This window comes from Paenibacillus sp. FSL M8-0228, assembly GCF_038007385.1.
In the GTDB taxonomy this organism is placed as follows: domain Bacteria; phylum Bacillota; class Bacilli; order Paenibacillales; family Paenibacillaceae; genus Paenibacillus; species Paenibacillus polymyxa_D.
The window spans coordinates 5,215,172-5,272,842 of the sequence record NZ_JBBOXA010000001.1; the positions used below are offsets into that span (position 1 = coordinate 5,215,172).

Annotated in this window: 37 protein-coding genes (2 of these 37 running past the window's edge); 4 read left to right on the forward strand and 33 right to left on the reverse strand. The window is 46.6% G+C overall.

Annotation, left to right across the window (positions count from 1 at the left end; translation table 11 throughout):
• From MKY98_RS23640 to ftsE, 8 genes are all read right to left on the reverse strand, one after another.
• Positions 1 to 4,032, reverse strand: partial view of a glycosyl hydrolase gene (locus tag MKY98_RS23640; protein ID WP_069010689.1) — the 5' portion only. Its footprint begins 33 nt before the window's first position; the window shows 4,032 of its 4,065 coding nt (coding positions 1-4,032); the start codon lies at positions 4,030 to 4,032; its stop codon lies beyond the left edge, outside the window.
• Positions 4,033 to 4,329: 297 nt separating this feature from the next.
• The gene (locus MKY98_RS23645) at positions 4,330 to 4,713 is read right to left on the reverse strand and encodes a hypothetical protein (protein ID WP_029514546.1); all 384 of its coding nucleotides are present in this window, start codon (positions 4,711 to 4,713) and stop codon (positions 4,330 to 4,332) included.
• A 273-nt stretch (positions 4,714 to 4,986) separates the two neighbouring features.
• Positions 4,987 to 5,544, reverse strand: a complete 558-nt coding sequence (locus tag MKY98_RS23650) for a class I SAM-dependent methyltransferase (RefSeq protein ID WP_029514547.1) — start codon at positions 5,542 to 5,544, stop codon at positions 4,987 to 4,989.
• 177 nt (positions 5,545 to 5,721) lie between these two features.
• A complete protein-coding gene (locus MKY98_RS23655) occupies positions 5,722 to 7,038 on the reverse strand; it encodes a PDZ domain-containing protein (RefSeq protein WP_069010688.1) in 1,317 nt (438 codons plus the stop codon).
• Positions 7,039 to 7,203: 165 nt separating this feature from the next.
• Positions 7,204 to 8,670 carry a S41 family peptidase gene (locus MKY98_RS23660; protein WP_029514549.1) on the reverse strand — a complete coding sequence of 489 codons (1,467 nt, stop codon included), beginning with the start codon at positions 8,668 to 8,670 and terminating at the stop codon, positions 7,204 to 7,206.
• A 206-nt stretch (positions 8,671 to 8,876) separates the two neighbouring features.
• Complete coding sequence (locus MKY98_RS23665) at positions 8,877 to 10,160, reverse strand: M23 family metallopeptidase (RefSeq protein WP_029514550.1); 1,284 nt, start codon at positions 10,158 to 10,160, stop codon at positions 8,877 to 8,879.
• Positions 10,161 to 10,243: 83 nt separating this feature from the next.
• Complete coding sequence (ftsX, locus tag MKY98_RS23670) at positions 10,244 to 11,161, reverse strand: permease-like cell division protein FtsX (protein ID WP_013312238.1); 918 nt, start codon at positions 11,159 to 11,161, stop codon at positions 10,244 to 10,246.
• On the reverse strand, positions 11,151 to 11,837 hold the full coding sequence (gene ftsE / locus MKY98_RS23675; RefSeq protein WP_023990620.1) for a cell division ATP-binding protein FtsE: 687 nt from the start codon (positions 11,835 to 11,837) through the stop codon (positions 11,151 to 11,153). Before ftsE ends, ftsX begins: the two co-directional genes overlap by 11 nt.
• A 224-nt stretch (positions 11,838 to 12,061) precedes the next feature.
• Between ftsE and MKY98_RS23680 the strand changes: the two genes are divergently transcribed.
• Positions 12,062 to 13,480 (forward strand): VanW family protein, encoded by a 1,419-nt coding sequence (locus MKY98_RS23680; protein ID WP_069010687.1) that lies wholly within the window; start codon positions 12,062 to 12,064, stop codon positions 13,478 to 13,480.
• A 71-nt stretch (positions 13,481 to 13,551) separates the two neighbouring features.
• Here MKY98_RS23680 and MKY98_RS23685 read toward each other — a convergent pair whose 3' ends face one another.
• On the reverse strand, positions 13,552 to 14,703 hold the full coding sequence (locus tag MKY98_RS23685) for an S-layer homology domain-containing protein (protein ID WP_069010686.1): 1,152 nt from the start codon (positions 14,701 to 14,703) through the stop codon (positions 13,552 to 13,554).
• Positions 14,704 to 14,968: 265 nt separating this feature from the next.
• Between MKY98_RS23685 and MKY98_RS23690 the strand changes: the two genes are divergently transcribed.
• Positions 14,969 to 15,757 (forward strand): alpha/beta hydrolase, encoded by a 789-nt coding sequence (locus tag MKY98_RS23690; protein WP_069010685.1) that lies wholly within the window; start codon positions 14,969 to 14,971, stop codon positions 15,755 to 15,757.
• Positions 15,758 to 15,835: 78 nt separating this feature from the next.
• Here MKY98_RS23690 and MKY98_RS23695 read toward each other — a convergent pair whose 3' ends face one another.
• From MKY98_RS23695 to argC, 13 genes are all read right to left on the reverse strand, one after another.
• Positions 15,836 to 17,470, reverse strand: a complete 1,635-nt coding sequence (locus MKY98_RS23695; RefSeq protein ID WP_069010684.1) for a glycosyltransferase family 39 protein — start codon at positions 17,468 to 17,470, stop codon at positions 15,836 to 15,838.
• 103 nt (positions 17,471 to 17,573) lie between these two features.
• Entirely contained in the window at positions 17,574 to 19,175 is a 1,602-nt protein-coding gene (locus MKY98_RS23700; RefSeq protein WP_069010683.1) for an ArnT family glycosyltransferase, read from the reverse strand.
• Positions 19,172 to 19,591, reverse strand: a complete 420-nt coding sequence (locus MKY98_RS23705; protein ID WP_029514556.1) for a GtrA family protein — start codon at positions 19,589 to 19,591, stop codon at positions 19,172 to 19,174. Before MKY98_RS23705 ends, MKY98_RS23700 begins: the two co-directional genes overlap by 4 nt.
• On the reverse strand, positions 19,554 to 20,561 hold the full coding sequence (locus tag MKY98_RS23710; RefSeq protein ID WP_029514557.1) for a glycosyltransferase family 2 protein: 1,008 nt from the start codon (positions 20,559 to 20,561) through the stop codon (positions 19,554 to 19,556). The genes MKY98_RS23705 and MKY98_RS23710 overlap by 38 nt, the downstream gene beginning before the upstream one ends.
• A 23-nt stretch (positions 20,562 to 20,584) precedes the next feature.
• Positions 20,585 to 23,044, reverse strand: coding sequence for a glycosyltransferase family 2 protein (locus tag MKY98_RS23715; protein WP_069010682.1), 2,460 nt, complete (start codon positions 23,042 to 23,044; stop codon positions 20,585 to 20,587).
• Positions 23,037 to 23,288, reverse strand: coding sequence for a hypothetical protein (locus MKY98_RS23720; protein ID WP_029514559.1), 252 nt, complete (start codon positions 23,286 to 23,288; stop codon positions 23,037 to 23,039). The genes MKY98_RS23715 and MKY98_RS23720 overlap by 8 nt, the downstream gene beginning before the upstream one ends.
• Before the next feature lie 447 nt (positions 23,289 to 23,735).
• Positions 23,736 to 25,148, reverse strand: coding sequence for an argininosuccinate lyase (gene argH / locus MKY98_RS23725; protein ID WP_069010681.1), 1,413 nt, complete (start codon positions 25,146 to 25,148; stop codon positions 23,736 to 23,738).
• An 86-nt stretch (positions 25,149 to 25,234) separates the two neighbouring features.
• The gene (locus MKY98_RS23730; RefSeq protein ID WP_069010680.1) at positions 25,235 to 26,470 is read right to left on the reverse strand and encodes an argininosuccinate synthase; all 1,236 of its coding nucleotides are present in this window, start codon (positions 26,468 to 26,470) and stop codon (positions 25,235 to 25,237) included.
• Positions 26,471 to 26,533: 63 nt separating this feature from the next.
• Complete coding sequence (argF, locus tag MKY98_RS23735; RefSeq protein WP_039271452.1) at positions 26,534 to 27,490, reverse strand: ornithine carbamoyltransferase; 957 nt, start codon at positions 27,488 to 27,490, stop codon at positions 26,534 to 26,536.
• A gap of 48 nt (positions 27,491 to 27,538) precedes the next feature.
• Positions 27,539 to 28,801 (reverse strand): acetylornithine transaminase, encoded by a 1,263-nt coding sequence (locus tag MKY98_RS23740; protein ID WP_069010679.1) that lies wholly within the window; start codon positions 28,799 to 28,801, stop codon positions 27,539 to 27,541.
• 53 nt (positions 28,802 to 28,854) lie between these two features.
• A complete protein-coding gene (gene argB / locus MKY98_RS23745; RefSeq protein WP_069010678.1) occupies positions 28,855 to 29,694 on the reverse strand; it encodes an acetylglutamate kinase in 840 nt (279 codons plus the stop codon).
• 118 nt (positions 29,695 to 29,812) lie between these two features.
• Positions 29,813 to 31,039, reverse strand: coding sequence for a bifunctional glutamate N-acetyltransferase/amino-acid acetyltransferase ArgJ (gene argJ / locus MKY98_RS23750; RefSeq protein WP_069010676.1), 1,227 nt, complete (start codon positions 31,037 to 31,039; stop codon positions 29,813 to 29,815).
• A gap of 105 nt (positions 31,040 to 31,144) precedes the next feature.
• Entirely contained in the window at positions 31,145 to 32,194 is a 1,050-nt protein-coding gene (gene argC, locus MKY98_RS23755) for an N-acetyl-gamma-glutamyl-phosphate reductase (RefSeq protein ID WP_069010674.1), read from the reverse strand.
• Between the two features lie 417 nt (positions 32,195 to 32,611).
• On the opposite strand from argC, the gene MKY98_RS23760 reads away from it, so the two are divergent.
• Positions 32,612 to 33,526 carry an SMP-30/gluconolactonase/LRE family protein gene (locus MKY98_RS23760; RefSeq protein ID WP_069010672.1) on the forward strand — a complete coding sequence of 305 codons (915 nt, stop codon included), beginning with the start codon at positions 32,612 to 32,614 and terminating at the stop codon, positions 33,524 to 33,526.
• Between the two features lie 99 nt (positions 33,527 to 33,625).
• Here MKY98_RS23760 and MKY98_RS23765 read toward each other — a convergent pair whose 3' ends face one another.
• The 5 genes from MKY98_RS23765 to hpf form a co-directional block, all read right to left on the reverse strand.
• A complete protein-coding gene (locus MKY98_RS23765; RefSeq protein ID WP_069010671.1) occupies positions 33,626 to 34,525 on the reverse strand; it encodes a YitT family protein in 900 nt (299 codons plus the stop codon).
• Positions 34,526 to 34,622: 97 nt separating this feature from the next.
• Positions 34,623 to 35,736, reverse strand: a protein-coding gene (prfB, locus tag MKY98_RS23770) for a peptide chain release factor 2 (protein WP_141695457.1) whose coding sequence is annotated in 2 segments (ribosomal slippage) — positions 34,623 to 35,663 and positions 35,665 to 35,736 — 1,113 coding nt in all. Because the reading frame shifts where the segments join, the coding sequence is not laid out codon by codon here.
• 152 nt (positions 35,737 to 35,888) lie between these two features.
• Positions 35,889 to 36,023 (reverse strand): hypothetical protein, encoded by a 135-nt coding sequence (locus MKY98_RS23775; protein WP_280921432.1) that lies wholly within the window; start codon positions 36,021 to 36,023, stop codon positions 35,889 to 35,891.
• 225 nt (positions 36,024 to 36,248) lie between these two features.
• Positions 36,249 to 38,699 carry a preprotein translocase subunit SecA gene (gene secA, locus MKY98_RS23780; RefSeq protein WP_039271459.1) on the reverse strand — a complete coding sequence of 817 codons (2,451 nt, stop codon included), beginning with the start codon at positions 38,697 to 38,699 and terminating at the stop codon, positions 36,249 to 36,251.
• Positions 38,700 to 39,111: 412 nt separating this feature from the next.
• Positions 39,112 to 39,666 carry a ribosome hibernation-promoting factor, HPF/YfiA family gene (gene hpf / locus MKY98_RS23785; RefSeq protein ID WP_029514571.1) on the reverse strand — a complete coding sequence of 185 codons (555 nt, stop codon included), beginning with the start codon at positions 39,664 to 39,666 and terminating at the stop codon, positions 39,112 to 39,114.
• A 433-nt stretch (positions 39,667 to 40,099) separates the two neighbouring features.
• On the opposite strand from hpf, the gene MKY98_RS23790 reads away from it, so the two are divergent.
• A complete protein-coding gene (locus MKY98_RS23790) occupies positions 40,100 to 51,175 on the forward strand; it encodes a DUF7507 domain-containing protein (protein WP_069009980.1) in 11,076 nt (3,691 codons plus the stop codon).
• A 158-nt stretch (positions 51,176 to 51,333) separates the two neighbouring features.
• On the opposite strand, the gene MKY98_RS23795 is transcribed toward MKY98_RS23790, so the two are convergent.
• The 6 genes from MKY98_RS23795 to MKY98_RS23820 all read right to left on the reverse strand — a co-directional run.
• A complete protein-coding gene (locus MKY98_RS23795) occupies positions 51,334 to 51,531 on the reverse strand; it encodes a cold shock domain-containing protein (protein ID WP_013312263.1) in 198 nt (65 codons plus the stop codon).
• Positions 51,532 to 52,075: 544 nt separating this feature from the next.
• Positions 52,076 to 52,618 carry a CatB-related O-acetyltransferase gene (locus MKY98_RS23800; protein ID WP_058710921.1) on the reverse strand — a complete coding sequence of 181 codons (543 nt, stop codon included), beginning with the start codon at positions 52,616 to 52,618 and terminating at the stop codon, positions 52,076 to 52,078.
• A gap of 60 nt (positions 52,619 to 52,678) precedes the next feature.
• Positions 52,679 to 53,749, reverse strand: a complete 1,071-nt coding sequence (locus tag MKY98_RS23805) for a tetratricopeptide repeat-containing glycosyltransferase family 2 protein (RefSeq protein WP_081317501.1) — start codon at positions 53,747 to 53,749, stop codon at positions 52,679 to 52,681.
• Positions 53,750 to 53,775: 26 nt separating this feature from the next.
• On the reverse strand, positions 53,776 to 55,503 hold the full coding sequence (locus MKY98_RS23810) for a glycosyltransferase (RefSeq protein ID WP_069009981.1): 1,728 nt from the start codon (positions 55,501 to 55,503) through the stop codon (positions 53,776 to 53,778).
• A gap of 21 nt (positions 55,504 to 55,524) precedes the next feature.
• A complete protein-coding gene (locus MKY98_RS23815; protein ID WP_069009982.1) occupies positions 55,525 to 57,480 on the reverse strand; it encodes a glycosyltransferase in 1,956 nt (651 codons plus the stop codon).
• A 30-nt stretch (positions 57,481 to 57,510) separates the two neighbouring features.
• Positions 57,511 to 57,671, reverse strand: partial view of a hypothetical protein gene (locus MKY98_RS23820; RefSeq protein ID WP_069009983.1) — the end only. Its footprint extends 178 nt past the window's final position; the window shows 161 of its 339 coding nt (coding positions 179-339); its start codon lies off the right edge, out of view — the gene reads right to left on this strand; it ends in the stop codon at positions 57,511 to 57,513.

Sequence of the window (57,671 nt, forward strand, 5' to 3'; positions counted from 1 at the left end):
TACCCCATTATGATACAACGTAGCTTTCGTATGATCGGCGAATGAAGTTTGCGTGCCTTTATACGAGTAATCGTCACTTTCGTTATAGTTCGACCAGTCTGTTTTATGAATACGAGTTTGAATTCCGCCCGTGCTTCCTCTAGGTGCTAACACGCCTGCATCCGAGTTGAAGCTGACTTCCAAATAATAATCAGCTCCGGTTGCAGCTTTATCCATTTTAACCAACTTACCATTCAGCTTCGAGCAGCTCAGCGTCGCATAGTCGCAGTTGAATGTCTGCGCGCGCTCGCCGTCGATCGTGTAGTAGTAGCGAATTTTCAACTCGTTGATCGGTACGGAGGCTGTACCTTTGTTTACAATTTGGAAATGCGGGTTCAAGTGATTGTCGTTCACATTTGTATCCGCTGTGCGATACTGGAGCACCAATCCCGTTGTCGGCTGCTGAGTATCCGCTTTCGGCGCTGCGCTAGCCGTGTTCGAAACCGTTTGACCTGCATCGTTCTTCGCTACGACTTGGTAATAGTACATCGTGTCTGCCGTTACGGCTATGTCGGTGTAGCTGCTTCCGTATACATCGCTCGCTACTGTGGCGAAAGCGCCGTTTTCAGCCGTCGAACGCTTCACTTCATAGCTTGCCGCATTCGCCGATGCTGTCCAGCTCAGCTTTACTTTCGCCGTTTCGCCCGCGGCGTTCAGCGTGAAGCTGCCCGGTACTGATGGCTGCTCGGTAATGCCATACGTTTTTAGGTTAGTCGGGAGCTTTTCAAGCGTAATGACATTCGGATGATTATACACTTTTTTCAAATGCTCAAGGCTGTTTTGTTTGCCGTCTCTCAGAAAATCTCCATACCATGTAGCGAACCAGCTCCAATGGGCTTGATACGCCTTCATCAGATCAGGGTCCGGGATAGGTCCGTTTTCGCTCATGGCAACTAACTTTTTGTCCTTGCTCAATGTAACAAGGTCTTCGTATTTTGCAATTTGTGGACTATAGTCGCCTGCTTGCGGATAAGAGTCAAAGCTTAAAATATCCACATACTCGTCTCCCGGATACCAATCCGGAGCAACAGAGTTCCAGACCCAGATCAGATTGTTCAATTTGTGTACATGAGTCAAACGGTCGTGCATCAAAATATACAATTTTTTAACAGGCTCAGGACCTTTAGCGCCCCACCAGAACCATTTGCCTTCCGCTTCGTGCAAAGGACGGAACAGGACAGGAACTTTCGCATCCTGCAACTTCTTCAATTGCCCTGCAATCACATCGATGTCGCGAATAAGCAATTTATAATCTTCAGACTCTGGATGATTCATCGCATATTCAATATCGAATGTGGTCGAATCGGCATAGAAACCTCTCCACCATTCTTTTCCCTGCGTATCAATAAGCCCTTTCGGCGCGTTCCAGTGCCATGCAAAGGTAACAATGCCCCCTTGCTTATCCCATTCAATCGCTTTTTCCGCCTCTGTGGAACTAAGACCGTGTTCCGCTCTGCTTGGCGAATAGTCGATCAGGTCAAGCGCTGCAATCGCCGGCTTTTTACCTACATTGGCTTGAAGCCAATCAATTTCGGCTATTTCCTCTTGACCGGAAAGCATATTCTTCCCGTATTGATCAACCAGGTAGTTCATCAATGCTCTTGCTTCTACCGTCGCATTCGGATTGGTGAGCGTTTTGGTTACCGCATGGGGTGGGCGGTCAGCAGCTGGCTCCAGCTTGACGTAGTCGATATCATACCAGCCCCAGCCTGCTTCAAAACCGATCGTATTCGCACCTGCATTCAACAACACCTTGCCTCCGGAAGTTTCTTTAAAATCAGCCGTTTTCTTAAGTACCAGCTCGCCAAATGCTTTGCCGTTTAATGAGAAATTCGTGCGTTTGTCATCATGAGGAGAACGGTAGCCGATGGTAAGATTGTACAAGCCTGCCGCCTCTGCCTGGATCTTCATCGTCAGGGAATCCCCTGCATTGTGAAAATTAGTTACATAACCAGTACCGGAGAAGCCGGTCCCGCTGGACTCCACAATGGTTCCCTTCAGCGTGCCCTCTTCGGCTTCATAGCGATTGGATCCGTCTACAGGCGCTCGAGGAACCGCTTTCAAAACATTGGATTCGCTTATTCCCGCCTTTGTTTTTGCGGTTATTTTATAATAATAAGAAGTGCCGTTCGTTACGTTGGTATCTGTATAAGACGTTTCGACCAAGTTGGATGCTACAGCAGTAAAAGGACCGTTTTCATACGTAGCCCGCTGTACACTGTACCCTACAGCTCCGCTGGAAGCGTCCCAGGATAAATCGACTTTCCCATCGCCAGCCTCAGCCCTCAGCGCAAAGCTTTCAGGACCTTCCACAGGTGGCACAGACGTATCATTGCCAGCAGTCAAGACGATATGATAAGCCGTCAATGGTGGTACTGTATAGGTAAAGCGGTTGCCTGAAATTTGCGTGATTGGTGCGGATTCCTTAATTTGCGAGCTATTTTTGTCGAAGCCCCATACTTTACCGGAACCGTAAGTCGTCTCGCCGGAAAGATCAAATTGGGCGTCGAATGCGCTGTCCATGCTTTTATTCATGACAACGAGGTGCAGTTCTTTGTAGGATGCATCTGTTACAGAAGCATGCACCGAGCTATTAACAATATCCGACGTTTGCGCGTTAACGCTGATATCACCGAAAGTAGAGCTTTTTCCGTCATAATTGCGATAAAGCTTGTAAGCGGCACTAACGTAGTTGTTGGCACCCTCCTTTAACTTCCAGTAGTTTGCCATATAAACGTCGTTTTTGCCCAAGATGCCCAACACATCGGCCATAGCGATACCGCCAGAAATATCATTTTCGCCGCCATAGCTATACTCAGTCAAAGCCAGCTTGGTTCCCGGGTAATACTTATCCACCGACTGCTTTAATCGAGGCAATAAAGGCAAGAATTCACTGTTCCATTGAGCGATCCAGCTATCTTCCTTGTAGGTCGGATCCCACAAAGTACGAGGCGCCTGCATTCTGGCTTTCTTCGTTTCGTCATTGCCTACCTCATTCGTAATTCGTATGCCTCCGCCCATCGCTTCGGGATACCAGTGGACGTCGAAAACATCCAGCAATCTCTTGCCTTCAGCTTGCGAGCTAAGGCGCATTTGATCCAGGTAATAGTCCACGAACCAGCTGTAGTTGCCTTTTACAGAGTTCCAATCAGGTGCGGTTTGAAGATCTGTATAGGCGCCAAAACCGTAAAGAACGGGCCCAAAAATTTCCGCACCCGCGTCAACCGCTTTAACAGCTTTGGATAAACTTACCGACCGGTCTACCAACTCTTTGGCTCCGACCTTTTCACCATGAATGCGCGGATGCGTGTGCGACCAGAGAGCGGGTTCATTGTCGAGCGCATATCCTTTCACGCCCGTCTTTGTTGAAGCAACGCCGTACTTTTTCACTAAAAAGTTGACGAATTCATCCGCATAAACCTGATTGTCATTCAGATCAGGCTGTAGTTGAAACGGCGCATTTTTAGCGTTTACGACCTGATTCCAACGAGCAGAAGGGGCCTTTTCACTTTCCTGCACACTTCCGTTTCCATCCTTGGCCACATAACCAGCCATCGGCAGCGTGACTAAAGAATATGTGCCCTGCTTCAGCGATTGATCGTGAAACGAGGTTGCCACCGCACCTGGCTTTTCACATTCGGCTTTTGTCAATCCGGCGTTGTCGCATAAATAGCTATCGCTGGACTGCATCCAGTCACTTCCTGCATTGGACATATTGTTTTCCCAGTTATATCCGGTCATTCGATTGCCACCAAGTCGTCTGGCAGTCAGATTCTCATCGCCTGTCAATTCCTGATTCGTACCGTAAATATAAGGGCTAATCGGCTTACGATCCTTGGATGTATCGACTTTAATGGTAACGGTCTTTGCCGTTTGACCGTGAACTACAGTTGGAGTCGGTAGAGCCCCCCCTACTATAATCGTGCATGCCATGACGACCGGCAGCCATTTGGAACGTTTGGACCAAATACCACTACTATTTTTCTCCTTCATGCCGCTTTCCTCCTTTAAGTTTGAAAAGAGCGGCACCCATACGAGTGCCGCTCTACAAGGCTTTAAGGCTCCTGATTCCAAACGAGTTTATCGTTCTGGTACAGCGTCATATCCCTGCTTGAAATGTTCCAGCCGAAGACAACACCCTCTTTCTTTGAAACTGGATTTATAATATTACCTTAACACAAAGGTATATTGACATTTTTAACTATTGTTTTAATTAGCTAGTATTAATTTCTTAAATAACCATATTGCTTGAGTATCCCAATAGCTCTTGCTTATCCACACTCGTCTTTCCTACCGTACTTTATCCTTTTGAATAAGCTTATAATAGATGCGCGCAGGCTCTGATTCTCCAGTGGATAAAATGTATTCTGCCAAAGGTGCGCACAGCTTTTGGAGGTAAAAGGAGTATAGTAGCTCGGCCGTGTCAAAATGGATTTTCAACACCTGCTTCATCAAACCTTCGAATTTGGAGTAATCCAGTTCTTCCGGGGTAATATCAAACGGGTACTCAGGAAAGGTTTTTTTCTGAATTTCAACAAACTGCTCCCTAAGCTTCGGTTGATTGCCTGAACGGGCAGCCGAGAAATTCATCATAAAAAAAGATACAAAGTCCGTCTCACGATCACTTAACTTATAGTACTCACACCAACGCATGAATATCAGTGGTTTTACCATATATAAATCTCCTTTAACAAAAGTTCAGATTTATCATGAATCTTACAAAAATCTAGTGGGTTCCATCTTATGTAATATATAGGTTAAGCCCCATTTTAAAATATGATTCCTTAAATGAATTTTGCTTTTTAACATATCCCCTTCTTATATATCTATGAAAGTGGACAACAAAAAAAGACCGTTTCAGTATCTTAATGACGCTGACCAAGTCTTCTCATAATCATCCGTATAATCGCATTCGTATTTATTCTAATCTTCTACATAGCTGCAAGGTTACAGGCTGCACGTGAACACATAAGCGGGCGGGACATTGCAGTTTACCTTTTTAATCTGAATGTCAGCAAAAAAGGTGCGGAAAAAATTGTGTTTGACCTTGCTGTACTGGAACGTAATAAATTTGCCTTCCTGGCCCAAAACCTCAGCCGTTTGTCCCAAAATAAGGCTAGATAACGCGCCTGGCAGGCTGGTGAAAGGGAGCCCTGATACGACATAATCCACTTTTGGAACCTCATACTGTCGTATATACTGCGCTACATGCTCAGCCGATCCATGAATGATGTGTACCTTCTCCAAGTGTCCGTACTTGCTTTGTAGCGTTTTGTAAAACGATTCATTAGCTTCAATCACTAAAAGTAGCGTTTCTGGACGCTTGTTCAAAATCAGCTCTTGCGTAAACACACCGGTCCCTGCACCATATTCAATAATGCACGATGCTTTGTCAAAGTAAATCGGTGTGGCAATTTGTTTGGCCAACTGTCTTGAGCTGGGTATAACAGCGCCTACGCTGCGTGGATGCCTGATGTACTCTCGAATAAAGTGAATCGCGTTCATCTTTTCCTCTCCCTGCTTGACACACATGATAGACATTCGGTTCATCGACGCTTCTTATTACATATTCATTGTATACCGATCAGAATATTGATTTCAAGCAGGCTACTGTCGGCATATAAAAAGAGCGTAGCCTTATTCGACTCTAATCAAATAATGACTACCCTCTTAGTGTAACATCTATTTGTTCATGGTATCCAACTGTGTACCCTCTGCCTGCGATGCCTGTCCAGCTTTACGTCGCCGTGCGCCTATATGCATGGCAACAATCCGATAGATGGAGGCCGGCTGTAGGGATACGGCCCAGCTCGCGTCTGCATCTGGTGCAAGCACGACCCCTAGCTGGTGATGATCGCCATCGTACATGCCTCGCTGCACAAACTTGCTCTCGCCTTGCAGATTGCGTACTTCCAGCTTGCAAAAGGCAGAATTGATCCGCAAGGCCTGGTGTAACTCGGCACGGGTATTCACAATAACTCCATTCACGCGGTAAATGGCCTCGCCCGGCAGTATGCCCATGGCTGTCGCCGGACTGTCTGGCAGCACAGCGAGCACACGCATCCCTTGCTCCGGATGGACAAACATCGGGCTAAGACGACTTTCCTCCATATTACCATACCAGATCAGTGCCTCATGAGCCAGAAAAGAGAATAACGCTGCTAACAATATCAGCGGACTCCACCATGCAGCCAGCAAGCTCAGCAGAAGTAAAGCCACACTGTACAGAAGCAAGCGGTTCGAAGTGAGTACCGCCTTCTGTCGTGGTAGCTGGCCTAGCGTCACGCTGCTGAAGCCCATCAGGACTGGTAAGGCTGCCAGCATATACCCGGTTCCGGCATCGCCGCCGAATAACGGTGTCCAGGGAAGCATGAATCCTCCCTGAGTGGGTACCAGCAATAACAACGGAATGGGCCAGAGATCTTCCATCCGATAGCCGCCAACCAATCTCCCCCGTTTGCCCTCGACAAACAGTGGAGTGGCAGCTTTCCCCCCTTGCCAGCGAACCAACAGCGCCTCAGCCACATGCAGCACGGCGACCAACACCAACAGTGCTGGAATATCCAATCCGCGGATAGCCGTTACTGAAGTTCCAAGCGCTCCCACAGGTTGCCAGCCACTGGCCACATTTAGGAAAAATTGAACCACACCTAGCAGACCTACCGAATAAGCGAGACACAGGTAACGGACGCGTACCAGCATGAGCAGTAATGTTGCTACCCACAGGCACACGATGGAAGCCGGGTTCAGATGCACGCTGACGAACATTCCCAGAGCGGATAGCGCCATTCCAGCAAGCAAACCACTCCATACGACACGCCAGGTCTCTGAGGCCCAGCTATGCATTTTAGTATGAAATAGCTTGCGCTCCAGCAGCATTTGCCGACGATAACCAAGTGCGACAATGAGTATTGAGATATAATAAAACGGCTGCATAAGCAGGTATAAGCAAGCATTCAAGACGCTCCATCCCCATTGTAATGCCCATTCCAAGTCCATTCACACTCCCTTATGCCCCTGGCCCGCTGTATAGCGGATCACGTACACTTCATATCCATTTATTCTATATGAAATTGCCAACGTAGGGAAGACAAACCGACAGACTGCAAATAAATCCCAATATAAAAGGAGGCTGTTTCCAGCCCCCTTGTTGTAGCCTCACTATTATTTCGCTACGCTTGTCTTCATTTCCTTCCGAATCTCTTCAATCCCCTGCTTGAGTTGATTATCATTTTTCGGATCACGAATTTTCTCAATCAGCTTGGCTTCCATCGCTGCTGCTGTCTTCGCATCAATGATGCCACTAGCCGTCAGCTTCGCTTGTTTTTGAAAAGCAATAACAGAGCTTTCAGTTACTTTGTCAAAATAGCCATCCTCGCGACCTGGTTTGTAACCCAAACCTTGCAGAATGATTTGTGCATTTTTCACATCACTGCTATTCATATTGTATTTCAAGGACTTTTCCTTGTTCAGCGGTGCTGCTGTGAAGTATTCAGGCTGTTCCACCGCGATGTTCGGCTTAATCCCTTTTTTATGAATCCACGTTCCATTTGGCGTTAACCATTTGGCAATCGTGATTTTGAGCAGGCTACCGTCACCCATTTGCTTGTCATAGCTGGTTTGTACAGTACCTTTACCAAAGGAGTTTTCCCCGATCAACACAGCACCTGCTGATTGCTGGAGAGCACCTGCCAGAATTTCGGACGCACTTGCGCTACCTTTATTCATTAGCAAAGTCACAGGGTAATTTTTACGTGAACCTTTGGATTTCTCTTCTTCACGCTTCTGATTCTTGTCTTCCACTTGTACAATCGTTTTGCCGGAAGGTACAAATTGCTGCGCAATCTCAATGACCACGGAAAGCACGCCGCCCGGGTTATTACGCACGTCAATGACGAGCCCTTTTAGCCCTTGCTTCTCGAGCTTCGCCAACTCTTCCTTGAATCGTTCTGCTGTATTCAAGGAGAACTGGGTGATCGTGATGACGCCTACACCGTCGCTTTCCATATGAGCTGTTACAGTTTCCATATCAATATTGTCACGGGTAATCGTGTATTCGAGCGGATCAGGAGAGCCACTGCGCTGAATTTTGACTTTCGCCTGACTGCCTTTAGGTCCACGGATTTTGGAAACGGCCTTGTTCAGATCCAATCCGTCCAGTGTTTCACCATTAACAGACAAAATAATATCCTTAGAGCGTAGCCCTGCCTTTTCAGCCGGCGAGCCTTTAATTGGCGTGACTACAACTACTTTTCCGTTTTCAGCCGCTACTTCAGCTCCGATCCCGGTAAAAGAGCCTTCTATAGATTGCTCGAACTGTTGTGCAGTTTCTTTACCCATATAAGAGGAATACGGGTCGCCGAGCGACTCCATCATACCATTGATGGCGCCATCCACCAGCTTGGTACGATCCACATCCTGATAATATTGTCCCTGAATCAGGTCCATCGCCGTCTCGATTTTGCGGATATCACTTCTGGAGGTAGAACTGCTACCTGTCACACTCGCCAGCAGTCCTTCGCCCAGAGCGCTGTTCCCTACTGTAGTCGTTCCAGTATAGGCAAAAGTGAGCAGACTGCCGCCAAGCAGCCCGATCACCATCAAGAGTATCGCTGTACTTTTTTTCAACATCTAATCGTCCACCGCCTTCTCGTTATCTTGTATCCTATTGCCTTACAACGCATATCCATCCACGAAGTATACGTCTAGCTTGTACGGAATATGTTAATTGTATCCTACTCCGTGTCTCAATGCACATGTTCTTCATCGGATATTAACCATTACAGCAAAGCCCTATCTACAACCGTAATGGCTATAAATAGGGCTTACCTTATTTACTATAAATAGTTCATCGGATTTACAGGTTTGTTATTTTCGCGCACCTCAAAATGACAGTGAGGTCCCGTGGAATTGCCCGTCGAACCAACTTCTGCAATTTTTTGACCACGTTTCACAGTCTGCCCCGTATGAACCACCGTACCGCCATTGCGAATGTGTCCGTATAGGGTCCATAGTCCGTCTCCATGGTCAATTACAACTGTGTTTCCATAACCACTCCACCACTCGGCAACAATGACAACACCGTCTTCAGCTGCATGAATATCAGTTCCCTGCGGAGCCGCCATATCAATACCTGTGTGGCCTTTAAGCTTGCCAGTAATCGGATGTACCCGCATGCCAAAAGTAGATGAGAGTCTGTAATGAGATACAGGTAAAGCCAACGTACCTGATCCACCCGTATACGTACTGGCTGCCGCATGGCTGGAATTCGAGGCAGCGCCTGAGGAAGAAGATGCATATCGTTTGGCTTCAGCCGCACGTGCAGCCGCTCTGGCGCGTGCTGCTTTGGCAGCCTGCTCCGCTCTGAGCTTGTTCTTCTCCTGCACCAGACCCACACGTTTGTTCGCGAGGGCTACCAGCATGTCATTTTGCTCTTCGCTGATTTCATCTGACTCCGCAATATCATGATCGTAATTAGAAATCAGTCTTTGCTTCTCTTTCTCCTTCGAATTCAGTTCTGCTTTGGCGCCCTGCTTGAGCGCATACAGCTTCTTGGCATTTTTATATTCCGTATCCAGCTGCTTCTTCTTACTTACGACCAGAGCCTTGTCCTTTTTATGCTCGTCCAACAGGATTTGATCCTGCTCCACGATCGTTTTCAGGGAATCTACCCGGCTAAGAAAGTCACTAAAACTGGACGAAGACATCAGCACGTCCATATATGAGACGGTTCCATCCGTATACATCAAACGCACACGAGTTTCCAGCATTTTTTCCCGTGACTGGATACGATCAATGGCCTCAGCTAAATCTTTTTTAGTCGCACGCAGATTATCTTCCGTTTGATCAATCTGAACCGCAACACGAGTCAGCTGATCACTGACACTGTTAATCTGAGCAAGCACAATTTTTAGGTTTTGCACGGTTTTATTTTTGTAATGTTGGGCATACTGTTTATCTTGAGCAGCCTTTTCCTGTTGTTGCTTGGCAGATTGGGCCTGCTTTTCCAATTTGTTCAGCTGCGAATTGATCTCACTCATGCTTTTGGCATATCCGTCAGAAGGCTGGATTAGCAATGCGGCTACCAAGGTAGCGGCCAACACAGATCCTGTTTTTTTCAACTTGCACTCCCCATCCTTTATCGCAAAATAACACCGGGCTTCCCCGTTCTATTAAATCGACCACGACGTCCATCCAGCGCTTCTTATACTTTTAAGAACTTGCGCATGGACAGGGTACTGCCAACAATTCCGACCAGCATCCCCAAAATAATCAGCAATGCACTCAACTGAATCCAAATCCCTTCAAGTGGCATAAGCTTCAACATATTCAGAGCTATATCACCCTGTACGGCTGTGAGCAAACGCTGATAGCCAGTAAATAAAATACCTACGGTAATCAAGGAACCAATGAGACCAATAAGCGCTCCTTCAATAAAAAACGGCCATCGTATAAAAAAGTTGGTCGCACCGACCAGCTTCATAATGCCAATCTCTCTTCGTCGTGCCAATATGGTCACGCGAATCGTATTCGAGATGAGGAACATGGACATGATCGCCAGTCCGGCGACGAATATAAAGCCTACATTACGAATGAGCTTCGTAATCGTAAAGAGCGTCTCTACGGTGCCTTTTCCATAACGAACCTTTAAAATCGGTTTCTCTGGATGCAACGTATTCAGCTTCTCAATCTTTTCGGCCACAAATGGAACCGTTGTTGGTTCAATAACCTCTACCACAATTTTGTCCGGCAGTGGATTGCTGTCCTTGTCAAAACCCTCCAGCAGCTCCTTGCCGCTGTCACCCAAATCTTTGCGCAGCTCTTCCAAACCCTGAGCTTTAGTCACAAAGGTCGTTTTGCTGATTTCCGGCATCGCCGCGATTTCCTTTTGCAGTGTTTCACGCATGTTCTGCTCTACATTCAGCTCCAGAAATACGTTAACCTCCACCTGACTATCTGCCTGATCAGCCAGGGAATTGACGTTGAGCACCAGCATGATAAATACGCCCAATATGAGCAGTGACACAATAATCGAGGTGACGGATGCCACGGACATCCAGCCATTGCGGAATATGTTTTTGAAACCTTCCCGCACATGACGCAAGAAGGTGTTAAAAGTCATATCCGTACTCCCCTCTTACCTGATCCCTTACGATGTTGCCATTTTCAATGGCAATCACGCGTTTACGCATAGAGTTCACGATGTCCTTATTGTGGGTCGCCATCACAATGGTCGTGCCTCGAAAATTAATTTCGTCCAGCAACTGCATGATCTCCCACGATGTTTCCGGGTCCAGATTTCCCGTAGGTTCATCGGCAATGATCACGGAAGGATTGTTTACGATGGCCCGTGCAATCGCTACACGCTGTTGCTCCCCACCGGAAAGCTGGGCAGGCTCACGATTCATTTTTGTTTTCAAGCCAACCAGTTCAAGCACTTCGGGTACCCGTTTGCGAATCAGCTTCTTGGGAGCTTCAATAACTTCCATAGCAAAAGCCACATTCTCATAAGCCGTCAAACGCGGCAAAAGTCGGAAATCCTGAAAAATGACTCCGATGTTACGACGAACGTAGGGAATTTTACGCTGCTTGAGCTTCCCGATATTAAAACCATTGACTGAAATTTGCCCCTTGGTAGGTACTTCTTCTCTATAAATAAGCTTCATAAAAGTCGATTTCCCCGCTCCAGACGGGCCGACTACGTATACAAATTCATTGCGGTCAATTCTGACCGATACTCCTTGAAGTGCGTGGGTTCCGTTAGTATAGGTCTTCCACACATCCTGCATTTCAATCACTCGATCACTTCCCGTTGCTTAATCATATTACGCATAACCTAATATCCATTCGACATATTCCATGCATTTCCTTTAAAAACTTCTCTATTTCATCATACCGTTTATCATTGTAACAAATTTGTTACCTAAATAGTACCGAAAGTTTTCTGCTTTTGGCACATATATATGAATATTATGGCACACGAGTACGCTATCAAGCTTATCAGACAGGAGACATCTGCATTATGAAAAAAATTCATTTATCTGTCATTTGGATATGGTCTGGTGTTCTGGCGCTAGCCATGTTGTGGGGAGGACTTCATCTGTACGCCGACAGACAAACACTGCCGGAGGGAGTGAGGGTCGGAGGAATTAACGTAGGAAGCATGGATCACACAGCCGCTCTTCGGCTGGTGGATAAAAAATTGGATGCATTGAAGCAACGTCCACTACTTCTGACGGACAGTGACAGCAGTGCACAGGATATAAAAATTACACTCGGGGAAGCAGGAATTCATTATAAAGCGGAGGCATTTCGGAATGCCGTGACGGCACTCAGCTCGGAGCATCTATGGACTCGTGTGCAGACACGTTTTAGCTTCGAAAAGGAATGGTCTATCACATCTTTCCGACAGGAGGAGATATTAAGGGCCCAATTCGGAGCCGATTGGGAGGAGCAACGATATGGCATGCCTATCAATGCTGTGCGACAGATTGACGGGAATGATCAGGTTCGTTATATTCCGGGGCGCTCTGCCCGACGCCTAGATTGGCCCAGATTGGACGCCGCACTAGATAAGGCGCTGCCCAAGGATTTTACCGCTTCGGAAGAGCCCGTACGAGTGGAATTACCTTTCCGTCAGCTGGAACCGAAAATTTCGGTGGACAGTCTACGTAACGAAGGGATTGAGCGCAAAATTGTCCAGTTCTCCACCAGTCTGGGCAGCAGCTCGGAAGGACGCGTGTACAACGTTAACTCAGCGGCAAGCACCGTTGATGGTTTAATTCTCAAGCCGGGTGACATTTTTGACTATGGCCAATTGATTGCCAAGGCTGAGCGCACTCATGGCTTTCGTGAAGCTCCAGTGATCGTGAACGGTCAGTTGGAGTCCGGTATAGGCGGGGGGATTTGTCAGGTATCCAGCACGGTGTATAATGCAGCGCTGCGAGTCGGTTTGGACATTGTTGAGCGCCGCAACCATTCCTTGCCGGTCAGCTATCTGCCCAAAGGTCAGGATGCGACTTTCGCTACGGGGTCCATTAATTTCCGTTTTAAAAACAATACAGGCAAGCATTTGTTACTTCGTGCGGCTGTCCAAAACCGAACACTTATTGTTAAATTTTTTGGTACATTTCCGTCCAATGTTTCGTATGAACTGGAATCCCATACGGTTCGCGTACTTCCCATACCGGAGAAGAGGCTGCGTAATGACTCACTTTCCCCTGGCTTCTATCAAGTACTTCGGCAGGGCAAAGAAGGGTATGTGGTAGAAACATTTCGGGTAAAAAAGGTAGACGGAAAAGCCGTAGATCGCACCCGAATCAGCCGCGATACGTATCGAGCGCAGCAACGCATTATAGCTAGTTATGGCGGTGGCACATCGTCTGAGCCACAAACACGTGAACCCGAGAAGTCTATTGTCGAGGATGGTATAAGCGAATAAACGAAAAACCCCCCTTCCATTGTCGGCTGGACTTGTTCCAGACAGAATGAAAGGGGGATTTTAGCTATAAATTACTCGCTGCGTTTACCCAAAACAGAAATTTCTACAGGCTCACTTTCGTTACCGTCTGCATCTTTAGCTTTGATTACCAGTCTAACCGTTGCTTTTTGAGTAAGCACACTGATACTAAATGTGCCATCATCTTTGGCTACTGCACTACCGATAGGCAGTTCGTTGGAATAGGCGGTTACTGTGGAACCTGCTTTAGCTGTCCCCGTAATTGTACTTTCTCCGTCATACACATCGTTGACTTTCAGTACTCCCGTAGTTGCAACTGTGTCTGTAGTGCTATCTGTAGTCGTATCCGTAGTTGTGTCTGCATCTGTGTTGGTATCTATTGTTGTAGAGTTGTTCGTAGTCGTGCTATCTGTGCTGGTATTTGTGCTGCTATCTTCTGTTTCGCTGCCAGAAGTAGTCGACGTGTTACCATAAGTGGAATCTGTCACGTTGCTGTATGTGGAATCCGTTACCGTTCCACCAGGAGTCGTCGTCAGATTATCAACAGGGCTCAGGTTGTAGCCGGAAGCAGCGTCCAGAATAGCAATTGCCTCTGCACGAGTCAGCGACTTCAGTGGCTGAAATTTACCATCCGGATAACCGTTGATGATTTTTTGCTCCGCAGCTGCCGCTACACTTTTCTTTGCCCAAGATCCAATTTTGTCGGAGTCAATAAATTTAGTAACATCTGCTGCGTTACCCGCAGTGAGTCCAATAGCTTTGCCTACGATAGCCGCAGCCTCTTGACGTGTTACCTTACCATTTGGTTTGAGCTTGTTACCTGCATAGCCGCTTATGTAACCTGCATTCACGGCACTTGTCAGCTCGTTGTATGCCCAGTGAGAAGCTGGTACATCTGTGAACGTTCTGCCTCCATTACCGTTTACTTTTACACTGTCCGCATACGTTACGTCTGTCACAGCTGGAGTATCCTGCGTGAACGTACCCAAGCTGCGGTTCAGAAGAACAATAAATTCTGCACGTGTGATTGCCGCATCCGGTTTTACCGCGCCGTCCAATTGTCCTGTGGCTGACCAGCGTTGCACCTGATCTCCTGCCCAATGTCCATTTGTAGTTTGAGGAGCAGCTGCCGCTGCGCTGAATGCGCTAAGAATAAGACCTGTACTCAATACACCTGTAACTGTATTTCTTAACTTTTTTCCCATGCTATAAATTCCTCCTCTGATTGGATTCATCATTCTTTTTTAAACACTTTACCAGAAATCAAACCCAAATAACCCCCAAATTAAAAAAATCGTCCCATATAACCATACCCCCTCCTAATGTAGGATAAATAAGAAACGGGACTTAATACCTAGTCGCTCACTTGGATATGTATATTTAGACAGGCTAAGGTATACTGAATGAATACTCAGTCATATGCTGAACACCGCAATGAGGTCACAAACCCCTAGGAAAAGAGGTCTTCTTATGGCTCTTATTCAATGTCAGTTTTATTCGGAAGTTCTTGGTCTGAGCACATCCATGAATGTTATTCTTCCTCAGGCAACCCGTTCACAAATTGGACTAGAGGGCAAGCAAGGAACCGGGTCACATCCGACGCTGTATTTGCTGCATGGCCTATCGGACGATGATTCAACCTGGTTGCGTCGAACCTCCATTGAACGCTATGTGGCCTCATTGGGCCTGGCTGTCGTTATGCCCCAAGTACATCGGAGTTTCTATACGAATATGGAGCAAGGAGCGGCTTATTGGAGCTTTATCAGTGAAGAATTGCCGGCTTTGGCACGTTCATTCTTTCCTCTATCCGACAAGCGTGAGGATAATTTTGTAGCCGGACTTTCTATGGGTGGATATGGTGCTTTCAAACTGGCACTCCAGCATCCAGAGCGGTTTGCAGCCGCTGCCAGTCTTTCGGGAGTCATGGATTTACACGCATCACGCACCGATCCTATGCAAAATGCGATGAGTCCAGCGGAATGGCTTAACATTTTTGGGCCAGATGAAATACGCGGAACAGATCACGACTTGCTAGAGTTGCTACAACGTCATGCTGCCTTGGGGACCTCACTCCCCCGACTCTACCAATGCTGCGGTACGGAGGATTTCTTATATAAGGGGAATCAGACTTTTCGTGAAACATGTAGTACCGTCGGGGTTCCGCTGACCTACGAAGAAGGTCCTGGAGCGCATGAATGGGGATACTGGGACGCGAAAATTCAGGATGTTCTGGCATGGCTACCGCTCAAAGAGCACTAAACAGGTTAAAAAAATCCCCGTAGCTTCTCTCATCGCACCATGGCGAAGGGATAGGCTCGGGGATTTATTATATGCACATTAGGGATTTGTTGTGGTCTCCGTTGATGGAGATTCTTTAGTTAGTGACTTAGGCAGTACTTTATACAGGCGCCACTCGCCATTAAACTCACGTTCAAGCTGAACCCATGGGGCACCATGTTCATATAAGTTCGGATATACCATATTGATCTTACTCAGTGGCATGCCTGACATGATCTTAGGTACAAGGATATAATCCACATGGTGATCCTGCGGATAACTTAATGCCTTATTGAACGAATAATCGCTGGTGATCAGGAAGCGTTTAGGATGTTGGCTGTAAACAATCATGGTGTAGGCTGAAGCCGAATCGGTCATAATGGTAGACTTCGGCAGATGCTCATCCAACCAAACGGCAATCCTACGATCTGACTCCTGTCTCACATAGTTCACATTACCTGTCCGTGTGAGAAAGCTGTTCTCATCCGGTGCAATATCCGGGCGAGTCAACGCATAGGAAAGTAATCCAGCGGTAAGCAGCAGACTGACGGATACCAGGCCAAAGGCTGCCCTCCGCCATCGTCCCTGAAGCTGGCTCAACTCATAAGGCAACCAGGCTATGGTAATTGGGAATACATACATAAAATAACGAAACCATCCATACGAAGATTGCTTCATCATAAGTAAAAACTGCAATCCCGGCACTGATAGGAACAGCAGCAAAATAATCAGGGTTCCCCATCGGAACAAGCGTCCACTCAACAGACGAATGAACAGAATAGCCAACAACGGTACCGAATACCAAAGTGTTTTGGAAGCAATAAATTTCAAGGCTACCAGCGGATTGGAGAAAATCTCTACAAACTTATCATCATTCAGCAGCTCTGCCGATTGGGCCGTGTTAGAATACTCCGAATTCAGGAAGTAAAAAGCATTCCCCATAATGAGATAGTTAAAGAAAATCCATAACAGCCCGGAAAAGACCACGGGGAGCAGAAGCAGTAACCACGTTGCCTCGACCTTGTGCAGTTTTTCTCGCAAGGCCAGCTCGCGTCTGCCCATGTTTCGATGGAGAAACAAAACCGCCAAGACCACGCCACCTGCCATTGCCACGCCCAGAGGAACCGCTTCATAACGAGTCCAGAACGCCATGGCAAGCGCTAATCCAGAAACAATCAGACTTGCCGTCATGCGATCCTTGAGCCACAATGCAAACTCAATCACCGTCATCATAATGAAATATATGTATAGCGAATCACTCAGCCCATTGGCACCAAACAGTAAAATAAACGGATTCAGTGCATACAACAAAGCCAGCAGCAAGCTCATACTAGAGCTAAGCCCTGTTCTGACACCCGCCCGATATAGCAACATAGCGGTCAAAGCAGAAAAGGTAGCACTCAAAATAATAGCAGCCAATCCATAGGTGGCTAATGCCGGAAAGATTGGATACAGCAGTAGAATCACCATTTCCAGAAGACTGGGTAGTGGATTCCAGATAAATCCGATGGCGCCCAGATGCGGGTCGCGGCTGTACAGCACGTAAAATGCGTTAGCTACGCGACTGAGCGCGTCTGTGTGCATATATCCCAGAACATAGCTGAAATAGATGCCCGCAGAAAGTTCCAATGCAAGTATAAATACAAACAGACCTATAGCCATCCATCTGCTTGCAGACCATTTGCGAAAGGACATTCCTCTCGTTCCCCCTCAAACTTCTTGCGGTGATACAGCTGTAGCCCACTCACACCCTACAGCTGTATTCTTCCCTCCGCTACGATGCACTAAAATATAATAATTATTTCGATTCTTCATGCTCTATTTTGTACAGTCGCCACTGCCCGTCAAAGTCATGTACCAACGAGGCCCACGGCGCTCCCTTTTCGAATAAATCAGGATAGCTCCGGTTTACCTGATCCAGCGGTACCCCATCCACCAAGCGCGTGACCAAGACATAATCCACCTTGGAAGCAGGCAGATCTATTAAAGATTCCCCAAAATCATAATCACTCGTAATCATAAACTTCTTCGGAATTTTGCTGCTCAAAATGATCGGATAGGCGGCATAAGAATCTGTCAAAATAAGAGATGAACCATAATACTCATCCAGCCACGGCGCTATTTTCCGCTCAATAATTTGACGTTCGTAGCTTTCATTACCACTATGCGTCAAATAGCTGTGTTCATCTGCTGCAATCGCGGGGTTCGTCAGTGCGTAGGATAACAAGCCTGCTGTTACCAACATCCCTGCCGTTACCAGTGAGATTCCGATCCCCCGCATTTTCCCCTTCAACAGACTAAGCTCATACGGCAGCCAAGCAACCGTAATCGGGAATACATACATAAAATATCGGAACCAGCCAAACGAAGAATGCTTAAACATCAGTAAAAGCTGAAGCCCGGGTACCGATAAAAAGATTGCTAATAGCGTAAGCGTGCTCCAACTCCACAGACGTTTGTCCAATAGGCGTATAAGCAAAATGGAAATTAACGGAGCCGCATACCATAAGGTTCGTTGCCCGACAAACTTTAGCATCAGCACAGGGTGAGCAAACATTTCTACAAAGCGCTGATCCTCTAACAAAGCCGCTGATTGTGTGGAATTGGAATATTGCGAGCGTAAAAAGTAAAGCGGGTCGCCCATGATAATCCAGTTAAAAAAGAGCCACAGCAAACCGGAAAAGACAAGCGGCAGCAACAATAGAAGCCATGTCGCTTCTACCTTGTACAGGCGCTCTTTTAAAGACAATTGCGTTCTAACGCTCTCTCTGTTTGTACGCCACCGATGCAGAAAAAAGATCGTCAGCAATACACCCAAAGCCATCGCAACGCCAAGCGGAACCGCTTCATAGCGCACCCAAAAAGCGAGTGCAAGTGCAAAACCGGATACGATCAAATTCGCCGCCTTGCGATCCTTCAACCACATACAAAATCGACTCACTGTCAACAGGATGAAAAAGATATATGGCGAGTCACTTAAGCCGTTGAAGCCAAACAGAAACATAAATGGATTCAGTGAAAATAATAGCGCAATCAGCAAGCTGGTTGCACCGTGAAGCCCCAACTGTTTGCCCGTCGCATACAATAATGCCGCGCTCGCCCCTGCAAACAGGCTGCTCACAATCACTGCCGCCAGCCCGTGGGAAGCGAGTACTGGAAATAAAGGATAAAACAACAGCACGATCAGTTCCATCAAACTGGGCAGCGGATTCCATACAAACCCGATAGCACCCAAGTGTGGATCACGACTGTATAGCACATAAAATGCATTAGCCACTCGACTAAGCGCATCGGTATGCATATAGCCAAGATGCCATGCAAAATACACACCCACCGCCAGTTCAAGAGCAGCAATAAAAGCAAACAATGACAGCAATTTTCCGTGTTTTCTTAAAATCATGAAACCTCTTTCTGACGCTGTTGCGGAACGGAGAAGATCCAGTAGCGGTTCCAGAAATAATTATGAACAGGCACGATGATGGTAGTTAGTACTTCACCGATCAGATACGACCAACCGATCCAGTGAATGGTCACGTACATCAGGGCGGCATTTAAGAGTAAGCCACAGGTACAGACCAATAAATATTTAAGAAACTGGGTGCGGCTTCCCTCACCGGTAGGCTCGAACGTCCAGTTTCGGTTCAGCACATAGGAAACGAGCAGCGTAACCACGAATCCTATTGTAGTAGCCATTACTGCAGGTACCGTAAACAGCTCCACCAGCAGCACAAGTACACCAACATGGATACCTGTACCCAGCAGTCCTACAATACCGTATTTAATGATTGGATACTTTAGATATGAACGTCTGATCATGTTGATTAAACTCCCTGTCCACCCACAATCGGTCAGCATTCGCCCGTTTATCTGCTATCAGATAGCGAGGTCTAGCTTTGACTTCGTGATATATGGCGGCAATATATTCTCCTACTACTCCGATCGACAGCATGAGTACACTGCCGATAATCAAGAGCAGCAAAATGACAGTGGTAAAACCGGTCACAGCGTCACCCATTAATTTACGCATTAAGGTCTGAATCCCCAATACGACTGAAATCAGCATAAAAATGAGGCCCATTAGACTTACAACCCGCAATGGTACTGTCGAAAACGAAACGATCGCTTCTGCTGCCAGTCGAGTCAGCCCTAACGGACTCCAGCGGCTTGGACCCTCTTCGCGTGGAGCCACTCGGAAAGAAATCTGGGTTTTACGGAAACCGAGCCAGGCCGTCATTCCGCGAAAAAACGGCATCCGCTCTGGCATCGCCATCCAGGCATCCACCACTCGTCGATCCAGTAGCTTATAATCGGAGGCATCCTTGAGATTAAAGCCCGTCAAGCGGTTCAAGGTCGCGTAGAACAAAGAAGCTCCAAGCTTTTTGCCCACCGACTCTTCTCCCCGGAATTCTTTCACACATTCGACCAAATCATAACCTTCATTTTGCCATAAACGCACCATTTCTCCAATCATCTCAGGAGGGTGCTGCAAATCACCGTCCATGACAATGATTGCATCGCCAGAGGCATTTTCCAGACCTGCGCACAACGCCAGTTCCTTACCGAAGTTCCGACTCAACCGGAGCGCGAGCAAAGAGGGCATTCGATGGGATAATTCAGACAATTTAAGCCACGTATCGTCCTTGGAACCATCATCTACAATGATGAGTTCATAGCGTGAGGTGACAACAGACAGTACCCCATCAATCACCTTAAGCGAACGCTCAAGATGCGAGCTTTCATTGTACATGGGAATGACGACGGATAAAAAAGGTGTTTTTGTCTCCATTCTTGCTCCTTCTTTCTTCATATTCAGGAGGACTGTGCCGGGGTATCATCCAAGTCGTGCATATCGGTCAGACCATGTGTCGTCTTTTCCCAATAGAACGGCTTGGTAATGAGCTGCCAAGCTGCTTTCACCGCAGCTATACTCATTAGTACCCAATATAACGGCGAGAGTAGCCCATATTTGACCATCGCGTATGAAAATGTTCGTTCACCGCGCTCTTCCAGTTCCCCGATGACCCAATACATTCCGGCCACGTTACTGAATACGAACAGAAAGTTACCGATATAAAATTCCGCGCTGGCCAGGTAATACACATATCCCGGGAACAGCTTGGGAATAAAGGACAATTCCCAGCCAAACCATAAAATAAGCAAGCCCCAAAAAATCGGATTCAGCAACGGCAACATTGGAGTTGCCAAAATCATCACCTGAAAGCCGAAAAAACCTTTCCAGCCCACTTCGCGCACCAGCTTCACCGGATTGCGCATATGAACCAGCCACGTCTGCATATACCCCTTGATCCAGCGTGACCGCTGACGAATCCAGTTGCCCACACGGCTGTTAGCTTCCTCCCATGTGCGGGAATCGACAATAGCAGTTTTGTAGCCGCCTTTATACAGACGTATGCCCAGATCGGCATCCTCGGTTACATTATAGGGGTCCCACGCATTAATATCTTTCAATACAGATACCCGAAAATGATTGGATGTGCCACCTAAAGGAATTGGGGTATCTAACTGCATAATACCCGGCAGCAGTAGCTCGAACCACATACTGTATTCTTGAGTGAACCAGCGGGTCAGCAAATTTTGTGTACTATTAAAATAGTTGAGCTTCGCCTGAATACACGCATAATGCTCAGGGAGTGAATCGAACGCTGCAATGACCTTTTTAAGCTGATCAGCGTCGGGACGATCCTCAGCATCGTAAATCACGACAAACTCGCCACGTGCCCGAATAAGTCCATAATTACATGCCTTCGGCTTGGTTTTCGGCAAACCGTCTGGAACGACCAGTGTCGTGTAATAGGCCGGCAGCTTCATTTCCCGAAGTAGCTCGATCGTCTCAATGTCATCCTCTTCAATCAGCAGCCGCACGTCCAGCTTGGACTTGGGATAATCCAGCTGCTCCAAATTTCGCAACAACATCGGAAGCACGCCCGCTTCCTTATACATAGGTACAAGAATGGTATAGATCGGCAGTTTCTTTTCATCCATGGCGTCAACCTCTTCCTTCGTAAAACGAAGCTGCGCCCCACGCCGGGAACCAAGATAAATAATGCCAAATTTAAATAGCGTCATCGCAAAATAAAACAGCTGAATCATCATATTGATGATCAACACCGTTTTCCAACTGTTCCAGAAGAGACCGAGCAGTGTAATCATACCCATGGCTGCGAACACCCAAAGTTGTCCCTTTGTAAAAGTCGTCCGCGCCGAATTGTGCGGTTCTTTTTCCAACAGCCCGGTCGTGCTCTCCTGCATCATTTCTTCACCGTAGATTTTACCCCAGAGCTGCTCCATCTCTTCCTTCGTAGCAAGCACCTGCTCTACCGGCATACCCAGAATTTCCTCCAGCTTCAAGCGTCGCTCTTCTGGCAGCGGATCGCTGACCGCCACAATATATCGGTTCATATATTGATGGATAACGACCACGCCATAAGCCATTGCCACTTGCTCGGGTAGTTTGTACGCCGCATCCAGCGCGAGTTCCTCACCAATACGCCCGATCCGGTTCTGTGTAGCAATCGCGCGGTACAAATCCGCAGGTTCCAGCATTTGCAATGACAGCAAGATGTCGCCCAGCAGCCCGCCGCTCTTCGCCTGGAACTCCAGTGCGCGTTCCAGTTGTTCCGGCAATATATAACCGGAACGAACCAGCATATCGCCTAGGCGCTCCTTGGACTCGTCGCCGCCAACCTGTTCCTGTAGCTGCTCGGCTGTAATGAAGCCCATTTCTACAAGAATATCGCCCAGCCTACCACCGTAGCGCTTCTGGTTGCGGATGGCATCTGTCAGCTGATCGCGGGTGATCATCCCGTTCTCCACCAGTTGATCCCCCAGACGGGCCTTGCCGTTTCGGCCGCTCCGCGTTCCTGTTGCGGCCTCTTCGCCTTCCGTACCAGGGATACTGGAAGCAGTGACCATAGCAGCTCCTGCTGCTGTCTGTTCCTGGCCAGATGCATATTGGACTTGAGCCTCCTGCGCCTGTCCATCCTGTATCCCTTCATCCAGCAATTGTTCCACAGCTGCTGCTGTATCATTGGCGTTCCGTATAGCCTCGATACGAAGTTCTGTATCCTGAAGTCGCCGTTCCAACTCTTCGATATGAAAATCAAGCTTGTACAGCACCGGAGCCTGCTCTGCCCGCTGAGCCTCTAGCTGTTGTTGCAGTTGTTCGATTCGCTGACGCTCTTCTTTTATTCTTCTCTTGGTTTGGCGAATTGAAACTCCTCCAACCTGCCACCTAAGCTTGTCACCCATGAATTCCCGCCCTTTCAATCCAGCGCCGCTCTTCCGCAAGCGCATCTGCAAGCAGCTGCTTTAACTCCGCATCCCGCTGCTTTTTCCGTTCCAGCGCCGCGTGAAAAAGTTCCCGCTCCTCGCGCAGTAACTCCTCCGCTTGTATCCGTTCCTCATGCAATGAAGATATCAGTTGATCGGCTTCAGAAGCGCGATAACCGATCCAAGCGCTCTTTAACTGACGCGCCGTCCTTTTAGTTCTCATAATACCTCCCTGAATCATCCCGACTCTGCCTTTTGCTACGTCACTACTTTAAAGCATATACATGCCGTTCTCCCAAAACCAGGACATACCTCTATTCTCATTCAAGCCCTTCATTTACACATTTATGAAATTCACTTGACCAAAAGAGCCCCTAGTAACTTGACATTTATTTATTGAATATAGTTCTTGTCCTATTGAATTGGTAATTCAATGAAAAACTTAGTGCTATTCTACCATAATCACCGTAGACGTAGTATACAAAAATGTAAATTCTAGAAACTTTCACACTAGTGTAGTAATAGGTATTTGGAACTATGAATTAATGCCCCAAAAAGCACAAAAGACACCGCGAACGGTGCCTTAGAATCTTTGATTGCTAATTCCTTAAAATTTGATTTTACACAGTATACCGCTACTGTGCAAGAGAATAATATCTTTCTTTACTGATTAATTTTTCGGCTTGTGCCCTTCAAACCATGTTGATGTATTCGCCAGGAGCTGTTCACTGCGCCCAATGGCTGCCTGTACCTGACCGGTAGCGGTTCCACCATATACATTCCGTGCATTCACTACCGCTTCCGGTTGAAGTACCTCATAGATACGCTCATCAAACAGATCCGAAAACTGCTGAAATTCGTCCAGTGTGAGATCAAGCAAATATTTTCCATGCTGGATGCAATACAGTACGGTTTTGCCAATGACCTCATGCGCCTGACGGAACGGAAGCCCTTTGCCGACCAAGAAGTCCGCAATATCCGTTGCATTGGAGAAGTCCTGGTTGACCGCTTGACGCATGCGATCCTTGTTCACCTTCATCGTGGCGATCATCGGTGCGAACAGTTGCAAGGCTCCTTCCAGCGTGGCAACGGTATCGAACATCCCTTCCTTGTCTTCCTGCATGTCCTTGTTGTATGCCAGCGGCAAGGATTTCAATACAGTCAACAAGCCCACGAGGTTTCCATAGACACGTCCGGTTTTACCACGTACCAACTCCGGTACGTCCGGATTTTTCTTCTGCGGCATAATGCTGCTGCCTGTACAAAAAGCATCATCCAGCTCGACAAAACCAAACTCCGTGCTGCTCCATAGCACCAATTCTTCGCTCAGACGAGACAAATGCGTCATAATCAGCGAGGCGCCAGCCAGGAACTCTACGATAAAATCCCGATCGCTGACGGCATCGAGGCTATTTTCATATACGCCATCAAATCCCAGTTGCTCGGCTACAAAATGACGGTCGATCGGAAAAGTGGTCCCGGCCAAAGCACCCGCGCCAAGCGGCAACACGTTAATCCGCTTGTAGCTGTCTTTGAGTCGGTCAATATCACGCTCCAGCATAGACACATACGCCAGCAGATGATGTGCAAATAAAATAGGCTGCGCACGCTGCAAGTGTGTGTATCCAGGTACAATCGTGTCCAGATTATCCTTTGCTTGGCCGATTAATGCAGATTGTACATCATGCAGCATACCCACCAGCGATACCACACGTCCACGCAAATACAAGTGCATATCCGTTGCTACCTGATCGTTACGGCTACGCCCAGTGTGTAGTTTACCCCCCACTGGACCAATAGCCTCGATTAGATTTTTTTCGATATTCATGTGAATATCCTCATCCGAAACGGAAAATTCAATTTCCCCACGGCGGATACGCTCCAGAACGGTGTGCAGTCCTTCCTTGATCGTGTCTGCATCCTCCTGCGGAATAATTCCACATTTTCCTAGCATGGCCACATGAGCCAAACTGCCTTGAATATCTTCTTCCGCCAACGCCTGATCAAACCCGATAGAAGCCGTATATTCCTCTACCAGCTTGTTCGTTTGCTTCGTAAACCGTCCGCCCCATAGCTTACTCATTGTATGATCCCCTCTCTGCAATACAAGCCGCCCTCGTCGTTTGGACAAGAACGGCCCGCATCCCGTACATTTTTTAGGTTACATCATTATTTATGATTTTGTGTTACACCCGCGTTAACCTTCAAACGCAGAGCATTCAAGCGGATAAAGCCTGTTGCATCGCCTTGATCGTAGGCTTGTGTCGGATCGGCTTCCATGGTCGCAATGTCCGGATTGTACAAGCTAACCGGACTTTTAACGCCTGCGCCGATAATGTTGCCTTTGTACAGCTTCACGCGCACGGTACCACTAACATTTTTCTGACTCTCATGAACCAGAGCCTGCAAAGCGACACGTTCCGGTGCGAACCAAAAACCGTTGTAAACCAAGGTAGCATAACGGGTAATCAGACTATCACGCAGATTCATAACCTCGCGATCCATCGTGATGGATTCCATTTTGCGGTGAGCTGTGAACAGGATCGTACCGCCCGGCGTCTCATAGACTCCCCGACTTTTCATACCAACAAAACGGTTTTCCACCATATCCACGCGTCCGATACCATGCTTGCCGCCGAGCTCATTCAGTTTTTCCATCACTTGCAATGGACTAAGCTGTTCTCCGTTCAAAGCGATGCAGTTACCTGCTTCAAATTCCAACTCCAAATATTCTGCTTCATCAGGAGCGTCCTCAGGCGCGTTACTGAGCAAGAACATTTCTTTATTTTCAGGAGCACTTGGATCAAACCAAGGGTCCTCCAGCACGCCGCTTTCATAGCTGATATGCAGCAGATTACGGTCCATGGAGTATGGCTTGGCTGCAGAAGCAGTTACCGGAATGTCGTGTTTTTCCGCATAGGCAATCATTTCTGCACGGCCCGGGAACTGATTGCGGAACTCTTCCAGCCGCCAAGGTGCAATCACCTTGATATCCGGCGTCAACGCCGCCGCGTTCAGCTCGAAGCGTACCTGATCGTTACCTTTGCCTGTTGCCCCGTGAGCAATGGCTGTTGCTCCCTCGGCAATCGCAATATCGACCATCCGCTTAGCGATCAATGGACGTGCAATACTCGTTCCGAGCAAATATTGTCCTTCATATAAGGCACCCGCCTGAAACATCGGATAGATAAAATCCTTGGCGAATTCATCACGCAGATCATCAATGTACACTTTGGAAGCCCCTGTAGCGAGTGCTTTTTCCTCCAAACCGTCCAGTTCTTCTTTTTGACCAATATCTGCGGTGAAAGCTATGATTTCAGCATCATAAGTTTCTTTGAGCCATTTCAGAATAACCGACGTATCCAGACCGCCGGAATATGCGAGTACGATTTTTTCTTTTGCCATTGTTAAAGTCCTCCCCGAATGCTTCTAGCCTTTATCTTCTTTACCTATCAATACCTATCAATCTTATGCCATTAAAGCAACTAACAGCGCTTTTTGCGCATGCAGACGATTTTCTGCTTCATCAAAGATGACCGAATTCGGACCATCGATTACGCCTGCGCTCACTTCTTCCCCACGATGCGCAGGGAGACAATGCAGGAATAAATAATCCGGCTTTGCCAGCTTGACCAGCTCTTCATTCACCTGAAAGTCGGCAAAAGCAAGCTCCCGCTCCTTCTGCTCTTCCTCAAACCCCATGCTCGCCCACACATCTGTGTAGATCGCATCCGCATCTTGTACTGCTTCCTGCGGACTTTGGGTTATAACGATCTCACTACCTGTCTGTTTGGCAATTTCACGGGAAGCTGCGACCACACTCGGGTTAGGCTCGTATCCAGCTGGACTTGCAATGGAGACATGCACTCCGAGCTTCGCTCCACCAATCAAGAGAGAATGCGCCATATTGTTGCCGTCTCCGATATAAGCCAATTTGAGCCCTTTTAGCTTGCCCTTTTGCTCATACAAGGTTTGATAATCAGCTAGCACTTGGCACGGATGCGCCAAATCACTCAATCCATTGATCACAGGAACGGATGCATAACGTGCCAACTCTACCACATTATCGTGCCCAAAGGTACGAATCATAATGCCATCCAGATACCGTGACATGACTTGGGCCATGTCGCTAATCGGTTCGCCGCGTCCCAGCTGGATGTCATTTTTGCTGAGGAAAAGAGCATGCCCGCCCAATTGATACATACCGACTTCAAAAGATACCCGTGTACGTGTAGAGGATTTCTCGAAAATCAGTCCGAGCGTTTTCCCTTTTAGCGGCTGATAGGTTTCCCCGTTTTTATGCTTACGCTTAATTTCAACAGCGAGATCAATTAAATACTGGATTTCCTCTGGCGAGTAATCGTCCAGCTCCAGGAAGTCCCGCCCTTTCAAATTCATCTGCTGCAGTGCGCCGCCCTGGCTCATGCTATCGTCTCCTTTTACACTCTAGTCTAGGATAATTTAACCTTTACACTAAGCCACATGCTCCCGAATCAATTCAGCAATCCATGTTACAGCCTGATCTATTTCGTTTTTCGTTACATACAAGTTAGGCAACAGACGAATCACGTTCGGTCCTGCTGTAATGAACAGAATGCCCTTCTTCTGTCCTGCCAAAACAAGCTCCGCTACCGGTTCTACACACTCAATGCCGACCATCAGACCTTTTCCACGGATATCCTTTACAAAAGGACTATCTCCAAGCTGCTTTTGCAGACTATGGAAGAGGTAATCTCCCATCTCAGCTGCACGTTCTGGCAGCTTGTCATCAATAATCGTTTCAATAGTAGCTTGAACCGCTGCCATAGCAAGTGGCGTACCTCCAAAGGTAGAACCATGACTGCCCGCTGTGAACGCTTCACGCAAATATCCTTTACCTAGCATCGCACCCACAGAGAACCCACTGCCCAGTCCTTTCGCCAATGTAAAGATATCCGGCTCTATACCATAATGCTCAAAGGAAAACAGCTTGCCCGTCCGGCCCATACCTGTTTGCACCTCATCAATGATCAGCAGCAAACCATGCTCGCGGCATAGCTTTGTGATCACATCTACGAAAGCAGGGTCTACCGGATACATGCCGCCTTCGGCCTGCACCATTTCCAGCATAATTGCCGCTGTATTCTCATTGATGGCTGCTTCGAGCGCAGCCTGATCATGAAGCGGAACGCTTTTGAATCCGGCGGGAAGCGGTAAAAAGCCTTCTTTCACTTTGTCCTGACCCGTAGCGGTCAAGGTTGCCAGCGTCCGTCCGTGAAAGGATTGCGTGAACGTAATAATTTCGTAGCGACCGGTCTGCTTTACCTTCTGGTGGTAACGACGTGCCAGCTTAATTGCAGCTTCGTTGGCTTCGGCCCCGCTGTTGCAGAAGAACACGGCATCTGCGCTGCTATTTGCTGTCAGCAAGGCAGCTGCCCGTTCCTGCCCCGGTATATGAAACAGATTGGATACATGCCACAATTCATCGATCTGTTTTTTCAATCGTTCAGCTACTGCTTGAGGCGCATGGCCCAGATTAGTAACGGCGATGCCTGACATGAAATCCAGATAACGCTTGCCCTGATCGTCCCACAGCCAGCTTCCTTGCCCTTTCACCAGTGTAAGCGGGTATCTTGCGTAGTTTGGAAAAAGAGAGCTATTTGTCTGCGCTTTTGCTGACACCTTTTCCGTTTGCACTTCGCTTCCATCCGTACTTGGCATTTCCTCGCTCACCAGCGTATTCGGTTCCTTACTCATTATGTTCACGCTCCTTTATCGTTTGGTTATATAGGTCGAGCTATATATTACAATTACTGCATACGCACAATGCGTGTTCCAATCGATTCTCCGCCTAGCACACGACTTAGTACCTGCGGTTCGCTACCGTTCACAATGACGACTTCCTTCACTTTGCCGTGGATACAGGCAATAGCCGCTCTCACTTTCGGGATCATACCCCCATATATTTCACCTGTGCTGATCATATCCTCAATTTCCTGTACGGTGATAGAGTCCAGCACTTTCTTTTCTCCGCCATACTTCTTCAATATGCCTGGTACATCTGTAACGACGATCATCCGACTGACCCCCAGATGAGAGGCTACCGCACCCGCCGCCGTATCCGCATTAATGTTGTAACGCTGACCAGATCGATCAATCCCGATGGGGGCAATAACAGGCATATAGTCCATATCCAGGACACCTGTAATAATCGAGGCTTGAACAGATGTTACCTCTCCGACCCAACCGACCTCAGCAGCATTCGACACAGGCTTGGCTTCGATTAAATAACCATCACTACCTGACAACCCCAACGCTCGGCCCCCATGCAGTCCTATTCTACGTACAATCTGCTTGTTAATGCTACCCGCCAGTACCATCTCCACGACATCCAGCACGGGTTCGGTCGTTTTGCGTAATCCATGAATGAACTCTGTTTCGATCCCCAGCTTCGCCAAGTTGTCGGAGATCGCAGGGCCACCGCCATGTACAATGACAGGTTGAAGACCTTCCGACTGCAAACTCGCCAAATCTTCAAAAAAGGAATCAGGTAACGCAGCCAGCGTACTTCCTCCGCATTTCATCACAAAATTACGACGTGCCACTCCCGCATGATTCGCTTGATCCGCGTGTTCCACTGCCGATTGCATATCATCTCTCCTTTTCTTCTCCGCATATCCGTGCAATTTTTAAATGATGCTGGACTTATATCCGCTCTTTGCTTCTATTAACTACTATCCTTATTCAATCCGTATTTTATTCGGGTATCTATGTCCGATAAGCTGCGTTAATCCGCACATAATCATAGGTTAGGTCACAGCCCCATGCTGTAGCGGTTCCGTCTCCGTGATGCAAATCAACAATAATTTGCACCGTATCTCCCCGCAAATAGGCTAGCGCCTCTTCTTCATCAAAAGCGACCGGACTTGATTGGCTTAGCACAACAATATCACCCAAGCGAATATCTACCGTTTCTGGATTAACTGGCTCTCCAGCACGCCCTACGGCCGCAATAATCCGTCCCCAATTCGCATCCGCTCCGAAGACGGCTGACTTGACCAGACTAGACCCAACCACCGTCTTGGCTATCGCTTGAGCGGACGCATCGCTTACCGCTCCGCTTACAGACACCTCTACTAGCTTCGTAGCACCCTCTCCATCGCGAGCAATTGCCTTCGCCAGTTCTCGGCAGATATAGGTGAACGCCTCGGCAAAAGCGTCCCAATCGGGATGCCCTACGTGCAGTTCACGGTTGCCAGCCAGCCCACTTGCCATAGCAATCAGCATATCGTTCGTGCTCGTATCCCCATCCACCGTAATCATATTAAAGCTGGTATCCGTTGCCTGCTTTAATAGTTGATGAAGCGCCGTCTGTCCGATTACTGCATCACAGGTCATAAAAGCGAGCATCGTTGCCATATTCGGATGTATCATGCCCGATCCCTTGGCCGCCCCGGCGATGTGCACGGTCACACCGTCCACTTCAACCGCCACACATGCTTCCTTTTTAACCAAGTCCGTTGTCAGAATGGCTTGGGTAAATTGCTCTGCTCCATCGTTTGCCCCGTTCATACGGTCAGGTAAGGAGGATATACCTTCAAGCACACAATCCATTTTCAAATGCTCGCCGATCACGCCTGTCGAGGCGACGGCTACATTGCTCTCAGCAACACCCAGTTCATGAGCCGCAGCCGAACGCATAGCGTAAGCATCCTGCTCTCCTTGTTGTCCCGTGCAGGCATTGGCGTTTCCGCTGTTCACCACTACTGCCTGCAATCGACCATCTGCCAAGCTCTCGCGGGTCACCTTCAGCGGTGCAGCCTGAAACACATTGGTGGTGTACACCGCAGCAGCTGTCGCTTCTACCTCACAACGAATCGCGCCCATATCGTTGCGGTTCGAATTTTTTAGCCCGCAGTGTAATCCTCCGGCTGTAAAACCACGCGGAGTTACGATGTTACCCCCGTTTACTACTGTAAACTCTACTTTGCCCATAATTATGTGCCCTCGTTCGCAACATATTCGATGAATGACAGCTGTTTGTATTCCAAATTCCCGCTCGCTGCCGTTATCCGTATCCATGTTGCAGTTACTTGCTACTTACGGATATACCGGTATGAAGCCTAGCCCGAGGTTCTCCTCCCATCCCATCATCAAATTTAAATTCTGAATCGCCTGCCCAGCGGCACCCTTCACAACATTATCAATGACAGAAATAATCGTAAGACGCCCGGTTCGGGCATCTGCTGCAAAACCAATGTCACAGTAATTCGAACCCATTACTTCCTTCGTTGCTGGCCATATACCCTCGCCACGTACACGGACAAAAGGATGGCCTTTATAATAATCCCGGTATAACCCGATAAGATCTTGATCTGTATGCTCACCCTTCAGCGTGACATAAATCGTACTCATAATTCCTCGGGTCATAGGAACAAGTTGTGTTGTAAACGTAATCGTAACGTCCTCGCCCGCAATATCGCCCAGTACCTGTTCGATCTCAGGGATGTGCTGGTGCTTATTCACCTTATAAGCCTTAAAATTCTCGTTCATTTCCGCATAGTGCGAAACGAGGCTTGTTCCCCTACCCGAGCCGGATACACCGGATTTGGCATCCACAATCAGCGACCGATGGTCGATCCAATCCGCTTTCAGCGCAGGAATAATCCCCAGTAATGTTGCAGTCGGATAACAGCCTGGATTTGAAATAAAAGAAACGCCCGCCAGCTTTTCTGCATACACCTCACTGAGTCCGTATACCGCTTGCTTGAGATATTCGGGTGAAGCTGCAGGCTTTTTATACCATGCTTCATACGTTTCCCCGCTTCGAAGCCTGAAGTCCCCGGAAAGATCAATGACCTTCAGTCCGACATCAAGAAGCTGCGGCACTAACTTGGTACTAACGCCCGATGGCGTAGCAGTGAAAACCAGATCGGCCTTAGCAGCAATTTCGTGGACTTCGACACCGTCCAAATCCTGCACCACAATGTCCGTCAGATGTGGAAATCCGTCACTGATTGGGACACCCGCGCTGGACGAAGAAATAACAGATACAATCTCTACTTGCGGATGATGAACCAAAAAACGAATCAGCTCCACCCCGCCATACCCGGTGGAACCGACAATTGCCACTTTTAACTTGCTGCTCACAGACCTTCCTCCATTCCGTTCGTATGAAATATGTATTATTATACGACTCTATTTATATAAATACAACACCTCATGTCATGTTATTCCCCCTAATTTAAAATATGCGCTCTTGTCTATTCTTTTGACGGACAAGCTGTACGAGCTATAATAAAGGGAATAAAAAATAGACAGCGAACTTTTTGAATAAAGCTTGCCACTTTGCATAAAGAATAAGGGGGATATTCCCTTTACATGATCTCACTTATTGGAGTTCATCTCGATTGGTCATTTGCTGCACTTTATGGACTTGTTGAACATGAAGGGAGTACATGTAGCACTACATACAAGAGGAAATCACATGGGCTGCATCTAGTGAATCTGCTCAGAGGAACCGCTGAAGCGAATAATTGGGGTCGAAAATAAACCTATACGTTAGGGGTGTTACAGATCGAAACATATACAGCGAATATCGTTATAGATGCAAAAGCAAAGTTAGGCGAGGGTCCCAGCTGGGATCAGCGGTTTCAACGTTTATTTTGGGTCGATATTAAAGGCTTTCAATTGCATATCTACGATCCTTTTACATGCACAGATCGTACAATAAATGTTGGTGAACATATTGGTGCAGTTGTACCTTATCTCAAAAATAAAGTGATCGTAGCGCTGATTAGCGGTCTATATTGTTTAGATATTGAGACAGGGGCCAAAGTATTAATTCATGATCCTGAGGAAGGTAGACTAGGTAATCGTTTTAATGATGGAAAATGCGATCCTGCCGGACGTTTTTTAGCAGGAACCATGAGTCTAAATGGCGAACATGCGCAAGGAGCATTGTATAGTCTGAGCACAAAAGGCAAGGTCTCCTTACTGGTTGATAAAGCTTCCATATCTAATGGATTAGCCTGGAGCGCAGATCATCGTACAATGTATTACATTGATACTCCAACATTGGAGGTCGTCTCCTTTGATTACGATGTGGCACAAGGCACTATTAGGAATAAGCAACTGGTGGCTAGATTGGATGAAAGTGAAGGGTATCCAGATGGCATGACAATCGATGCAGAGGGCATGTTGTGGGTCGCGAGATGGGGTGGTAAACGTGTCTCCCGTATCCATCCTGCTCATGGAGAAGTAATTGCTGAGGTATCACTTCCCGTCAATTGTGTGACTTCGTGCGCTTTTGGCGGTGAACAGCTGGATGAGTTATATATTACGACTGCTCAAGATGATGATAGTGCCGATCAACCCTTAGCAGGCGGCCTATTTATGGTCAAGACAGGGGTAAAAGGAACGCCTACCTCGTATTTTAATCAAGGACAAACGGCAAATTGGCTTGAACGATTGGTAAAATGAATCTAGTAAAGCATGCTGAAGAGAGAAGAGCCTACTATATTAGTGGGCTCTCCTGCATGGATTCAGTTAAGAGCATGCCTCCAGAAGGCCCTCTTTGTTTCAGCTTTCCTTCTTAAACCCTTCACCCAATACCTCACGAGTATTACTTATTATCACAAAAGCTTCCGGGTCTACCAAGCGGACGAGCGTTTTAAGGCGAGTTACCTCGTTTTGTCCGACTACAACCATAAGCACAGGACGTTCTTCGTTCGTGTAACCGCCCCGTCCTGCCAGCTCTGTCAATCCTCGGTCCAAATCCTGCAAAATAGCCTGCGTGATCGTTTCTTTCTGATTGGATATGATGTAAGCCACTTTGGAGTAGCCCAATCCCATTTCCACGGCATCAATGACCTTGCCCGTTACAAACAAGCCGATCAACGCGTACAACGCCCGTTCTGGCGAGAGGGTAAAACCAGCCAGTGTAATCACCGTGCCATCCATCAACATGACACAGAGAGAAAGACTAAAACCCGTATATTTTTGAATAATCTGCGCCAAAATAGCCAGTCCACCCGTCGAGCCCCTGCCCCGAAACACGGTACCCAAACCCAACCCTACTCCGATTCCACCATATAGCGAAGCCAGCAACGGATTGGTTGTCGGAACTGCCCAGTCCTTCGTAACATAAACGAATAGCGGCAGCATAATACTTCCCAGCAAAGAACGCAAACCGTATTTTTTCCCTAACAGCAGGACCCCTGCTATAAATAACGGAATATTCATTCCCCACTGCGTATAGGCTGGTTCCAGGCCAAACAGCTCCTCGCCCAAGATAGACAAGCCCGATACCCCCCCGGATGCAATCCGGTTTGGGAGCAAGAACATGTTAAAGGTCAGCGCTGTAATGAAAGAGCCGAGTATAATCAGCAAAATATCGGTCACGTTGCGTGCGGGTCCGCTGGCGGCAATCAGAGGCTTGCGTCGTCTTCGGCGAGCAGCGGGAGGATTCAATTGAGGCATCATTCGTGTTCTCCTTTAATTAAAAAATACCGTTACACAAAAATTCCTACAGTCTGCAGGCACATGGTCTGCGGACTGTAGGAAAACGTACAGGCTATTATTCTGCGTCCAGCTTAATTTGGCTGCGCAGGTAACCATCGATGAAGGGATCGAGATCGCCATCCATGACAGCCCCTACGTTGCCAGTTTCCACGCTAGTACGGTGATCCTTAACCATGCTGTATGGATGGAACACGTAGGAGCGAATTTGGCTGCCCCATGCAATATCGGACTGTTCTCCGCGGATTTCATCCAAATGCTGACGCTGCTCTTCGATCTTACGCTCGTAGAGCTTGGAACGGAGCATCGTCATGGCACGCTCTCGGTTCTTGATCTGGGAGCGTTCATTTTGACAGGTCACGACAATACCGGAAGGTAAATGCGTAATCCGAACGGCTGAATCGGTCGTATTAATATGCTGACCGCCCGCACCACTGGCCCGGTACGTATCAATTTTAAGATCTTCCGTGCGGATCTCAACGTCCACATCATCCGCAATTTCAGGCACCACATCACAGGATACGAACGATGTATGCCGACGGCCGGAGGAATCAAATGGAGAGATACGAACAAGCCGATGCACGCCTTTCTCCGCTTTCAAATAGCCATAGGCATTATAACCTTTGATCAAAAGTGTTACACTCTTAATTCCTGCTTCATCACCCGCTAGATAATCCAGGGTCTCTACCTTAAAGCCCCGTTTTTCAGCCCAGCGAGTATACATCCGTAGCAACATTTGTCCCCAGTCTTGGGACTCCGTTCCGCCTGCTCCCGGATGCAACTCCAGGATGGCATTAAGTTTGTCATACGGCTGATTCAAAAGCAATTGCAACTCAAACTCCTGAAGCTTGCTCAGCAGAGAACTGACACTATTCTCGATTTCTCCAGCCAGTGTTTCATCGCCTTCCTCATCAGCCAGCTCAGCCATCATGCCGGCATCTTCGTATTCCTGACGAAGCTGTTCATAGCTGTCTACTGAAGACTTAACAGCGTTCATTTCTGCAATTACACCTTGGGCTTTATCATTATCATCCCAAAAGTCAGGTGCAGCCATCTTTACTTCAAAGTTTGCGATCATTTCCTGTTTGAGATCTAAGTCAAAGAGACCCCCTAAGGTTTGTTAGTTTCTTGCCTATTTCTCGCAAATCATGCTTTACACTTGGATCAATCATGCTGTCATTCTCCTTTTAATATATGGTTAGGGGAAGTAAAAGCGTTGTGAGTTACGGCTGGGTGAAGAGACGCTGCGCGAATGATTTGATCTTACGATCGCTGTTGCAGCGAGATGCCCTTGATTGGATTAACACATTCAAAGGTGGGCATCTCACTGCAAAGGCGAACGCTGACGCTTCTCCAGATTCAAATCCTTCACTTCGCTACCGACCGCCGTAAAGTCAAACGACTTATAGATAATCGGCTCAGGTATGTGAGCCGAGTCAAGAGCTGAATTAACTGACAAGCAAGCTAAGACCCGCTTGCTTGTCATAATTATAGAAATAGGGACAATCTTCTCAAGAAAAAAATATTCAAACTGATCCTCCAACAAAAACACTATAAGCTGAAAACATCAGTGCATCCCCTGTATGGCACAAAATGGCCGACGGTCAGTGGTTGAACTGCCGCCTGCCATTATATGCACTGCAGGGAATAGTGTATCTCAAGACTCTCCCTTAATTTCAATCCGTTATTTTCTACGCGGACGCGAAGGAGCGGATTTCTTTTTAGGAGCAGCTGGTTCACCACTCGTCGAGATTTTGTCTTCGTCGATGACAGCCTGACGCTCTTGATTGGATTCAATTTGTGCTTTCATGATGTATGTCGCTACTTCCTCTTGGATGCTAGCAATCATAGCATGGAACATTTCGAAGCCTTCAAATTGATACTCGCGCAGAGGATCGGTACCGCCGTAAGCACGCAAGTGAATACCTTGACGCAATTGATCCATAGCATCAATATGGTCCATCCATTTGCTATCGACCGCACGCAGTACGATAACTTTCTCGAACTCGCGTACCATATCTTCGCCAATCATTTCTTCACGGCTGTGGTATCTGTTGGTAACTTTTTCGAAGATCATATCCACGATCTCCTCTTTTTCCTTGCCCCACAGGTCGTCACGTGTAAGTGTATTTTCCTCAAGCAGGTTGTTATTCACATACTCTGCTACTTCTTCAAGTTCCCAGTTTTCAGGAATGTCATCCCCGCAATGAGCTTCCACTACACGCTCAATGACAGGCTTGATCATGTCAAACACAATTTCCTTGATGTTCTCTGATTCCAGCACCTCACGGCGTTGTTTGTAAATAATAGCACGCTGCTGGTTCATTACATCATCATACTGGAGAACGACTTTACGCTGATCAAAGTTGTTGCCTTCGACGCGTTTTTGAGCTGATTCGATAGCACGTGTAATCATACGGCTCTCGATAGGTTGGTCTTCCTCGAAGCCCAAACGCTCCATCATATTCAGTACGTTGTCCGCACCAAAACGCTTCATTAACTCATCGCCCAGCGATAAGTAAAACTGTGTGGAGCCCGGATCACCCTGACGTCCTGCACGTCCGCGAAGCTGATTATCAATACGACGGGATTCATGACGTTCTGTACCGATGATGTGCAAACCACCAAGTTCTGATACGCCTTCACCCAGTACGATGTCAGTACCACGTCCGGCCATGTTGGTAGCGATGGTAACTGCGCCTGCTTCACCTGCACGGGAAATAATCTCAGCTTCCTCAGCATGATACTTGGCGTTAAGCACTTTGTGACGAACGCCTTTGCGTTTCAGCATTTCAGAAAGAAGCTCCGAGTTTTCAATAGAAACCGTACCTACTAATATCGGCTGGTTCTTTTTGTTACGCTCCAGGATTTCATCTACCACAGCATGGAATTTGCCTTTCACGCTCTTGTACACTATGTCAGGCATATCTACACGCTGGTTAGGCTTATTCGTCGGAATTTGGAGCACTTCCAGACCATATATTTTTTTGAATTCTTCTTCTTCTGTTTTAGCTGTACCCGTCATACCCGCCAATTTGCGGTACATACGGAAATAGTTTTGGAATGTAATTGTCGCCAATGTCATGCTTTCATTTTGTACAATGATGTTTTCCTTTGCTTCAATAGCTTGATGCAAACCATCACTGTAACGACGTCCAGCCATCAAACGACCTGTAAACTCATCGACAATTAGGACTTCACCGTCAGCCACGACATAGTCCACATCCAAACGCATAATAGCATTAGCTTTCAATGCCTGTACAATGTGGTGATTGATTGTAACACTTTCCTGATCGTACAAGTTTTCAAGACCAAAGAAATTTTCAGCTTTGGATACGCCGTTTTCGGTCAAAGCAACCGACTTCACCTTAATATCCAGCGTGTAATCTTCTTCAACATTCAGGCTCTTCACAAAACGGTCAGCCGCAAAATACAGCTCGGTCGATTTCTGAGCTTGTCCTGAAATAATCAATGGTGTACGAGCTTCATCGACGAGAATGGAATCCACTTCATCAATGATACAGAAGTACAACGGACGTTGTACCATCTGCTCTTTGTAAAGCACCATATTATCACGCAGATAATCGAATCCGAACTCGTTGTTTGTACCGTATGTGATGTCACAAGCATATGCTGCCTGCTTGGCGGCATGATCCATGTTGGCCAAATTAAGCCCTACGGACATTCCTAGGAAGTTATAAATTTGTCCCATTTCTCCGCTGTCACGTTGCGCCAAATAGTCATTGACCGTAACCACGTGCACGCCTTTGCCCAACAGAGCATTCAAATAAACCGGCAGTGTTCCTACCAGTGTTTTACCTTCACCGGTTTTCATTTCGGCAATTTTACCTTCATGCAGCGCAATACCGCCGAGCATCTGTACGTCATAATGACGTTTACCCAGCACCCGTTTGGACGCTTCGCGAACAGTAGCAAAAGCTTCTGGCAAAATTTCTTCAGCCGTAGTCCCTTGTTCGACCCGAGCTTTAAATTCCACCGTCTTCGCTTGCAACTCCTCATCCGAGAGCTTTTCGAAATCCGGCTCTATCTTATTGATCAGTTCAACCGTCTTCATTAAACGCTTGACATCACGTTCATTGGTATCTCCGAAGATTTTCTTAACAATTCCTAGCATGGTTTACCCCTTTCGCGCAAAACAATTAATAGAATCAATTTCACAATAAGAAAGGGTCCATGATGAAATTGATTCCCGATATGTTTGACAGGCCCGGCTGTACCAGCCCATCGTGCGATGTTCTTTGCATAAATTGTAACAGTTTGTAGGACATGCCGCAACACAAGCAGCCTCCAGATTTGCATCCGGTTAAAGATACCAAAACAATTGACGCACGAAATACACAACTTGATTACACTTATCCAAGTTTAAATTTCCTTACTTTCACAAAAAAACATATAAAAGAGCCTTATCCCGCCAGGTTCGCAAGGATAAGGCTCGTGTTGTTTTCATTTTCCTAATATCCATGAAGCATGCTTCAATCGAAATCGTTCTATTCATTTTAAAATGTGAAAAGTTCCTACTTCACAGGCTATTGCCGTTCGATCAGACCGTATTTACCATCATTGCGCTTGTAAACTACGTTAACTTCTTCGTTGTCAATATTGGAAAACACAAAGAAATTATGTCCAACCATGTTCATTTGAAGAATAGCTTCTTCCACATCCATAGGTTTCAATAAGAAACGCTTGGTGCGGACAACTTCCAGCTCATCCAGTTCTGCATCTTCAGCAACAGCCACGCCACCTGCCGGATCTTCCACAAAAAGGGTTTTCAAACTGCCTTCTTGACGGAATTTTCGGTTTAGCTTGGTTTTGTGCTTGCGAATTTGCCGTTCAAGCTTGTCTACCACGGCATCAATGGATGCATACATGTCATCGCTCTCGTCTTCGGCACGGAGTACAAGCCCCGGCAAAGGAATGGTTACTTCTACAGTGTGCAAATCTCTGGTTGTGCTTAACGTTACACTTCCATCAGACGTCGGGGGTGCATCGAAATACTTTTCAAGTCTGCTGAATTTCTTATCAACGTAGTCCTTCAAAGCGTCGGTAACCTCGATCTGTTGACCTCGTACTGTTAAGTTCATAGGGCACGCCTCCTTTGCTCCTTCAGTATAGCACATATGTTAACGCCAAGTAAAAAAAGAGACCAACATTTCGAAGCTATTTTACAAAATCCCTCTTTTTTCGCTAAAACGCTTCCCATAACGTCATTCTTTGAAAACAGGTATGTTTAAAATCGACTTGCATACATATGTGAATAATGAGTGCATATACGAATATTGCTCCGCTGACGTCATGACAAACAACTATTTTGGGCTTCATGCTAAGCGATTTTATCGAAAAAGGGGGTGTCCCTTTCCCGCTGGACAGGTACATGGACTTGTGCGGTATGCAAGGCCTGGTTACAACCCAGACAATTTATACGAAAGGATTATTACACCCAGCCTAGCTGGCTCTTCCTATACGGAGATCTCAAGATAACAGATTTGGAAGAGATGGAAAGTAGGAAGCTAATCCATGGCTTTTATTCAGCGTTACGTAACGAACCAGACGGGGGCTGTCACCTTTATAGGGAATACACTTGGGCTGGCACGTTCTAATTCGGTAGGAGTGCCGGGAACAGCGACCAGCATTGGCGCTTTCATCACAACCAATACAGCCTCTCGCTTCGGCACGTATCCATTTGGCACGACTTCTACCTTTACCAGTAACTCATCGACAGCATTCCTTGTGCTCCCTGCGGGCAGTACAGTGCTGTATGCTGAGCTTATTTGGGGAGGAAGTTATGCCAACGGCAGCACCAATGTATTGTCCAGCGCCAGTAACCCGGTCACATTTCAGACACCTGCTTTATCTACCACGGTCAGCCCTGAATCTGCAACATCAGTCAACGTCACCAGTATCAGTACCTATGTGAGAACAGCGAATGTCACAAATCTGGTCATTCAAGGCGGCGCAGGGGCATACACGGTCGGAAATGTGACGGGCACCATCACGGTTCCTGATTCCACCAATACCAACCATGCCGGCTGGACGCTCGCTGTGGTGTACAATAACCCATCTCTGCCCTTCCGTAACCTGTCGCTGCGTGTAGGCGGTGAGGGGGTCAGCAGTGCTACTGGCTCAGTCAACGTTGTAGTGAGTGGCTTTGCCACGCCTGTACAGGGGACTTTGCGCGGTAGGGCGCTGATTAGCGCCCAAGAAGGTGACGTGGACATTACTGGTGACCGTGCGTTGTTTGGACCTACCACATCCAGTTTGACTGCGCTGTCTGGGCCTAATAATTTTTCAACTAATTTTTTCGCTTCCCAAATAAATGGAGACGACGGTACATTGGTCACGACCGGGACCTTCGGAACAACTAATGCCGTAAATGGCTCACCTGGAACGCAGGTGACAGGCGGACGGCAAGGCTGGGACATTACCAATGTCGATATTTCCTCCACGCTACTCAACAGCCAGACCACGGGTGTCCTTCAGCTGACAACCAATGGCGATATTTACACTGTAAATGCCAACGCCATTCAAATTGATATCAATGCTCCGCTGGTGACTCTGACCAAAACGGCCAGCTCTACGGGCTTGGTTATTGGCGATACAGTGACCTATACGGTTAACATTTCGAATACGGGGCTCGTTAGTGCTTCCAACACAGTACTTACCGATACCATACCAGCCGGGGCTACCTTCGTACCCGGCAGTGTTGTTGTCGCGGGCACAGCCCAGCCAACAGCTAATCCCACTACAGGTATCACAGTGGGTAGTGTAGCTCCTGCTTCCACGGTGACCATTACATTCCGGGCAACCGTCACTTCATTGCCAGCAAACACCCAGCTGGGCAATCAAGCATCAGCATCCTTTTCCTTCCAAACCGTACCTGGAGGACCTGTCATTTCCGGCAACGTTCCGTCCAACACTGCGAGCACACCGATCTACCAGCCTGTCATCGGTATTGTTAAAAGTGCCAATACAACGGCTGCTACAGTTGGAGATACGATTACGTACACGTTTCAGATATCCAACACGGGCAGCATTGCTGCAAATCTCAGCTTTTCGGAGAGCATTCCCGCCGGATCATCCTTCATACCGGGTAGTGTGACCATTGGCGGTTCCTCCGTGCCTGCTGCCAATCCCGCTACTGGTTTTTCAGTAGGAACGATTAATACAGGTGCTACTATACCCGTGACCTTCCAGACCCTGGTCAATGTGGTTCCCGCCTCTGGTAATTTGACCGATCAGGCGGCTTACACGTATACCTTCACACCACCTGACGGACGTGTATTGAACGGAAGCGGGACGTCCAACACGCTCACCATTCCCGTCTCCTCACCAAATGTGACCGTGACAAAGGCCTCTTCTCTGGCAGCAGCCGCAGTCGGAGAGACTGTTCAGTTTACCCTAACCGCCACAAACAACGGAATCGCCAATGTGACCAATGTAGTCGTTACCGATCCGCTGCCAAACGGAGTTGCCTTTGTACCTGGTAGCGTCACCGTGAACGGAACTGCTTCTGCGACTGCTACACCTGTGAACGGCATTCCGATCGGTACTTTAGCTCCAGGCGCATCGGTTACGGTTGTATTTCGGGCAGCCATTAATTCTCTGCCTTCTCCTGCACAGATCAACAATCGTGCAACTGTCAGCTTCACTTCTGGGGCCTTTACCGGATCATCTTTGTCCAATCTTGTAACCATACCTGTCGTTATCGCGGCGCCGACAATTACCAAGAGCGCAAGCCCCAACCGTGCCAGCGTTGGCGGAATAATTACTTATTCATTCCTCATCGCTAATACCGGAACAGTCGTATTAAACACGACCTTAACGGAAACTGTACCGACAGGCTCCACCTTTATTCCCGGAAGCGTCATTGTCGGCGGATCCTCAGTGCCAGGCGCCAATCCTAATACGGGAATTTCAGTGGGCACCGTAAACCCTGGTGCACAAATTACAGCCTCATTCCAGACGACAGTAGATTCCCTACCAACCGGGGGTGGATTAAACGATCAGGGCCTGCTCCAATATTCATATCAGTTGCAAGACGGAAGAACCCTCTCGGGCTCGCTTTTTTCCAATATTGTTTCCGTATCGATTTCGCTTCCCAACGTAGCCGTAACCAAGTCTGCGGGATTCACATCCGTTAGTGTTGGCGAAACGCTGACCTACAGCGTGAACGCCGTTAATAACGGAATTGACCCCATCACAAACACCGTGATTACCGATCCACTCCCCGGCAGCGTGTCATTTGTACCCGGAAGCGTAACCGTCGGTGGTTCACCTGTGAGCACAGTCGATCCAAGAAGTGGCATTCCAGTCGGTACCATTGGCGCAGGCGCATCCGTGCAGGTGTCCTATGCCGTGCTAGTCAACGCCGTTCCGTCCGTACAGCCGCTGCAAAACACAGCCAGTGTCAGCTTCACCAGCGGTGCTTTTACCGGAACATCCCAGACAAATACCGTCTCTGTGCCGGTTTATCAGCCTCGTATCAGTGTGGTCAAATCTGCAAATACAACAGCAGCTACGATAGGCGACACAATTCTGTATACATTGTTGGTCGCGAACAACGGTAACTATAATGCTTCTGTAACGCTGACAGATGCTATTCCTGCCGGGTCCACATTTATAGAGAACAGCGTAGTAATCAATGGTGTTAGTCAGCCTGGAGCCAGTCCAGCAGCAGGCATTTTCATCGGAACCGTGTCGCCGCAAAGCCCTATCACACTGACATTTCAAACCGTAGTAGCCTCTCTTCCAACACCATCTCAACTGACAGACCAGGCCACCGCCGCCATTTCCTTTACGTTGCCTGATGGGCGGGTGCGAACAGATAGCACATCGTCCAACGTGCTATCCATTCCTGTGTCTGCGCCGAATGTGTCCATTTCGAAGACTGCAAACCGTTTCACCGCCATTCCAGATGATTCGGTATTATACACCCTGACCGTACTTAACAACGGAATCCAGACCGTGAACAATGTGGTCGTTTCCGATCCTATCCCGGCCGGCTCTCAATTCACTGCGGGTAGCGTAACGCTGAATGGCTCCACAATAGCCAGTGGAGATCCTTCTTTAGGTATCGTAATTGGGAGCATTGCCGCTGGAGGGGGAGCTACGATCACCTTCAGGGTAACGGTATCCTCTCCATTACCAAGTCCACCGCAGCTCATCAATCAATCGCGTGTCAGCTACACGAGCGGTGCTTTTTCAGGCGTGTCAGTATCTAACCCGGTGACAGTAGCCGTCAATGCTCCAGTGCTAACTGTGAGTAAAACTGCTGACCTCCTACGGGCAACAGTTGGCGATATCGTAACGTATTCCGTGGCGGTAACCAACCATGGTAACATAGCTGCTGCTGCCACATTGACAGACAGTATTCCCGCAGGCTCAGCACTAGTACCGAACAGTGTGGTCGTCAGCGGTGTTCCTATTCCTGGTACCAGTCCCGAAGCAGGTCTGTCTATTGGCTCCATTGCACCTGGAGCCGTAACTCAAACAACTTTTCAGGTGGTGATTACTTCCGTGCCTTTACCTCCCCAACTCACCGACCAGGCGAATATCAGTTTTTCCTTTCAACCGCCGGATGGCCGGATTGTTAACGGCAATGTTTCGTCCAATATTGTCACAATTCCTGTATCGTCACCCAATGTGCAGGTCAGTAAAAGCACCTCGGCAACTGATGCCGTTCCTGGTGATACGATAACCTATACTATTACAGCTACCAATAGTGGCATTGAAATCATAACAGATGTTCGTGTGACCGATACCATTCCGACAGGCTCCTCTTTTGTTCCTGGCTCCGTTATCGTAAATGGAACAACGCTGCCGTCAGCCAGCCCCTTAACGGGGATTCCAATTGGCTCCATCGCTGCTGGAGCGTCAACAACCGTTACCTTTTCCGTGTCTGTCAACAGCCTGCCTGACCCACCTCAGCTGAGTGATCAGGCTACAGTTTCTTTTACCAGCGGTACACTGAACTTCACATCACTCTCCAACACCGTTGTCGTCCCTGTTTACCAGCCTATTATCAGTCTTGTTAAAACCGCAAATACGAGTCAAGCAACGGTAGGCGACACCGTAGTCTATACACTCACTGCCCAAAATACAGGTAATCTAGCAGCGACCGCCACCTTCACCGATGCCATTCCATCTGGTTCCTCCTTTATACCGAATAGCGTCACCGTGAACGGTCTGCCTGTTGCTGGAGCCAATCCCCAATCAGGGGTAATAGTCGGAAACATTGCAGCAGGGGCTTCTGTTTCTCTTACCTTTCAAGTGGTCATTAACGCTGTCCCCACTGGCCTGGGCCTGTTAAATCAAGGTTCGGCCACATACACCTTCCAGCCACCTGACGGTCGCACATTAAACGGAAGCGTCCAATCCAATCCGGTGTTCATTCCTGTATCCAATCCAGATGTCACCGTGACCAAAACGGTCAATCAGACCTCTGTAGCCTTCGGCGATACCATTACGTATACCATTAACGCAGCAAACGGAGGCATTGAACCTGTAACAGGGACGGTCTTTATCGACCCGATTGCTGATGGCACTACTTTTATACCTAACTCCGTACAAGTCAACGGTATCACTATACCAGGAGCCAACATTGCTACAGGTGTGTCCGTAGGCACTGTTCCAGCTGGCAGCTCAGCAACGGTTACCTTCCAGGCCACAGTAACATCCTTGCCAGCATCAGGTTTGTCAACAGATCAGGCAACGGTATCCTTTAATTCCGGGGCTTTTGTAGGTCAATCCGTCTCGAATCAAGTCAGCCTGCCTGTATTACAGCCGATCTTGAATGTGACCAATACCCTCAGTGCGGATCGTGCTACCGTAGGGAATACACTAGGTTTTTTCATCACTGTAACCAATACCGGCAACGCGCCTGCAGAAACGGTCGTGCTTGATCTGTTATCCAGCTCGCTTAGCCTGAATCAAAATAGCGTATTGGTCAACGGTGCGCCCATTCCCGGAGCGGACCCTATTACAGGCATCAATATCGGTTCAATCGCACCAGGCGCGACGGTAACCGTCTCGTTTAGCGCCGTGGTCATATCAGTACCACCTGGCTCTATACTGACCAACCAGGCCACTGTGAACTACACGTTCCAATTGCCAGATGGACGAACGTTGACTGGAAGCGGAGCAGCCCTGCCTGTATCCATTCCAATCTCGTCACCGAATGTAACAGTCACAAAGGCAGCCGAGGTGGCTGTCGCTGTCGTGGGCGATTCTGTCCCATATGTCATAACTGCGTTCAATAACGGACTCGATCCGGTTACTAGCGTAATCGTTACGGACACCATTCCTTTCGGAACCGCCTTTGTCCCGGGCAGCGTTACAATTAATGGTACTCCTGTTGTTACAGCCAACCCACAAAATGGCATTCCTGTCGGAACGCTTGGAGCTGGTGGCGGAGCCACGATTCGCTTTTTGCTTAACGTACAATCCCTGCCGACACCGGCGTCCATCACTAATGAAGCAACCGTCAGCTTTACTTCAGGTGCATTTAATGGATTTTCGGTATCCAATCCCGTTACCATCCCTGTGTATCAACCGATCGTCACTGTAACTAAAAGCGCGGGAGCGGGAAGAGCTACAGTTGGAGATACTGTAACCTATACATTCTCCGTTACGAACTCTGGAAACATCGGTGCAGATACCGTACTTAGTGATCCCATTCCAGCAGGGGCAGCTTTTATACCTAATAGTGTAGTGATCAATGGCACCGCAGCACCTGGTTCAGATCCAAGTGTTGGGATCCCATTAGGTATCATAGGTGCAGCTACGACCGTCACTCTGACCTTTCAGACAGTCATTACCTCACTGCCCGCATCAGGTACATTGGTCAATCAGGCGACCGCAGCTTACAGCTATCAACCACCAGATGGTCGTGTCCTGACTGGAAGTGCAGTATCTCCGTCCGTGACCGTCTCGGTCTCTTCGCCAGATGTGGACGTTATCAAAACAGCCTCCGCTACAGATGCTGTAGTCGGAGATACCATTACGTATACTGTCGTCGCTACGAATAACGGAATCAGTCAAGTCGTCAATGCTGTTGTATCTGATCAGCTGCCGCCCGGCACCAGCTTTGTTTCTGGCAGTGTAACCGTGAATGGCACATCTGTACCTACTGCATCACCAAGCTCAGGTATTCCTGTTGGCACCATTGCAGTAGGTGGCTCGGCAGCCGTTACATTCCAGGTCTCCGTCGTTAGTCTGCCGCAGCCGCCGCAAATAACTAATCAAGCAACCGTCAGCTTTACTTCGGGCGCGTTGACCTCGTCTTCGCAATCCGATCCGGTGACCTTGCCTGTTTATCAGCCAATCATCGGCCTGACCAAAACCGTCAATACCGTCAATACACAGATCGGGTCAACATTGGTCTATACCCTGACACTCACCAATACCGGAAATATTGCCGTTATACCTGTGCTTTCGGATAACATTCCTACTGGCTCTGAGCTACTGCCTAACAGCGTAGTCGTTAATGGCATCCTTGTACCAGGAGCTTCGCCAGTTACAGGCATAACGCTCGGATCACTAGCCCCTTCAGGCAGTATTACATTGAGCTTCCAAACCATCGTTTCGTCTCTGCCAGTTCCGCCTATATTAACCGACCAAGGGCAAGCGAATTTTACGTACTCACCACCAGATGGTAGGGTGCTGAGTGGTTCCGTCACATCCAATACAGTCAATGTTGCTGTGTCTGCACCTAATATTCAGGTGACGAAAACATCCAGTCTGTCAGCCGCTGTAGTCGGAGATACGATCAGATATACACTGAGCATCACGAATAGCGGTGTGGATTCAGTCACAGATACTGTCGTGACCGATACAATTCCTGCAGGTACCTCCTTCGTTCCGGGCAGTGTCCTCATCGACGGAGTAGCCTTCCCTAATGCCTCTCCGATTGCTGGAATTGCCATTGGAAACGTCGCATCTGGAAATACACTCGTCGTCAGTTTCCAAACGACTGTCCAGTCTTTGCCGCAACCACCCCTGCTCACAGATATTGCAGCCGTCACGTTTACTAGCGGAACGTTCACTGGCACTGCCTTTTCCGATCCACTCATCGTACCTGTGTTCCAACCGCTAATTGCAATTACTAAAGCATCCAGCACTCTTAACGCCTCTGTCGGCGATACACTGACGTACACGATTATGGCCGTAAATAGCGGCAATATTGCAGCAGCACTTACCATCAGCGATAACATCCCAGCCGGATCGACTTTCCTTGCCAACAGTGTCAGCATTGCTGGCAGTCCGCAACCTGGATTGTCCATCGAAACGGGCGTCCCGGTTGGATCTGTGCTGCCAGGCGGAACGGTATCCGTAACGTTCCAAACCGTTATCAATACTCTGCCTAATCCACAGGTACTGGTCGATCAGGCATCAGGTTCATTCACTTTCCAACCACCAGATGGCAGAACAGTATCCGGATCTGCGGTATCCAACACAGTTAGTATCTCTGTATCCTCACCAGATGTGAGCATTGTCAAAGGAACAGCAGCTACAGACGCCATTGTCGGCGATATCATCACCTATACCTTGGCCGTTTCCAACAATGGAATCAGTACCGCCAATAATATAGTGGTTTCAGATATCATTGCAGCAGGAAGCTCCTTTGTGAATGGCAGTGTTACTGTAAATGGAACCTCCTTCCCTGATGGAAATCCTGGATTTGGTATTGCCATCGGTACGCTCGCTCCAGGAGCTGTTACTACCGTTACGTTCCAGGCTCGAGTTGATTTCTTGCCCACATCGGCACAATTAACCAATCAGGCATCCGTTAGCTTTACCAGCGGGGCATTTACTGGCAGTTCAACATCTAATGTGGTAACTATTCCAGTCTTCCAGCCGATTCTGACAGCAGTCAAAACAAGCAATACTAATAATGCCACCGTCGGAGACATCATCACTTATACGATTGTCGTATCCAACACGGGTAACATTGCAGCCTCAACTACAGTAAGCGACAATATTCCAGACGGCTCTGTATTCCTTCCCAACACCGTCTCGATTAATGGCATTGCAGCTCCCGGTGCAAGCCCGGTTTCCGGCATCCCGACTCCAGCCATACCACCCGGACAATCGGCAACTGTCACTTTCCAAGTGCTGGTATCTTCCATCCCTGCAACCGTACTGCTGGTTGATCAGGCCGAGGTAGACTATCGCTTTAATGCACCAAATGGGCGAGAGGCAGGCGGTTTCCGTTTATCCAACATTGTTGAGGTTGCCGTGTCACCGCTAGACATCACATTAAGTAAAAGCGTAAGCTCACCTTTCGCCACTACTGGCGAAACCTTGACGTATGAACTCGTGATCTTCAACGAGGATACAAATACCGTGCAAGATGCCCGTTTGCTGGATACTTTGCCAGAAGACATCGAGTTTATTACAGGTTCAGTTCAGATTAATGGATCTACGGTAACAGAAAGCGATCCCGGCACCGGTATACCTTTGCCACCGTTAGAAGCGAATTCCAAGACTGTCATATCCTTTGATGTCCGTATCACAGCGACAGAACAGCCAGGACCACGTACGAATCAGGCGCGCTTGTTACTCTCAAATGGTGAAGAAGCGAGTGCCGTTTTGTCCAATGCTGTCACCATTGCCTTACTTCAGCCTGTAGTGAAACTGACGAAAATAGCCAGCACGGAGAGCGTACAGCCAGGTCAAAGCATCACCTATTCCATCATTGCAGAAAATACTGGGAATATCGGTGCATTTGGCTTGTTAACGGACTCACTGCCATCGGAGCTTTCTTTTGTTTCTGGCTCTGTTTCGGTTAATGGAATCCCTCAATATGGCGTCAGTCCAGGGCAAGGCATTGCCCTAGGCACTATCGCACCAGGAGAAAAGACGACTACCCTCTTCTCCGCGCTTGTCGTTCGTGCCTCCGAGTCTGGCACACTGGTGAATCAAGCTTCGCTGGCTTACTCCTACCAGCTGCCGGACGGACGAAGCACGAATCTGGTAACTGCTTCACCTTCTGTCTCGGTTAAAGTAGCCCCTACTGCTAAAGGAGCCTTGTCAGCCGTGCTACGCACAACAGTGTCTACTGTCGCATTAGGCGATGCTGTGCCTTATCAGTTGACTCTTGTTAATGATGGAGGCTCGGTCATTACCGATGTAGTGTTAGCCGATTACGTACCGAATGGAACCATCATAAACCCGAGTAGCTTGAGAATTAGCGGTTCTCCACCTGCTTCTAGCAAGCCGGGTGAACCATTATTTATCGGCAGCTTGCAGGTAGGACAGACAATTGATGTATCCTACAGCGTGAACGTTCAGTCTCTGCCTCTCGGAGGACGTCTAAACAATAGCGTGCGGCTTCAATATGCTGGCAGTGACGGTGCTAGCGAGGTTACCAGCAATACCGTGACTATAGCTGTTTTCGATCCACAGCTTGCCGCAAGTATCTCCACGGAAAATACGGAGGCCATCGCAGGAGAAAGCCTTACCTATACGGTACTGCTCAACAACTTCGGCAACGTAACATCCGAAGTTACACTGCAAAATTTCATTCCTGCCGGGACTCTGTTGATTCCTGACAGCATACAGTTGAACGGTCAATCACTGTCGGGAGCCGATCCAACTATCGGTGTTAGCCTAGGGTATGTGGAACCAGGACAGTCATTGACATTGACTTATCAAGTGACCGTATCGGAGACGCCTCCATCTGGCTACATCGTAAATCAAGCTGCCTTTGCCTACTCGTTTACGCTACCTGGAGGAAGAGTCGTATCAGGGACATTGACTACCAAAGCCGTTACGATCCCAATTGTATCCCCACTGCTCGAATTAGTTAAAAAGGTGAACACCACAGATGCCTCTGTAGGCGACACACTCACCTTCACCATTCAGATTACTAACAAAGGGGGGATCTCTGCACAATATCCGTTGTTCACGGACCCGTTGCCGCATGGACTCATTTATGTACCCAACAGCCTAACTATCCAAGAAAAAGCACAGCCAGGTGCTAATCCCGCCGCAGGTATCACGCTCCCGGATATTGCACCAGGGGAGACGCTCACCCTTACGCTTCAGACGCAAATTCGTGAAGCACCTGCGGATGGAACATTCAGCAACCAGGCCATCATCGAATATACCTCACGTCGTAGTGGAGGAGAGACCATCCAGGAAACCTCCCAGACCAACACCGTTGGCGTGACCGTTATTGCAGCCATTCCTAAACTCACGCTTAGCTCCAGCGCTCTGCGTGTCGGCCAAGAAGATACCCTGTCTTTCACCGTCCATGTGGAAAACATCGGCAATACCCCGCTGGAAGAGCTCTTGCTCACTGCACCATTTGCAGCCGAAGATTTCATTTTGCTGCGAACGGTCACCGTGAATTCTGTGCCGCTTCCGCATCCTAACCTGCTCCAAGATATACCGTTAGGTCGGCTTGACCCAGACCACAAAGCCGTCATCGTATTCTCTTTCGACATCGAATCTGCGCTCCGTGCGTATCTGATCGCCCAAGTTATTCTGCGCTATCAATTCCGTTATCCAGACGGAAGCGTAGAGAATCAATCTGCCTCCTCCAATACCATTTTTGTGGAGATGGCTGACTTTGATGGTTCTCTAGAGTAAAAGTTCTATTGTGTTGAGCTCCTTACCACTGGGTAAGGGGCTTTTTTATGTAATTAGAAAACATAAAAAAGCCCTGGAATAAATTCCAGGGCAGTGCTAGCGCGTTATCCATTGCTAACCATCTTACCAATTATGTAGGTCGGCTATGCCGGGGATGATTATAATTTGGTTACGTTAGCGGCTTGTGGTCCACGTGCGCCTTCGACAATGTCGAACTCCACGTCTTGTCCTTCTTCAAGTGTTTTGAAGCCTTCTGTTTGAATTGCGGAAAAATGTACAAATACGTCGCCGCCGTCAGACGTTTCAATGAAACCATAACCTTTTTCTGCGTTAAACCATTTTACTTTACCTTGCATGCACTAACATTCCCTTCGTCATCAAATGAAGTGAAGCTCTCGCCCACATTTTTGACTATACCACCCAAAGTTATCCATTGTCAATTGGAATTGATAATGTTTTCATGTATAGTTATTCCATATATAATACAATGGGTAAATAGTCCACAACTTTGTTCCTTGTTCATTAGAACTTGAACTAGAGCAAACTTACTAATCATGTTTAAACTATATTTTAGAGTCTGAAACGATAAATTGATAGACTTTTTTGTTTCTAAGGATTCTTTTTCCTTTATTAGCAACTATATACATGTTAAAAAGCTCTCGCCTACACAATAAAAGTGTGTTTGACGAGAGCTTTTAGATTTATTTCATACGATCCATTAGAACGCTATCAGGTGTATAGTTAGATTCATAAGCATTGCGTTGAGATCTGGCTATATTTCTTTGGACAAGCCAATTTTGGGCTTCCTGTTTTAACGTTTGAATGTGCTGTTTTGCAATTCCCACTAAAAACGGATCTATTATTTTGAATCAGTAATTTTGCTTCACTGTTCATATCCACCTATGTTGCATGTCTTTCTATAAATTCCGAAATATCGTCATTCAGCAACAGATCCCAGTTAGCTTTAATTTTATAAATGGACCAATCCCACCACGCGATTTTTACTAACTGCTCAATTTCCTCTGGTTTGAATCTATATCTAATTACTCGCGCAGGATTGCCTCCTACGATACTATACGGTGGGACATCCTTAGTAACTATACTTCCAGCACCAATAGCAGCACCGACACCAATAGAAACACCAGACAGAATCATTACATTATTTCCGATCCACACATCATCTCCAATGGTGACATTACCTTTAGTTGCTGGATGCCCTAGATGATACTGGGCTTCCGCAAATATCTCACTAAATGGATAAGTAGTTAACCAATCAACCCTGTGCTCTCCCCCAAGCATAATAGTAACATTATCGGCAATTGAGCAGAACTTACCTATTTTGAGAATTTCACTTTTTGTATGACAGTAGATACTCGGATTTCCGTAGGTCCAATCTCCTATTTCAAAATTAGCATATATGGGGTTTTGATTTGTAAATACTATACCGTTTTTAATTTGTTCCAAATTCAATGAGCTACCTCCCCATTCTTATTCAAGTGCCCTTTAAACTTTTAGTTCGTGTAATCTAGTTAAAGATGGTTCATAGTTGTATACCACTGCTGCTTTGTAATGCTCAATAGCTCTCTCAATGTTACCTGTTGATTCATAAAGAACTCCCAGATTATGATGGGCTGCGAAGCTTCCAGTCCCTCTTACATTACCCTCTTCACCTGTATCACCTATTTCTAATGCTTTTTTATATAATTGTTCAATATTAGGTAGAACACTTTGGTATTTTCGAGGATCGCTAATCATTAATTCCAAAAAAAATAGGGCAGAGACAAAATAGAAATCAGAAGAATGGCCCATAAATTTTTCCTCATGATTAAAGACTGCTAAACCTTCCTTAAGGTTCCCGGAAGATATAATAGAATACATATAGTTAACTATAATACTGGTCGAAATAGTCTCTTTATGATCCATTAACTTATATGCCTTCCTAAGATTATTGAATTCTTTCTCAGCGTCTCCCAACCCACGATATTCTTTTGCAATTTGATAATAGTAATAAGAAATATCAGGATGCTCTTCAATTGCTTTTTGTAGTAATGGAATATTTCTATCATGCTTCTGAGTTTCCATATATCCATCATGCATAATCTCTACATTTAATTTTACTCTGGGCAAATCGGACTGGATTTGTTCGTGAACATTCCCAACATACCGACAATACGATGGAAATATCCTAGAAATATAACAATGTTCATAATTTAGCCCGTCTTTAGAAGTAAACTTGCTTGTATGTTTAACCCTCCCAATTTGGGGGCCATCCGCTATAAAAGCGTTAATAATATCCTTACAATCATTGATGATAAACTCATCTGCATCCAAAACCATACACCAGTCTGTTGTAGACTGTTCTAATGCAAAATTGCGAGCATCCGCAAAATTATGATTCCATTGATAATCGAATATTTTCGCTTTATAATCAGCTGCAATTAGTTTAGTACGATCCGTAGAGCCAGTATCTACAATTACTATTTCATCAACATTTTCTACTGCGCTATCCAAACAACGTTTGAGTACTGCTTCCTCATTTTTCACAATCATAACCAAAGAGATTGTCGGTTTCATAAAATTATCCTTATGCCAGATTTAGCTTAAACTAATACTTCCATGAGCTTCTGATACCATGTAAAATCAAGATTCTTAAGCTTGAGCATGTACTCTTCAGATAATTCTTCTTCTCCTATATGATGAAGGAAATAAGCAATATTATATATAACCTCTAAATGAGTCTCATCAAGCGCCAGTGCTTCATCAAATAAAGGAAGGACTTTTGCAATTTCCCCCTGCTCAAAGTGAATGACTCCGATAGTATTTAGAACCTCTACTTTATCCGCTACACTAGATAGGAACTTAACATTTCTTAATATTTCATCATTAGTCTGGGAAGATGTAACTTCAAATATCTCTTGCTTATTAATATGACCGTTCTTGATATCATTCATAATATCCAGAAGCTGATTGTTACAAGCAGAAATAATATATTGGTAAACTTCAAATTGATTTAAGATTTCATTTGGGGCAACTTTAGATAGTCTTTCAAGTCCTTTGACTGCAGTACTATCTCTTGGCAAATTAACTCCCAAGAAATCCAGATTAACAAACCCGCTATCGATAAACATTTCTTGTATAGATGCTAATGTAAAAAATCTCACATGTGTACGATCCAAAATCCCAGCATCAGCATACTTCCATTTTCCATCCAACAATTCATTTATAACACTATAATGCATTATATTTGGTATGCTTGCCAATATTTTTCCACCAGGCTTCAACAATCGATGCATATTTTCAAGTGTCTTCCAAGGGTCATATAGATGTTCCAGCACATCCCCAAAAATGATGTAATCAAAACTTTTCTGTGGGTATGGCAGATCTCCGTTCTCTACATTGTATGGAATGACGTCAGCAACTAGAGAAGCTATACTAGCTGAATTTTCGTTAAGCTCTATACCATAGAGCACACTATTTTTAAATTTATTCTTGATTCCGAGCAGGGTTCCTCCACAGGCACATCCAACCTCAAGTACAGTTATTTGAGAAGACGCATCGGCATCAATAAGATTAATAAGGATATCTCGCTTATGTTGCGAATAAATAGGATCGAATCCCCATTTTTCTTCGAATTTTTTAGAGTTTTTTTCCAAAAGTTCATTAAAATAAGCTTCATTCTCTTTAAATGAAGTGCTACCATAATGATGAATAAATGTATCCTTGCATAGCAATAACTTATAACCATTTTTTCGCATGCGAATGGAATAATCGTCATCTTCATAATTCCCCGGTGAGAACCTTTCATCAAGCAAACCTATTTTCTCAACGACACTTTTTTTGATAAGCATACAAAAACCAACTAATTTCAAGCGTTCTTCCCAAGATAACGGATTGGAGAAGTTATAATCTTTGGCAAACAAATGCATGTCATCGATATTTTCATATGAAACATCAATTTCTTGAAAATAGGAAGAATTGTTTGTGACACATCCAACTGCTCCAATCTCATCCGAGCTATATAATGCCTTTAGAAGATTTGAGAGCCAATTCTGAGTTACTATTGTATCGTTATTGAGAAGAAGGATTTCAGTACCCGTAGCGACCTCCATTCCTTGATTGCATCCTTCCGGAAACCCACGGTTTTCCTTATTTAAGATCGTTACAAGATCTGTTTGCTGTGCTAACCATTCGGTCGTATCATCCTGAGAAGCATTATCAACTACAATGATTTCATATGCATTCTCATGGGTGTATTTCCGTATACTTTCAATACATTGTTTTGTGTACTCTAGCTTGTTATATGTTAAAATGATTATGCTGGTTTTCATAGTTTACTCCAATACTATTTTTTAGTTATTGCACATCTCCATAAGGAAGGATATATCAGAGACGTAAGGGTAGTTATCAACTAACTTATTAAAGTAAAACTTTTTTTCCTCTGGTTCTGATATACGAATAATTGGATAATACAAATGTTTTTTTTCTGGCGATAGCTTTAGACTTTCAGCAAAAAATTCCAAAGCATCTTCCCTGTAACCTTGTGCCTCATGATAAAAAGCAAGATTTTCATAACTTCTATCATCTAGTTGTTGACGTGACAATAACAAAGAATAGTAATTCATTGCATCTTGCATTTGGTTTACGCTAAAGAGATAGTTTCCCACGTCATTAATCAGCTTGGGATGATTCGTATAATTTACTAAATTATCAAATTCCTCATAATAGCCAAGCAAGAATAAGTCTTTAGCTAATAAAAACAACTCAGTCGAATAGTTTTCAACAACGTCATCACTTACTATTTCTTTTTTTTCGATGAAATTGTACAATGCATTTAATAACTCACTAGTACTACTATCAGCAGATGATTTGAAAAACTCCAACCTGTCTTTTTGTTTAAAAATCATACAACCAATTATTAACTGACGTTGTAAAAATGAATCTTTTTTTATATTTGAAGATAAATTCTGAACAGATTCCGCCCACAATTCTTTATTCTTATTTATCAGAGCATACCTAAGCTGATCTCGATCTGTTAGTGTTACTTCATCACTGAGTAGGTCAAAATAATAGTTCACCATTCGATTATTTCCTAAAGCAAGGTACACTTTAAAAAGAATAAGACAATGTGACATTTCCTTAGTGTCATAATTCGCATCTAGAAACCTTTTTATGGAATGTTCATTGTCGTTTAAGCTTAACCATTCAAGCATGCTAAATAACACATTCACGTTCTTCTTATCCCTAAGAAGCTTTTTTCCAAGCCAATATACAGCCTCTTCATTACGACATAACCGAAAATTTAATTTTATTAATTGATTTACTGGAACATCATACCCGTAAGCGGGGTTTACAAGCCAGGCAGTTGCCGCAAACCGAGCCTTACGATCAGCTTTTTCAATAGCCTTTTTATAACACTCAATTGCTTTTTCATATAGACCAAAGGACTCGTAATGTGCTCCTTTTATGGTATAGTACTCTGGATAAGATCTAAAATTAGATAGTTTTTCCTCCGTCAAAGACCAAGAGTCTTTTAGTTTGTCATTTTCGATGTATAGGGAGATAAGCGCCATTAAGCAATATGGGTACCAAGCACTTGTTTCGTCTGCCTCTATAAAAGACTTTTCGTAGGCCTCCATTGCGTTTACACTATCATTTGCGAACCTGTACTGGTTTCCCAGAGTAAACCAGTCATAAGCACTCATGACCTTTTGGAGTTGCATTTCCTCGAAAATTTTCATATTTCGGGTATGTTTTTTTTTCTTTACTACAGTCTCCTCCTGATAGCCTGTATGGTATATACAAAGATCTGTCATTTGTGTGTATACTTTTGCATTTTCCTCCCCAATGCACAATTGTTCATGTATCGGGCGGTAAAACCGTATCCCCATAAAGTTAGGGAACAATCGAGTTACGGGAGCAGTCGATACTTCATCCATACTTTCCGACGAGCCTGAGTAATTCACTACAGTAAGGGTATACCCAACACTAGGCTTTGGAGTTTGTTGGGCTACAAAATTCGACCACTTGGGTTCATCATCAGTAGATAGATATTCATCTGCATCTAATACTAAAACCCATTTACCAGTAGCAAAACGAATGGATTCATTACGCGCGGCTGCAAAATCATCACACCATTCATAATCGAAAATGAGATCTGTATATTCTTGAGCTATCTCTTTTGTCCGATCCGACGAGCCTGTATCCACAATAATGATCTCATCAGCAATATTTCGCACACTGTCAAGGCATCGAGGAAGCAAGGCTTCCTCGTCCTTTACAATCATACACACACTAAGCTGCTTCATCTTTTTACCAACCCTATTCTTTCCCCATTATTAATTCCTTCTATCAAAAAATAAACTATCAGGGGTATATTTGGCATTGTATGCTGCCTGTTGACCTTGAATAGTCCCTTTTTTTGTAAGCCACTCACTAGCTTCCGTTTTAAAACTCTCCATCTTGGAAAGAATAACTTCGTCGAAAACACTAAGTTGCT

What these genes read in the sequence shown, in the direction of transcription:
- MKY98_RS23645 (WP_029514546.1), bottom strand. Translation starts at nt 4,713, where the DNA reads ATGGTAAAACCACTGATATTCATGCGTTGGTGTGAGTACTATAAGTTA.
- MKY98_RS23650 (WP_029514547.1), bottom strand. Translation starts at nt 5,544, where the DNA reads ATGAACGCGATTCACTTTATTCGAGAGTACATCAGGCATCCACGCAGC.
- MKY98_RS23655 (WP_069010688.1), bottom strand. Translation starts at nt 7,038, where the DNA reads ATGGACTTGGAATGGGCATTACAATGGGGATGGAGCGTCTTGAATGCT.
- MKY98_RS23660 (WP_029514549.1), bottom strand. Translation starts at nt 8,670, where the DNA reads ATGTTGAAAAAAAGTACAGCGATACTCTTGATGGTGATCGGGCTGCTT.
- ftsX (WP_013312238.1), bottom strand. Translation starts at nt 11,161, where the DNA reads ATGACTTTTAACACCTTCTTGCGTCATGTGCGGGAAGGTTTCAAAAAC.
- MKY98_RS23680 (WP_069010687.1), top strand. Translation starts at nt 12,062, where the DNA reads ATGAAAAAAATTCATTTATCTGTCATTTGGATATGGTCTGGTGTTCTG.
- MKY98_RS23685 (WP_069010686.1), bottom strand. Translation starts at nt 14,703, where the DNA reads ATGGGAAAAAAGTTAAGAAATACAGTTACAGGTGTATTGAGTACAGGT.
- MKY98_RS23690 (WP_069010685.1), top strand. Translation starts at nt 14,969, where the DNA reads ATGGCTCTTATTCAATGTCAGTTTTATTCGGAAGTTCTTGGTCTGAGC.
- MKY98_RS23695 (WP_069010684.1), bottom strand. Translation starts at nt 17,470, where the DNA reads ATGTCCTTTCGCAAATGGTCTGCAAGCAGATGGATGGCTATAGGTCTG.
- MKY98_RS23700 (WP_069010683.1), bottom strand. Translation starts at nt 19,175, where the DNA reads ATGATTTTAAGAAAACACGGAAAATTGCTGTCATTGTTTGCTTTTATT.
- MKY98_RS23705 (WP_029514556.1), bottom strand. Translation starts at nt 19,591, where the DNA reads ATGATCAGACGTTCATATCTAAAGTATCCAATCATTAAATACGGTATT.
- MKY98_RS23710 (WP_029514557.1), bottom strand. Translation starts at nt 20,561, where the DNA reads ATGGAGACAAAAACACCTTTTTTATCCGTCGTCATTCCCATGTACAAT.
- MKY98_RS23715 (WP_069010682.1), bottom strand. Translation starts at nt 23,044, where the DNA reads ATGGGTGACAAGCTTAGGTGGCAGGTTGGAGGAGTTTCAATTCGCCAA.
- MKY98_RS23720 (WP_029514559.1), bottom strand. Translation starts at nt 23,288, where the DNA reads ATGAGAACTAAAAGGACGGCGCGTCAGTTAAAGAGCGCTTGGATCGGT.
- argH (WP_069010681.1), bottom strand. Translation starts at nt 25,148, where the DNA reads ATGAGTAAGCTATGGGGCGGACGGTTTACGAAGCAAACGAACAAGCTG.
- MKY98_RS23730 (WP_069010680.1), bottom strand. Translation starts at nt 26,470, where the DNA reads ATGGCAAAAGAAAAAATCGTACTCGCATATTCCGGCGGTCTGGATACG.
- argF (WP_039271452.1), bottom strand. Translation starts at nt 27,490, where the DNA reads ATGAGCCAGGGCGGCGCACTGCAGCAGATGAATTTGAAAGGGCGGGAC.
- MKY98_RS23740 (WP_069010679.1), bottom strand. Translation starts at nt 28,801, where the DNA reads ATGAGTAAGGAACCGAATACGCTGGTGAGCGAGGAAATGCCAAGTACG.
- argB (WP_069010678.1), bottom strand. Translation starts at nt 29,694, where the DNA reads ATGCAATCGGCAGTGGAACACGCGGATCAAGCGAATCATGCGGGAGTG.
- argJ (WP_069010676.1), bottom strand. Translation starts at nt 31,039, where the DNA reads ATGGGCAAAGTAGAGTTTACAGTAGTAAACGGGGGTAACATCGTAACT.
- MKY98_RS23765 (WP_069010671.1), bottom strand. Translation starts at nt 34,525, where the DNA reads ATGCCTCAATTGAATCCTCCCGCTGCTCGCCGAAGACGACGCAAGCCT.
- secA (WP_039271459.1), bottom strand. Translation starts at nt 38,699, where the DNA reads ATGCTAGGAATTGTTAAGAAAATCTTCGGAGATACCAATGAACGTGAT.
- hpf (WP_029514571.1), bottom strand. Translation starts at nt 39,666, where the DNA reads ATGAACTTAACAGTACGAGGTCAACAGATCGAGGTTACCGACGCTTTG.
- MKY98_RS23790 (WP_069009980.1), top strand. Translation starts at nt 40,100, where the DNA reads ATGGCTTTTATTCAGCGTTACGTAACGAACCAGACGGGGGCTGTCACC.
- MKY98_RS23795 (WP_013312263.1), bottom strand. Translation starts at nt 51,531, where the DNA reads ATGCAAGGTAAAGTAAAATGGTTTAACGCAGAAAAAGGTTATGGTTTC.
- MKY98_RS23805 (WP_081317501.1), bottom strand. Translation starts at nt 53,749, where the DNA reads ATGAAACCGACAATCTCTTTGGTTATGATTGTGAAAAATGAGGAAGCA.
- MKY98_RS23810 (WP_069009981.1), bottom strand. Translation starts at nt 55,503, where the DNA reads ATGAAAACCAGCATAATCATTTTAACATATAACAAGCTAGAGTACACA.
- MKY98_RS23815 (WP_069009982.1), bottom strand. Translation starts at nt 57,480, where the DNA reads ATGAAGCAGCTTAGTGTGTGTATGATTGTAAAGGACGAGGAAGCCTTG.